Source organism: Streptacidiphilus jiangxiensis (assembly GCF_900109465.1).
GTDB classification, from domain to species: Bacteria; Actinomycetota; Actinomycetes; order Streptomycetales; family Streptomycetaceae; genus Streptacidiphilus; species Streptacidiphilus jiangxiensis.
In genome coordinates this window covers 1-56,617 of the sequence record NZ_FOAZ01000035.1, presented here as the reverse complement: position 1 = coordinate 56,617, position 56,617 = coordinate 1, and the positions used below count along the sequence as shown (strand labels likewise).

Sequence of the window (56,617 nt, the reverse complement as noted above, 5' to 3'; positions counted from 1 at the left end):
GGCATCACCGTCCCGGCGGGCTACAGCTTCAACCTGGACGGCACGGCGATCTACCTGACGATGTCCTCGCTCTTCATCGCCCAGGCGATGGACCGGCCGATGTCCCTCGGCCAGCAGATCTCGCTGCTGCTCTTCATGGTGATCGCCAGCAAGGGCGCCGCAGGTGTCACGGGCGCGGGCCTGGCCACCCTCGCGGGCGGCCTCCAGTCCCATCAGCCCGCGCTCGTCGACGGCGTCGGCCTGATCGTCGGCATCGACCGCTTCATGAGCGAGGCCCGCGCCCTGACCAACTTCGCCGGCAACGCCGTCGCCACGGTCCTGATCGGCCACTGGACCGGAGAGCTCGACCGCGACCGGATGCACCTGGTCCTCAGCGGTCGCCTCGCCTTCGACGAGTCCGCGGTGGAGGCGGCGCAGGACACCTCACCGGTCGTCCCGGCCCAGGCCCCGGCGACGGCCTAGCAGCCGTCCGGCCGATCTTGCGCTTGAGCAGGGCGCTCCTGCGCTTGAAGGGTGCGGGCTGGTTCAGTCGCAGATGACGCGCGAGGCAGCGGTCACGCCGGCGCAGAACGTCGGCGTTAATCCTTGGCGGCCTCACGTGGCTCTGCGCTAGCGTCCGCGAACGTGACCTCGAAGACGCATGATCATCCCGCCTGGACCGCGCCCTACCTCGCCAGGCTCGGCATCGACGGCCCGGAGTCCCTCGGCGCTCCGTCACTCGACACGCTGCGCAGGCTGCACCGCGCACACGTCGAGCTCGTCGCCTTCGAGAACTTCGACATCCAGCTCGGACGCCCGCAAGGCATCGACCCGGCCGAGTCCATAGCCCGTATCCTCGCTGGCCGGGGCGGCTACTGCTTCAACCTGAACAACGCCTTCCACGAGCTGCTGACTGTCCTCGGGTACGACGTCACCATGCACCGCGGCCAGATCAACGGCTCTGCCGCCACCGCCAAGGCGACCGCCGACGACTATTGCACGCACATGGCCCTCACCGTCGTGATCGACGGTGAGCGCTGGTCAGTCGACGTCGGCCTGGCCAACTCGCACCACGAGCCCATCCCGCTTCGGGAAGGCGTCCACGTCCAAGGCCCCTTCCGCTTCGAACTGCGGCCGCTGCCGGAGATCGGCCCGGACGCCTGGCGGTTCCTCACCGATCCGGAGCAGACGACCTTCCACAGCATGGACTTCACGCTGGCACCGGCTACCTGGGAGGACTTCCAGAACACCCATTCCGACATGTCGACCTCGCCGCGGTCTTCCTATGTCATGTGGTTCGAACTCTTCCGCCGCGACGCGGCCCGCGCCGAGTTCGTACTGGACGACGAGTACACGCGCGACGAGGGGGCCGGCCGGCGTTCGACCCGCATCCTCCAGTCCGCTGAGGAGCTGTTCGAGATCGCGACGCACGTGTTCCACCTGGACCTGTCGGACGTCGACGACGCGGACCGCACCGCCCTGTGGGAACGCATCCAGCGCGCGGGGGCGGAGTGGCGAGCGAAGCAGCAGTCGGCCAAGAACTAGGAGCTGTGCGGCGATCATGTGACTGGCTCGCTCCCGGCTCGTTGGTCCGGACATGGGGCGGGTTCAGCGTGGTGACTGTCGGATCGCGAGTGGGAACTCCTGCGGCCGTTCCTGCCGGTGAGTAACCGTCGTTGCGGGCGGTGGCGGGATCATCGGCAGGTGATCGACGGGATTCTGCACCGGGTGCGGACCGGGGTGCAGTGGCGTGACCTGCCGGAGCGGTTCGGACCGTGGAAGACGGTGTACGAGCGACACCGGTTTTTGGTCGGCGGACGGCGCCTGGGAGAACCTGTTGCAGCGGGTCCAGGCCGCCGCGGACGCGGCGGGTGACGTCGACTGGGACGTCTCGGTCGACTCGACCAGCGTGCGTGCTCATCAGCACGCGGCCGGCGCCCGCAAGGAGCCGCCACCCGCACTGCCGGGCCCAAAGGGGGACGAAGCGACGGGACACCAGGCCGAATCTCCGTGGCAGAGCCTCGTCGTCCGCTTGGTGGAGGTGGTGCAGGAGGTGAGGGACTGGGCCGCTCGCGGGGCGGCTTCACCAGCAAGGTCCACTTGACCGCCGACGGGCGTTGCCGCCCGCTGTCCCTTCCCATCACCGCAGGCCAGCGGGGCGACAGCCCCCAGTTCAGGCCTGTTCTGGAGAGGATCCGCGCCCCCCGCCTCGGACCGGGCAGGCCCCGCAAGAAGCCCGACAGCGTTGCTGCGGATCGGGCTTGCAGCAGCCGTCCCTGCCGCGAGTACCTGCGACGTCGCGGCATCTCACACACGATCGCGGAGAAGACGGACAGCCAGGCGGCCCGCCTGCTTAAAGGCTCGCTTTGACGAGGACCTGAAGCCGTTCACAGCACGAACGGCTGGTAGGCCAAAGCCTGGTCAACGATCTCGGCTGCTGTCGGCTCTTGCCCGTCCTTCGGCCAGAAGATCAGTCCAGCAACGTAGCCCGTCGGGCAGCCGAGCTCCCTGTCGAGCTCGTCCAGCACGCGCTGCATCTCGTCTTCGTCGTACTCAACATCCATGACGTTCTGCACCAGCGTGACCGCTGCCTCGTGCGTCATCTGCAACTGGACCCACCCTTCAAGTGCAGAAGCACCCTACTTAAGCGCAAGATCGGCCGGACAGCTCCTAGCCGGTCAGGCGGACGCCGCGGCGCCGTGGTCCTCCGCGGCGCCGTGCTCCTCCTCGACGCTGTGGGAGTCCGTCAGGCTGAGCGCACCACCGGCCGCGATCACGCCGACGACGACGGCCAGCAGGGCGTAGGTGATCCGCTCGCCGTGGAAGAACGACGCGACGAGGTCGGCGCTCCAGGCACCCTTCGGGAGCTGGGTGGTGACCAGCGCGGCGATCATGGTGCCGACCACGGCGGTGCCGACGCTGGAGCCGACCTCCTGGGCGGTGTCGTTGAGGGCCGCACCGATGGAGGTGCGGTTGCTCGGCATCGCGCCGACGAGGGCGACCGCGCAGATCGTCATCACGGTGCGCAGGCCGACGGTCATCAGCACCATGCAGACGGCGATGGCGGCATAGCCGTGGCCGACCGCCCAGGCCAGGCCCCCCAGCGCACCGGCCAGGCAGGCCGCGCCGATGAGACAGGCGACGCGGTGGCCGAAGCGGCGGGCGAGCCACTCGGACAGCGGCGTCGCGGCCAGCATCGTCACGATGATCGGCAGGTTGGCGAGGCCCGCCCGGACCGGACTCCAGCCGTAGGCGTACTGGAAGTGCAGGATCAGCCCGAACATCACGCTGGCCATGGCGATGGACGTGCCGACCTGCGCGATGGCCGCGCCGCGCACGGTGCCGTTCGAGAAGAGGCGAAGGTCCAGCATGGGCGCCGCACTGCGGCGCTCGTGGCGCACGAACCCGACCGCGGCCAGCACCGCGCCCACGATCGAGGCCAGGGTGAGCGCCGAGAGCCAGCCGTGCTCCACACCGCTGGTCAGCGCGTAGCAGGCGAGCCCGATGGCGGCGATGCTGAGCACCGCGCCCGGCAGGTCGAGCGCGTCCTTCGTCAGGCCCTCGGGTCGGTCGGCCGGGACACCCAGCCGGACGCCGACGCAGGCCAGCACGGCGATCGGTGCGTTGACGACCAGCAGCCACTGCCAGCTCACGTGGGCCAGCGCGGTACCGCCGAGCAGCGGGCCGAGGACGAAGCCGGACATGCCGACGACGATCATCACGGTCATGGCCCGCATCTGCAGGGCCTTGTCGTCGAACAGCCGGAAGACCAGCGAGTTCGTGATCGGCGCCATCGCCGCGGCGGCGACGCCGAGCGCGGCCCGCAGCGCGATCAACTCGCCCGCGGTCGTGACGAGGACGACGCAGAGGCTGAGCGAGCCGAAGACGGCCAGGCCGATCAGCAGCACGCGGCGCCGACCGAACCGGTCGGCCAGCGACCCCGCCGTGAGCAGCAGCCCGCCGAAGGTGAGCGAGTACGCGCCGGTGACCCACTGCAGGGCGGTCGTGCCGCCGCCCAGGTCGCGGCCGATGGTGGGGAGCGCGATCGACAGCAGCGTGTTGTCGACCATCTCGACGAAGAAGGCCAGGCAGAGTGCGGCCAGGGGTATCCACGCCGCGCGCAGCGACGCGTAGGTGTGGGCTTTCGGGCGTTGCAGTGTGGCGGTCGTCATGGCTGCCTCCTCGTCTGATCGAACGGCGTCCGAGTATCGAACAGCGTACGATGAAGTACGATAGAACACCGTTCGATGATGTGCAAACTCATGCTGCAAACCCGGAGGGAGCGCGAGCCATGGCGGCACGCCTGCAGAACCGTTCGACGCCGGGGCGTCGACGGGCCTCGCACTCGATGGAGTCCGTCCTCACGGAGGCGGTGGCCCTGCTCGACGAGGCCGGCGAGCCCGCGCTCACGTTCCGCGCCCTGGCCCAACGCCTGGGCGGCGGCGTCGCCAGCATCTACTGGTACGTCGCCAACAAGGACGAACTGCTCGACCTCGCCACCGACCACGTGATCGGCTCACTGCTGTCCGACGTCGAGGCGCTGCCGGGCAGCGACGACCCGATCGACGACCTGCGCACGATGGCCCTGGTCCTGTTCGACGCGATCGTGGCGCGGCCCTGGCTGGGCGCGTACTTCATGCGCAACACCAACGCGCAGAGCAACTCGCTCCGCCTCTACGAACGTCTCGGCGCGCAGACCCTCCGCCTGGACCTCACCGCCCGCCAGCGGTTCCACGCCGTTTCCGCGATCATCGGCGTGGTCGTCGGCTCCGCCGTCGACCTGGGCCAGGAGCCTCCCCAGGAGGTCCTCGACGGCAAGGTCGGCCGCGACGAGTACCTCGGCCGTGCCGTCCAGGCCTGGCGCGAGCTCGACCCCGCGGGGTACCCCTTCGTCCACGAGATCGTCGACGAGTTCGACGGCCACGACGACGCAGACCAGTTCCGCTCCGCCCTGGACCTGACCCTCGCCGGCCTCCGCCTGCAGGCCGGGAAAGCCGGGGCATGACGAAGAGCGGGGCCCTGCCGACGGCAGGGCCCCGCTCTTTCTGACGTGCTGTCTGTTACTTCTGCTCGGACTTCTCCGCCTGCTGCTCGGACTTCGGCTTCGCGTCGACGCCGGCCTCCTTGCGCTGCGCCGGCGTGATCGGCGTCGGCGCGCCGGTCAGCGGGTCGCCGCCGGTGGAGGTCTTCGGGAAGGCGATGACGTCCCGGATGGTGTCGTAGCCGCCCAGGAGGGTGACCAGACGGTCCAGGCCGAGCGCGATGCCGCCGTGCGGCGGCGGGCCGAAGTCGAAGGCGTTCAGCAGGAAGCCGAACTGCGACTGCGCCTCCTCCTGCGACAGGCCGATCGCGTCGAAGGCGCGCTTCTGCACATCCTTCTGGTGGATACGGATCGAGCCGCCGCCGATCTCCGAACCGTTGAGGACCAGGTCGTACGCGTTGGAGAGCGCGTTGCCCGGGTCGGTGTCGAAGGTCGCCATGGACTCGGCCGTCGGCGCGGTGAAGGGGTGGTGCACTGCGTGCCAGCCCTGGAACTCACCCTTGTCGTCCTCGATGGGCTCGAACATCGGGAAGTCGACGACCCAGAGGAAGGCCCACTTGGACTCGTCGATCAGGCCGCAGCGCTTGCCGATCTCCAGACGCGCCGCGCCCAGCAGCTCCTGCGAGGCGGTCTTCTTGCCGGCGGCGAAGAAGACACAGTCGCCCGGCTTGGCGCCGACCGCGTCGGCGAGGCCCGCGAGGTGCTCCTCGCTGAGGTTCTTGGCGACCGGGCCGCGCAGCTCGCCGGTCTCCTCGTCGATCAGGACGTAGGCCAGGCCGCGGGCGCCGCGCGCCTTGGCCCAGTCCTGCCAGGCGTCCAGCTGCTTGCGCGGCTGGGAGGCGCCACCGGGCATCACCACGGCGCCGACGTACGGGGCCTGGAAGACGCGGAACTCGGTGCCGGAGAAGTACTCGGTCAGCTCGGTCAGCTCGTTGTCGAAGCGGACGTCGGGCTTGTCGGAGCCGTAGCGGTTCATGGCGTCCGCGTAGGACATGCGCGGCAGCGGCAGCGGCACCTCGTAGCCGAGGACCTCGCCCCAGACGCGGGAGACGACCTGCTCGCCCAGCTGGAGGATGTCCTCCTGGTCGACGAAGGAGGCCTCGACGTCGAGCTGGGTGAACTCCGGCTGACGGTCGGCGCGGAAGTCCTCGTCACGGAAGCAGCGCGCGATCTGGTAGTAGCGCTCCATGCCGGCGACCATCAGCAGCTGCTTGAACAGCTGCGGCGACTGCGGCAGGGCGTACCAGTGGCCCGGCTGCAGGCGGACCGGCACCAGGAAGTCGCGGGCGCCTTCCGGGGTGGAGCGGGTGAGGTACGGCGTCTCGATGTCGAGGAAGCCGTTCTCCTCCATCACCGTGCGGATGATGTGGGTGGCGCGCGAGCGCAGGCGCAGCGCGCGGGCGGGGCCCTCGCGGCGCAGGTCGAGGTAGCGGTACCGGAGGCGGACCTCCTCGTTGACCGAACCCGGCTCGTACTCGGCGACCTGGAACGGCAGCGCGGCGGCCTCGGAGAGCACGGTCAGCTCGGAGACGACGACCTCGACCTGGCCGGTCGGGATGTCGGGGTTCTCGTTGCCCTCGGGACGGACCCGGACATCGCCGGTGATCTTGACGCACCACTCGGAGCGCAGCTCGCCCACGGCCTCCAGGTCGCGGAAGACGACCTGGACGGTTCCGGAGGAGTCCCGCACGTCGACGAAGGCCACGCCGCCGTGGTCGCGGCGGCGGGCGACCCAGCCGGCGAGGGTGACGGTGGTGCCGGCGTGCTCCGGGCGGAGCGTGCCGGCCTCGTGGGTGCGGATCACTGGAGCTTCTCCTTCAGGGTGGTGACGAGAGCGTCGAGGGCGACCGGGGTCTGGTCACCGGAGGTGAGGTCCTTCAACTGAACCACGCCGTCGGCGAGGTCCCGCTCACCGGCGACGACGGCGAAGCGCGCGCCGGAGCGGTCCGCGGCCTTGAAGCCGGCCTTGACGCCGCGGCCCCCGAAGAGCAGGTCGGCCGAGACGCCCGCGCGGCGCAGCCCGGTGACCAGGCCGAACAGCACGCGCCGGGCCTGCTCGCCCATCGGGACGGCGTAGACGTCGGTGGTGGCGGGGATGTCGAGGGTGATGCCCTCGGCCTCCAGCGCGAGCACGGTGCGGTCGACGCCCAGCGCCCAGCCGACGGACGGCAGCTCGGGGCCGCCGATCATCTCGGACAGGCCGTCGTAGCGACCGCCACCGCCCACCGCGGACTGCGCGCCGAGGCCGTCGTGGACGAACTCGAAGGTGGTGCGGGTGTAGTAGTCGAGGCCGCGGACCAGCTTCGGGTCGTCCTCGAAGGCGACACCGGCGGCGGTCAGCAGCTCGCGGACCTGCTCGTGGTAGGCCTTGCAGTCTTCGCAGAGGAAGTCGACGAGCATCGGCGCGCCGCCCAGCTGGTCCTGGACGGAGGCGCGCTTGTCGTCGAGCACGCGCAGCGGGTTGATCTCCGCGCGGCGCAGCGTCTCCTCGTCCAGGTCCAGGCCGCGCAGGTAGTTCTGCAGGGCCTCGCGGTAGACGGGACGGCACTGCTTGTCGCCGAGGCTGTTCAGCAGGATGCGGAAGTTGCGCAGGCCCAGCGAGCGGTAGGCGTCGTCGGCCAGGATGATCAGCTCGGCGTCCAGCGCCGGGTCCTCCGCGCCGATCGCCTCCGCGCCGACCTGCCAGAACTGGCGGTAGCGGCCCTTCTGCGGGCGCTCGTAGCGGTACTGGGCGCCGCTGTACCAGAGCTTGACCGGCAGGTTGCCGGTCCGGTGCAGGTTGGCCTCCAGCGTGGCGCGCAGCACCGAGGCGGTGGCCTCCGGGCGCAGCGCGAGCCGCTGGCTCTCCTCGCTGCGCGTGGCGATGGTGAACATCTCCTTCGTCACGATGTCGGTGGACTCACCGACACCGCGCGAGAAGAGGTTGACGTCCTCGAAGACCGGTGTCTCGACGTAGCCGTAGCCGGCCCGGCGCAGCGGCGCGGCCAGCGCCTCGCGCACGGCGAGCACGGTGCCGGCGGTGGTCGGGAGGATGTCGTAGGTGCCCCGGGGGGCCTGGAAAGCCTGGGAAGTACTGCTCACGTCTCGTCTCTTCTACAGTCCGCGGCGCTGGGCGCCGGTCGGCGCGGCGCTGCCGGCGACCTGGAGCAGGTACGGGTTGGCGACGCGCTCGCGACCGATGGTGGTCTGGGGGCCGTGTCCGGAGAGGACCACGGTCTCGTCCGGCAGCGGCAGGCACACGCGGGCCAGCGACTGCAGGAGGGCGTCGTGGTTGCCCCCGGGGAGATCGGTGCGTCCGACGGAGCCGGCGAAGAGCAGGTCGCCCGAGAACAGCACCGGAGGCAGCTCCGGCGCGGCAGGCGTCCTGAACGTCACCGACCCCCCGGTATGGCCGGGCGCGTGGTCGACCGTGAGGGTCAGCCCCGCCAGCTCCAGCACGCTGCCGTCGGTCAGCACCCGGACGTCGTCCGGCTCGCCGACGGTGATCTCGCCCATCAGCTGCGCGCCGAAGGAGCGGCCGAGGGCCTTCTCCGGATCGGACAGCATGTAGCGGTCCTCGGGATGGATCCACGCCGGGATGCCGCGCGCGCCGCAGACGGGGACGACCGAGGCGACGTGGTCGATGTGCCCGTGGGTCAGCACCACCGCGACCGGCTTGAGCCCGTGCTCGCGCACCGCCTCCTCGACCCCGGCGGCCGCCTCGTGGCCCGGGTCGACGATGACGCACTCCTCGCCGGCGGCGGGGGCCACGAGGTAGCAGTTGGTGCCCCAGGCTCCAGCGGGAAAGCCGGCGATGAACACGTGGGTCGGTCCCCTGTCCGGGTCGGATGATGGCTGCGGATGCTGCCAGCAGCGTACCGGCGGTAGGGGACGGATCGCGAACCGTATCCGACCGTGCCCACCGCCCTGTCGGCGGCTTTCACCGCGCGTTTACAGAATTGCTCCCTACACTGGGCCGCCGTCGGGTGGAAAGATCCTCGCGACAGGTGTGCACGACACAGAACGACGACTTTCACGGCAGGAGTGTGGGCGGTGGCCCCCAACGACACGCAGAGGCCCCGGGATCTCCCCAAGGACCCCGAGAAGCGCCGCCGCGAGCTGCAGCGCAGGAAGCTGGAGCGCCAGGCCGCGATCCGGGCCCAGAAGGTCGCGGAGAACCGCAAGCGCACCGCGATCATCGGCGCAAGCGTCATCGCCGTCGCGGCCGTCGTCATCGGCACCGTCGCCTTCTGGCCGTCGAGCAAGCCGAAGCCCGCCGCCTCGGCATCCACGGACACCGCGAGCAGCACGCCCTCGGCCGCGCCCAGCAGCACGGCCGCGAAGGCCACCTACACGATCACGCCGAAGAAGAACGCCGCCAGCTGGAAGACCGAGCCGGCGATGACGATCGACACGTCCGGCAACTACACCGCGAAGATCAACTTCGGTCAGGGTGCGGTCGACATCAAGCTGGACGCCAAGGACGCGCCGCACACGGTGAACTCCTTCGTGTTCCTCGCCAACCAGCACTTCTTCGACGGCATCTACTGCCACCGCCTCACCACCCAGGGCCTCTACGTCCTGCAGTGCGGCGACCCGACCGGCACCGGCTCCGGCGGCCCGGGCTACCAGTTCAAGGACGAGAACCTGAGCTCCCCGACGCTCAAGGGCGGCAACTACCCGGCCGGTACCGTCGCGATGGCGAACTCCGGCGCGAACACCAACGGCTCGCAGTTCTTCCTCGTCTACAAGGACAGCCCGCTCCCGGCCAACTACACCCCGTTCGGCACCATCACCGGCGGCCTCGACGTGCTCAACGCGATCGCGGCCAAGGGCGAGAACGACGCCAACGGCCCCGGCGACGGCATGCCGATCAATCCGGTCATCATGAACACGGTCACCGCGGCCAAGAACTGAACGCGGTAGGTAGCGGTACGTAGCAGTACGCCACGGGCGGGCGGCGCAGCCAAATCAACCTCGCGGGGATACGGACAGCGCCCCTGCCCGTCGCCTATGTTGGCGTCTTGTAGGGTGCGCATCTGCGCCACCCGGCGGCGCGGAGAGCAAACCGGCCGGGCAATCGAACGTGGAAGGCGGCCGCACCGCCTGGAGCAGGACGGCGGCCGCCATATGGAGGAGGCGCTGTGACCAGCGACCCGTGGGGCCGTGTCGACGACGAGGGGACCGTCTACGTGCGGACGGCCGACGGCGAGCGCGTCGTCGGTTCGTGGCAGGCAGGCTCCCCCGAGGAGGCACTTGCCTACTTCACGCGCAAGTACGAGGGCATCGCCGTGGAGATCGGCCTGCTGGAGCGCCGCGTGCGCACCACGGACCTCGCCGCGAAGGACGCCCAGACGGCCATCGAACACCTGCAGGCGCAGGTCGACGAGGGCCACGCGGTCGGAGACCTGGACGCGCTGGCCCAGCGCCTCAAGGCGCTGACCTCCGAGGTCGAGTCACGCCGCGAGGAGAAGAAGGCCGCCCGCGCGAAGGTCCAGGAGGAGGCGCGCGCCGCCAAGGAAGCGCTGGTCACCGAGGCCGAGCAGCTGGTCGAGTCCACCCAGTGGCGGGAGGCGGGCGACCGCCTGCGCGCCCTGGTGGACACCTGGAAGGGCCTCCCCCGCCTGGACCGCAAGTCCGACGACGAGCTCTGGCACCGCTTCTCGCACGCCCGCTCCGCCTTCTCCAAGCGCCGCAAGTCGCACTTCGCGCAGCTGGACCAGCAGCGCGAGGAGGCCCGCCTGAAGAAGGAGAAGCTGGTCGTCGAGGCCGAGTCGCTGGCCGACTCGACCGACTGGGCCGACACGGCCGCCCGTTACCGCGAGCTGATGGCTGAGTGGAAGGCTGCGGGCCGCGCCCAGCGCGAGGCCGAGGACGAGCTGTGGACCCGCTTCCGCGGCGCCCAGGACGTCTTCTTCCAGGCCCGCTCGGCCGTCTTCGACGAGCGCGACGCCGACGAGCGGGAGAACCAGCACGCCAAGGAGGCCCTGCTGGTCGAGGCCGAGGCGCTGCTGCCGATCTCCGACCTGAAGGTCGCGAAGAACCACTACCGCGACATCGCGGAGCGCTGGGAGGCCATCGGCCATGTCCCGCGCGACGCCCGTCCCCGCCTGGAGTCGCGCCTGCGCCACGTCGAGCAGGCCATCCGCGAGGCGGAGGAGGCCGAGTGGCAGCGCAGCAACCCTGAGGCGCGGGCGCGCGCCGCGGGCATGACGGGGCTGCTGCAGGCGGCGGTGGAGAAGCTGGAGAAGCAGATCGCCGCGGCCGAGGCGAAGGGCGACTCCCGTCAGGTGGCCAAGCTGCAGTCCGAGCTGGACGGCCGCCGCGAGCTGCTGGCGCAGGCCCAGAAGGGCCTGGAGGAGTTCAGCGGCTGACGCTTTCGCTCCCGCAGGTAGCTGCACGATCCAGGGGCGCGAGGAACTGCGCGAGCGACCACCCAGTACGGATGGCCCCGCTCGATCGGCAGGTCCTCGCGCCCCTGAGGTTTCTGCACCTACATCCTGTACCCGAACAGTTTGAGGCGGGACATGATGTCCCCCGGGTCCCGCTTCAGGCGCTTCGCTGCATCACGGACGTGTGGGGGCGGGACGCGGTCACCGGGGGTGAGCCAGGGGGCTTCGCCGTCGAGCCAGCGACTGAGCAGGGTGCGGTCGTCCGGTTCCACCGCCGAGTCCGGCGGAGCGTCCGGGATGCGGTAGCCCAGCGCGAACAAGCGGCCCGCCACGTCGGCGGGTGTCCTGCCCGTCGCGACCGCCGCGCGCAGCACATGCTCCACCGACACCCGCTGTCCCCGGGACAGCCAGTCCGGCCACCCGTTCAGCCTCCGGCTGACCAGGACGTCGTCCCCCGGCAGGACCTCGCACGGCCCCACCTCCGCCACCCGGTAACCGAGCGTGGTCAACCGCCCGGCCACGGCCGCCGGCGACCTCGACACCACCGCGGCCGCCGCCAGCACGTGGCCCACCGGGACCTTCAGGTCGCAATCGAGCCACATCGTCGCGCCGTTCAGCAACCGACTCATCGCGACCGCGTCACCGGGTTCCACCGCCGAGTCCGGCGGAGCGTCCGGCACCTGGTAGCCCAACGCGCACAGCCGGAGCGTCACGTCGGCAGGCGTCCTGCCCGTCACGACCGCCGCGCGCAGCACATGGTCCACCGGCACCGGCCGTGTCCGCGACAGCCAGTCCGGCCAGGCGTTCACCCTCCGGCTGACCAGCACCTCATCCCCGGGCAGGACCTCCCACGGTCCTGCCTCCTCGACCCGGTAGCCCAGCGTCGTCAACCGCTCAGCCACCGCGACCGGTGACCGCGACAACACCGCGGCCGCCGCCAGCACATGCCCGACCGGGACCTTGCGGTCCCGAGCGAGCCACATGGTCGCGCCCTTCAGCGCCCGACTCATCAGGACCGCGTCACCGGGCTCCACCGCCGAGTCCGGCGGAGCGTCCGGCACCTGGTAGCCCAACGCGCACAGCCGGAGCGTCACCTGAGCCGGCGTCATCCCCGTGACCACCGCGGCCCGCAGCACGTGCTGCACCGCAACCGGCTCGTCGGTCCGCAGCCATTCCGGCCAGCCGTTCAGCTCGCGGCTGACCAGGATGTCGTCGTTCGGCAGCACCCGACGCGGCAACGGGCCGGTCTCGACGTCGTGGCCGAGACGGGAGAGGCGTTCGACGACCTCGGCCGGCGTGGTGCGCGCCTTCAGCGCCGCAGCCAGGACGTGTCCGCGCGGGACCTGGCGGTCCAGGTCCAGCCACCGGTCCGCGCCGTTCAGCAGCCGGCTGCGGATGACCTTGTCCTGCTCCGGGGTCACCGTGACTTCGCCGACGTCACCCGGTAGACGTCGTAGACACCCTCGACGCCGCGGACCGCCTTCAGCACGTGTCCGAGGTGCTTCGGGTCGCCCATCTCGAAGGTGAAGCGGCTCATCGCCACCCGGTCGCGCGAGGTCTGCACCGCCGCCGACAGGATGTTGACGTGCTGGTCCGACAGCACCCGCGTCACGTCGGACAGCAGACGCGAGCGGTCCAGCGCCTCGACCTGGATCGCGACGAGGAAGACCGACGACTGCGTCGGCGCCCACTCGACCTCGACCATGCGCTCCTGCTGTTGCGCGAGCGAGTCGACGTTGACGCAGTCCGTGCGGTGCACGGAGATTCCGTTGCCGCGGGTGATGAAGCCGACGATCGGGTCGCCGGGCACCGGCGTGCAGCAGCGCGACAGCTTGACCCACACGTCGGCGACGCCCTTGACCACCACACCCGGGTCCTGCGTCGCACGCCGCTGACGGCGGTTGCGGGTCGGGGACGGAGTGGTCAGCTCCTCGATGTCCTCGGTCGCGCCGTCCTCGCCGCCGAGCGACTGGACGAGCTTCTGGACGATCGTCTGCGCCGCGACGTGGCCCTCGCCGATCGCCGCGTAGAGGGAGGAGATGTCCGGGTAGCGCATCTCGTGCGCGAGGGTGACCAGGGAGTCGCCGGTGAGGATGCGCTGCAGCGGCAGGCCCTGCTTGCGCATGGCCCGCGTGATCGCGTCCTTGCCCTGCTCGATGGCCTCCTCGCGGCGCTCCTTGGAGAACCACGCGCGGATCTTGTTGCGGGCCCGCGGCGACTTGACGAAGGAGAGCCAGTCGCGGGAGGGGCCGGCGTTCTCGGCCTTGGAGGTGAAGACCTCGACCGTGTCGCCGTTCTCGAGGGTGGACTCCAGCGGCACCAGGCGGCCGTTGACCCGCGCCCCTATGGTCCGGTGGCCGACCTCGGTGTGGACCGCGTAGGAGAAGTCCACCGGGGTGGCCCCGGCGGGCAGCGCTATGACGTCGCCCTTGGGCGTGAAGACGAAGACCTCGTTGTTGGAGAGGTCGAACCGCAGCGACTCCAGGAACTCGCTCGGGTCCTCGGTCTCCTTCTGCCAGTCCAGCAGCTGTCGCAGCCAGGCCATCTCGTTGACGGTCTCGCCCTGGCCGGCGGGGGTGTCGGTGCGGATCTTGGAGGCGCCGGCAACGGCCTGCTGCTTGTACTTCCAGTGCGCGGCGATGCCGTACTCGGCGCGGCGGTGCATGTCGAAGGTGCGGATCTGCAGCTCGACCGGCTTGCCCTCGGGCCCGATGACCGTCGTGTGCAGCGACTGGTACATGTTGAACTTGGGCATGGCGATGTAGTCCTTGAACCGCCCCGGCACCGGGTTCCACCGCGCGTGGATGGTGCCCAGCGCCGCGTAGCAGTCGCGGACCGAGTCGACGAGGACGCGCACACCCACCAGGTCGTAGATGTCGGCGAAGTCGCGGCCGCGCACGATCATCTTCTGGTAGACGCTGTAGTAGTGCTTCGGGCGGCCCTTGACCTCGGCCTTGATGCGGGCCGTCTTGAGGTCGTCGGTGACCTGCTCCAGCACCGTGCCGAGGTACTCGTCGCGCTTGGGCGCGCGCTCGGCGACCAGGCGGACGATCTCGTCGTACATCTTGGGGTAGAGGATCGCGAAGGCGAGGTCCTCCAGCTCCCACTTGATGGTGTTCATGCCCAGCCGGTGCGCCAGCGGGGCGTAGATCTCGAGGGTCTCGCGGGCCTTCTTCTCCTGCTTCTCCCGCTTGAGGTAGCGCATGGTGCGCATGTTGTGCAGGCGGTCGGCCAGCTTGATGACCAGGACGCGCGGGTCCTTGGCCATGGCGACGACCATCTTGCGCACCGTCTCGGCCTGCGCGGCCTCGCCGAACTTGACCTTGTCCAGCTTGGTGACGCCGTCGACCAGCATGGCGACGACGTCGCCGAAGTCGCGGCGGAGCTGGTCCAGCCCGTAGTCGGTGTCCTCGACGGTGTCGTGCAGCAGGCCCGCCATCAGCGTGGGGGCGTCCATGCCGAGCTCGGCGAGGATCGTCGCGACCGCGAGCGGGTGGGTGATGTACGGGTCACCGCTCTTGCGCTTCTGGCCGCGGTGCCACTTCTCCGCGATCTCGTAGGCGCGCTCCAGCTGGTGCAGGTCTGCCTTGGGATAGTTGATGCGCACTATCCGGAACAGCGGTTCGAGCACCGGGTTGAAGGTGCTGCTGCGCTGGCCGCCGAGGCGGGCGAGGCGGGCACGGACCCGGGAGGGCGAGGGCGCGCCCGATCGCGGCGCGACGGCGGGGGCGCCGGCGGCGGCGGCCTGGAACGTGGCAGGTACAGCGGGGGGCGTGGGCTTCGGCGCGGCGGGGGCCGGCTTCGGGCGCTCCTCCTGCGTTCCGGGGGCTGTGGGCACGACCTCTTCGGGCAACTGCACTCCTCGGGAGCGAGACCGGAATCTCAATGGTACCGAGCGTTACTACTGCCCGCGCTCACGGGCCTTCCCGCGGAACCACCAGGGGCGCGGGGAACCGCGCGACAAGCCACTGACGGGCAGACGGTCCCCGACGCGCAGGGCCATCCGCTCAGAGTGGTTGCTCGCGCAGTTCCCCGCGCCCCTGGAGGGTGCAACGTCTCTCAGATGGAAATGACGGTCTCCAGCGGAGCGTCGCCCAGCAGAGGTGCCAGGCGCGCCCTTCCGTCGAGGAAGCCCAGCTCCATCAGGACCTCGACGCCCGCCAGCTCCGCTCCCGCTCGCGCGATGAGCGACAGCGCCGCCTCGACCGTCCCGCCGGTCGCCAGGACGTCGTCGACGACGAGGACCCGCTCCCCCGGGAGGAACGCGTCCGTCTGGACCTCGATGACCGCGGAGCCGTACTCGAGGTCGTAGGCCTCCCGGTAGCAGTCGCCCGGAAGCTTGCCCTCCTTGCGGACGGGCACGAAGCCCGCTCCGGCGGCGTACGCCGCCGGAGCGGCGAGGATGAAGCCGCGCGCCTCCAGACCGACGATCTTGGAGGCGCCCAGCGCCTTGGCGCGCGCCGCGAGGTGGTCGACCAGCGCGGCGAACGCCTCGGCGTCGGCGAGCAGCGGTGCAATGTCCTTGAAGACCACGCCGGGCTTCGGGTAGTCCGGGACGTCGCGGATCTTGGCGGCCAGCAGGCCGGCCAGGTCGGTGCTGCTCATGCGGTGCGGTTCTCCTCGAGGGGTGTCAGCGACGCCCGCCGGAGGACCGGCGCTCGTTGCGGGTGCGGTTGACGGGCTGGTTGCGCGGGCCGCCGGTCGGCGCCGGGACGGTGACCTCCTGCGGGACCTCGTCCTCCAGCGTGCGACCCTCGGCCGCCGCCTTGGCCTCGGCCGCGCGGCGCTGCTTCACCTTGCGGGCCAGCTCCATGTACTCCGGACGCTTCTCCTGGAGCCAGGCGACCATCGGGGTGGCCACACAGATCGAGGAGTAGGCACCGGCGGTCAGACCGATGAACAGCGCCAGCGAGATGTCGTTGAGGACACCCGCGCCGAGCAGGCCGCCACCGATGAACAGCAGCGCGGCGACCGGCAGCAGGGCCAGCACCGAGGTGTTGATCGAGCGGACCAGGGTGCTGTTCAGCGAGGCGTTGGCGGCGTCGCTGTAGGTCATCTTGTTCTGCTTGGTGAGCTTGTTCGTCGCCGCCTTGAGACCGTCGAAGACGACGACGGTGTCGTAGAGCGAGTACCCGAGGATCGTCAGGAAGCCGATGACCGTGCCCGAGGTGACCTCGAAGCCGACCAGGGCGTAGACGCCGACGGTGATCACCAGGTCGTGCAGCAGCGCGACCAGCGCGCCGACCGCGAGCCGCCACTCGAAGGCGAAGGCGAGGTAGGCGGTCACCAGCACCATGAAGGCGATCAGACCGTAGAGGGCCTTCTGGCTGATGTCGTGGCCCCAGCTGGCGCTGAGCGACTGCGTCGAGATCTGGTTCTGCGACAGACCCAGGGACTGCGTCAGCGCAGCCTGACCCTTGGTCGGGTCGACCTTCTCGGCCGAGCTGATCTGGATCAGGATCTGCTGGCCGTTGCTGCTGCTCGCCGTCTGCACCAGCGAGGAGCTGTCGCCCGTCAGGTCGTTCGCGGCCTTCTGCGCCTGGGAGACGGTGACCCCGGGCTTGGTGATCGTGTAGATGTCACCGCCCTTGAACTCGATACCGAGGTTCAGGCCACGGACCGTGAGGCCGAAGATCGCGGCGACCAGGATGACGCCCGAGATGATCGTCCACAGCCTGCGCCGTCCGACGAAGTCGAAGCTGACCTCGCCGGTGTAGAGGCGGTGGCCGATATTGCCGAAGCGAGACATCGGGTCAGGCCTCCTTGCCGGCGGTGTGGGCCGGACGGCGCGAGTTGCGGCTGTCGCGGAGCGGGTTGCGGACGCCGAGGCGCTCGGGCGAGAGCCCGGACCACGGGTGGCCGGAGTTGAAGAACTTCCGGCGGGCGAGCAGGGTCATCAGCGGCTTCGTGAAGAGGAAGACCACGACGACGTCGAGCGCGGTGGTCAGGCCCAGCGTGAACGCGAAGCCCTGCACCTTGCCGACGGTGAAGAAGTACAGCACCGCCGCGGCCAGGAAGGACACGAAGTCCGACACCAGGATCGTACGACGGGCGCGCGGCCAGGCGTTGCGGACGGCCGGGCGCAGCGACGCGCCCTCGCGCAGCTCGTCACGGATGCGCTCGAAGTAGACGACGAACGAGTCCGCGGTGATACCGATGGCGACGATGGCGCCACAGACGGCCGGCAGGTTCAGCGCGAACCCGATCGCGCCACCGAGCAGCGACATCAGCGACCAGGTGAGGATCGCGGAGACGGCCAGCGAGGCGACGGCCACCAGGCCGAGGCCGCGGTAGTAGGCCAGGCAGTAGAGCACGACCAGGACCATGCCGATGAGGCCGGCGATCAGACCCGCGGTGAGCTGGCTGCTGCCGAGCTCGGGCGAGACGGTGACGACCTCCAGCCGCTCGAAGTTCAGCGGCAGCGAGCCGTAGCTGAGCACGTTGGCCAGGGAGCTGGCGCTCGCCTGGTCGAAGCTGCCCGAGATCGTCGCCTGGCCGCCGGTGATGGCCGAGCTGACGTACGGCGAGGACTGGACCTCACCGTCGAGCTGGATGGCGAACTCGTTGGTCGGGGTCTGGTTCTTGGCCAGCTGACCGGTGATGTTGGCGAACTGGCTCGCACCCGCGGAGTTGAAGGAGAGGTCGACCTCCCACTGCCCGGTCTGCGTGCTCAGGTTCGCTGCGGCCTTGCTGATCGCGGTGCCGTTGACGGCGACCTTGTCCAGCGCGTACTTGGTCCAGATGCCGCTGTTGGCGTCCTTGGAGCAGGCGACGACCTGGTCCGTCTCGGCCGCCGCGTTGGCCGCGTTCTGCACGGCGGCGCGGCCGGTGGTCGTGGTGCAGTCGGCCTTGGTGAACGCGGTCTGGAGCGCGGCCGGCACGGTGCCACCGACCTGGCCGGAGACGGCGCCGGTGGCGGAGGGGGTGGCGGTCGCCTTCGGGCTGCCCGCCGCGGCAACCGCGGAGGAGGAGGCCTTGGCGGTGGCCGAGCCGGACGCGTGCGCCGAGGCGGACGGGCTGGCCTTCAGGTCCTGGGTGATCGCGTCACCCTGGGACTTGCTGGCGCTCGGCGAGGCAGCCGCGCCGGTGCCCGACGCCTTCGGCTTCTCGGAGGCGCTCGACGAGGCGGACGGCTTGGCGCCACCGGTCGAGGAGGCGGACGGCGAGGCGCTGCTCTTCGGCAGTGCGGACGCGTTGGCCTGCTGCACCTCGGCCAGGACCGGTCGGAAGTAGAGCTTGGCGGTCTGGGCCAGCTCGTTCGCGATGGTGGTCGAGTTGGTGCCCTTGGGGATGTTGATGACGATCTCGTCATTCCCCTGAACCTGGACCGTCGACTCGGTCACACCGGTCCCGTTCACGCGATCGAGCATGATCGCGGAGGCGATCGCCATGTTCGCCGGGTTGATCGCCGCGGGGTCGGGCGACGTGGCCTTCAGCGTCACACTGGAGCCACCGGCGAGGTCGATGCCGAGGCGGGGCTTGGTGTTGCCGGTCCCGAACATGATCGCCACGAGAGCGACCATGACCACCAGGATCAGGCTCAGCGCACGCCCCGGGTATCCGTCACGGGGACGGGACTTGGGTGATGCCACCTTCTCGATTCTCTCTGTCCATGCCGTGGGCAGGTCAAGACGCCCACACCGGGGTACCGGCGGACAGGGGGCGGCTCGGCCACGACGCAGCGGTCCTTGGGCCCGGCCGCTCGCTCACGACCGACCGGGTTCCGTAGCGCGAAAGGCTACTTGGCGGAAGCGTCCTTGTCGCTACCCACCTTGGCGTCGACCTTCTCGGCCAGCGCCTCGGGGTCGATGGCGGACTCGACAGCGGCCTCGTCCTCGGCCTTCGCCTCGGCCGGAGCGGCGTCCTCGACGGCGGTCTCGGCGGCCTCGTCAGCGGCGCCGTCCTCGTCGGTGGCCTCGTCCGTCTCCGGCTCCTCGCCGTGGACGATGCGGTTGTACTCGACCGGGTCCATGACCTGGGCGATGGCCTGCTTCGAGTACAGGGCGAAGACGCCCGGCGCGACCTCGAGCTCGACGGCCTCGTTGGTCACGTCCTTGACCAGCGCGTACATGCCCCCGATGGTGCGCACGCCCGCGCCCGGCTCCAGACGGTTGCGCATCTCCTGCGCCTGCGACTGGCGCTTCTTGTTGCTACGCATCGTCACGAACATGAGGCCGGCCATGACGATGACCATGAAGAAGAGCGGGTTACCCACGGCTGACAGTCCTTTGCGAGGCCGCAAGGGGAGCAGCGGCCGGTCGGTGATCGGGCCCGCCACATGAGGGCGGGAGCGGGCGGAGTCTAGGGGACCGCGCCCAGTACAACAACGTCCAGCATGTCATCCGAGTGAGGCGAATGGCGAGTGACGTGACGGACTTGACGTGTTCGGGGCCCGCAGGAGCCCTCTGGCTCAGGCCTCCGGCGGGGTGAAGAGCTCGGCCTGCTGGGGAACGGCGAGGCCTCCCGCCTGGGGCGGGGGCGTGAGCCCCAGGTGCGCCCAGGCGGCCGCGGTGGCGATCCGGCCGCGCGGCGTGCGGGCCAGCAGGCCCTCCCTGACCAGGAAGGGTTCCGCCACCTCCTCGACCGTCTCGGCCTCCTCCCCCACCGCGACGGCCAGCGTGGACAGGCCCACCGGGCCGCCGCCGAAGAGCTTCAGCAGGGCGTGCAGCACGGCCCGGTCCAGGCGGTCCAGACCGCGCGGGTCGACCTCGTAGACGGCGAGTGCCGCGTCCGCGATCTCGGGCGTGACCAGCCCGTCGTGCCGCACCTGCGCGTAGTCGCGCACGCGGCGCAGCAGCCGGTTGGCGATACGCGGGGTGCCGCGCGAGCGACGGGCGATCTCGGCGGCGCCCTTCGGGTCGATCTCGACGGCCAGCAGCCGGGCCGAGCGGTGGATGACCCGCTCCAGCTCCTCGGGCGCGTAGAACTCCATGTGGCCGGTGAACCCGAAGCGGTCGCGCAGCGGCGGGGGCAGCAGGCCGGCCCGCGTCGTCGCCCCGACCAGGGTGAACGGCGGCAGCTCCAGCGGGATGGCGGTGGCGCCGGGGCCCTTGCCGACGATGACGTCGACGCGGAAGTCCTCCATCGCCATGTAGAGCATCTCCTCGGCGGGCCGGGAGAGACGGTGGATCTCGTCGAGGAAGAGGATCTCGCCCTCGGTGAGCGAGGAGAGGATCGCGGCCAGGTCCCCCGCGTGCTGGATGGCCGGGCCGGAGGTGATCCGGATGGGCGCGCCCATCTCGGCCGCGATGATCATCGACAGCGTCGTCTTGCCGAGCCCGGGCGGGCCGGAGAGCAGCACGTGGTCGGGCGAGGCGCCACGGCGCCGGGCCGCCTGGAGCACGAGCGAGAGCTGCTCGCGCACCCGCTCCTGGCCGATGAACTCGTCCAGGTCGCGCGGGCGCAGCGCCGCCTCGACGGCCCGGTCCTCGCCGTCCGCGGCGGCGGTGACCAGGCGGTCGGCAGCGGCGTCGTCGTACATGCTCTCTCGGCTCCTCGGGTGCGTCGGCTACGGTCAGCGGGTGCGGTTGCGGCTCTGCAGTGCGGTGCGCAGCAGCACGGAGACGTTCGGCTTCTCCATGGCCTCCGCCTCGGGCGTGACCGCGACGACGGCCTCCTCGGCCTCGCGCGGGGCGAAGCCGAGGCCGACCAGCGCGGCGTGCAGCTGCTCGTGCCACGGCGCGGGCGCGGCGGCGACCGCGGCGTGCTGCGCGGGCACGGCGCCCGTCGGCGCCCCGAGGCGGTCCTTGAGCTCGATCAGCAGCTTCTGGGCCCCCTTCGGCCCGATCCCCGGCACGGCGGTCAGCGCCTTCGCGTCCCCCCGGGCCACGGCGACGCGCAGCGCCTCCGGGCTGTGCACGGCGAGCATCGCCTGCGCGACCTTGGGGCCGACCCCGCTGGCGGTCTGCAACAGCTCGAAGGTCTGCCGCTCGTCGTCGTCGGCGAAGCCGTAGAGGGTGAGGGAGTCCTCGCGGACCACGAGGGAGGTCGCGAGCCGCGCCTCCTCCCCCAGGTGCAGGCGGGCGAGGGTGCCCGGCGAGCAGTGCACGAGCATGCCCACGCCGCCGACCTGGATGACGGCACCGGCGGGCGTGAGTGCGGCCACCGGGCCGCTGACGAAGGCGATCACGGGCGGGGCTCCCTGGCGCGACTGAGGGCGGCGGCGATCCTGTTGTTGGCGGTCCCGCGCCAGATGTGACAGATGGCGAGCGCGAGCGCGTCGGCGGCGTCGGCGGGCCTGGGCGGGGCGTCGAGCCGCAGGATGCGCGTGACCATGGCCCCCACCTGCGCCTTCTCGGCCCTGCCGGAGCCGGAGACGGCGGCTTTCACCTCGCTGGGCGTGTGCAGGGTGACGGGTATGCCCCGGCGCGTCGCACACAGCATGGCGACGGCGCTGGCCTGGGCGGTGCCCATCACGGTGCGGACGTTGTGCTGGGCGAAGACCCGCTCGATGGCGACGAGGTCCGGCGCGTGGGCATCGAGCCACTCCTCGATCCCCTGCTCGATCTTCAGCAGCCGCAGCGGCACGTCCTCCTCGGCGGGGGTCCGCACGACGCCGCAGGCGACCATCGTCAGCGGCCGCCCGGGCGCGCCGTCGACGACGCCGACACCACAGCGGGTCAAGCCTGGATCCACCCCGAGAACACGCATGCCCGCAGGTTATCGGCTTGCACTGACAGAACCACCGAGGGGCGCGAGGCTCTACCGATTTGCGGCTCCGCCGCATGGGCGCGAGCAGCCGACAAGGCGCGAGGAGCTGCGCGAGCAACCACCCTGTGCGGATGGCCCTGCTCGCTCGGCGACCCGCCACACAGGGTGGCTTGTCGCGCAGTTCCTCGCGCCCCTGGAGGTGCAACCACAGGCGGGAGTATCACTGACCCGGTCGCGCCCACGCGGCGGAGCCGCACGTGTCACAGCCCCGCGCCCCTGGAGGTGCAACCACAGGCGGGAGCGGAACGCTCAGTCCTCGGCGTCGAGCTCCGCCTCGACCTCGGGGGAGAGGTCGAAGTTGGCGAAGACGTTCTGGACGTCGTCGCTGTCCTCGAGTGCGTCGATCAGCTTGAAGATCTTGCGGGCGCCGTCCGCGTCCAGCTCGACCTGGACGGAGGGGACGAAGTTCGCCTCGGCCGAGTCGTAGTCGATGCCGGCCTCCTGGAGGGCCGTGCGGACCGCGACCATGTCGGACGCCTCGGTCTGGATCTCGAAGCTGTCGCCGAGGTCGTTGACCTCCTCCGCGCCCACCTCGAGGGTGACCTCCATGATCGTGTCCTCGTCGACCTTGTCGGCCTTCGGGACCACGATGACGCCCTTGCGGGAGAACATGTACGACACCGAGCCCGGGTCGGCCATGGAGCCGCCGTTGCGGGTCATCGCGACGCGGACGTCGGACGCGGCGCGGTTGCGGTTGTCGGTGAGGCACTCGATCAGGACCGCCACGCCGTTCGGGCCGTAGCCCTCGTACATGATGGTCGCGTAGTCGGCGCCGCCGGCCTCCGCGCCGGAGCCGCGCTTGACGGCGCGGTTGATGTTGTCGATCGGGACCGAGCTCTTCTTCGCCTTCTGGATGGCGTCGTAGAGGGTCGGGTTACCGGCGGGGTCTCCACCACCGGTGCGGGCCGCCACCTCGATGTTCTTGATCATCTTGGCGAAGAGCTTGCCGCGCTTCGCGTCGATGACGGCCTTCTTGTGCTTGGTGGTAGCCCACTTGGAGTGGCCGGACATCGAGTTGCTCCTTAAAACAGCACCAGGTGGAAGTGAACGAACGGATGAGATCCTACCGTCACCAGGCAGATCACCTGTTGTGCGAGCCGGCGGCGCGGACCATGTCCACGAAGTAGGCGTGCACGCGGTGGTCGCCGGTCAGTTCCGGGTGGAACGAGGTGGCGAGCAGGTTGCCCTGACGGACCGCCACGATGTGCTCGTCGGGCGTGCCCGCGCGCAGCGACGCCAGCACCTCGACGTCGGCACCGACGGACTCGACCCAGGGGGCGCGGATGAAGACGCCGTGCACGTCGCCACCCTCCTCCAGGCCGGTGAAGGCCACGCCCTGCTCGAAGGACTCGTTCTGGCGGCCGAAGGCGTTGCGGCGGACGACCATGTCGATGCCGCCGACCGTCTCCTGGTCGTCGCGGCCGTCGAGGATCTTGTCCGCGAGCATGATCATGCCGGCGCAGGTGCCGTAGACGGGCATGCCCGCCGCGACGCGGGCGCGCAGCGGCTCCATCACGCCGAAGAGCAGTGCGAGCTTGGACATGGTGGTGGACTCGCCGCCGGGGATGACGATGGCGTCGACCTCGGCCAGCTCCTCGGGGCGGCGGACCGGGCGGGCGAGCGCGTCGGCCTCGGCCAGCGCGATCAGGTGCTCGCGCACGTCACCCTGGAGGGCGAGGACACCGATGACGGGAGTGGAGCTGGACGACACGGGAGGACCTCTTCAACAGACGTTCACAGACGAAAGGACGAACGGGAGGAGCCCCGACCCCAGCCGGGGTCGGGGCTACCGCGCGAGAACCGGAGGGATTACCAGCCGCGGTTGGCGTAGCGCTCGGTCTCCGGCAGGGTGTCGCAGTTGATGCCGACCATGGCCTCGCCCAGGTTGCGGGAGGCGTCCGCGATGATCTTCGGGTCGTCGTAGAAGGTGGTGGCCTTCACGATGGCGGCGGCGCGCTTGGCCGGGTCGCCGGACTTGAAGATGCCGGAGCCGACGAAGACGCCCTCGGCGCCCAGCTGGCGCATCAGCGCGGCGTCGGCCGGGGTGGCCACGCCACCGGCGGAGAAGAGCACGACGGGGAGCTTGCCCAGCTCGGCGACCTCGGCGACGAGCTCGTACGGGGCGCGCAGCTCCTTGGCGGCGGCGTACAGCTCGTTGTTGTCGTAGCCGCGCAGCTTGGCGATCTCGCCCTTGATCTGGCGCAGGTGGCGGACGGCCTCGACGACGTTGCCGGTGCCGGCCTCGCCCTTGGAGCGGATCATGGCCGCACCCTCGGCGATGCGGCGCAGGGCCTCGCCCAGGTTGGTGGCGCCGCAGACGAAGGGGGTGGTGAAGGCGAACTTGTCGGAGTGGTTCACCTCGTCGGCCGGGGTCAGCACCTCGGACTCGTCGATGTAGTCGACGCCGAGGGCCTGCAGCACCTGGGCCTCGACGAAGTGGCCGATGCGGGACTTGGCCATGACCGGGATCGACACCGCGTTGATGATCTCTTCGATCATGTTCGGGTCGGACATGCGCGCGACGCCGCCGTCCTTGCGGATGTCGGCGGGGACGCGCTCCAGGGCCATGACGGCCACGGCACCCGCATCCTCGGCGATCTTCGCCTGCTCGGCGTTGACCACGTCCATGATCACACCGCCCTTGAGCTGCTCGGCCATGCCACGCTTGACGCGGGCGGTGCCGACCGCAGGCTGGCCGGAGGTGGGAGTGGTGTTGGTGGACACGAATGACCTCACTGAAGACGCGGATTCGGTGCGATAAGCCAATGGTAGGCGTGTAACGACCTTATCCGATGCTCCACCCGGTCCAGCCGGACGCCACTCGATGTGCCACTCCGTAGCACTCCGAGCGGCGTCCGGCCGCCCGCTCAGGTCAACCGGACCCGCGGGTCCAGCACCGCGTAGAGCAGGTCCACCACGATGTTGGCCAGCACGATGAAGACCGCCGCGAGAAGCACCGTCGCGATCACGACGGGCTGGTCCTGACGGATCACCGAGGTGACCGCGAGCCGGCCGAGGCCGGGAAGGCCGAAGATCTGCTCGGTCACGATCGCGCCGCCGAGCAGCGTGGCCAGGTCGATGCCGAACTGGGTGACCACCGGTGTGAGCGCGGCGCGCAGCGCGTGCCGCACGGTCACCCGGCGTCGCGCGATGCCCTTGGACTTGGCGGTGCGGATGTAGTCCTCGCCGAGCACCTCCAGCATCTGGTTGCGGGTGAGCCGGATGTAGGTGGCGGCGGTGATGAAGGCGAGCGCACACCACGGCAGCACCAGATGGTGCGCCCACTCCAGCGGGTCACTGCTGATGGAGACGTATCCCGACGGCGGGAACCAGGCCATCCCGTGCGTGGTGAGCAGGAAGAACAGGAAGTACAGCAGCAGGATGCCGATGAGGAACGAGGGCATCGAGAGCCCGATCAGCGCGAGGATCGTGCCGGAGCGGTCCAGGAAGCTGCGCGGTTTGACGGCCGACACGACGCCGATGCTGACGCCGCCGACCAGCCAGAGCACCGCCGCGCCGATCGCCAGCGAGATGGTGACCGGCAGCGCCGAGGCGATGAGCGTGTTGACCGACTCGGAGTTGTAGTACGAGTACCCGAGGTCGCCGTGGAAGAGCCGCTCCAGGAAGTGCCAGTACTGCACCAGGATCGGCTGGTCGAGTCCGAGCTGTTTGGTGATGAGGTCGATCTGGACCTGGGTGCACAGCCGGCCACAGATCAGCCGGGGCACGTCGGTGGGGGCCACGAAGAAGAGCCCGAAGGTGAAGACGCTGATCAGCCAGAGCACGAGGACTCCGGAGAGCAGCCGTCGGAGGAGGAACCGCAGCATCGTCGAGTCTCCCGGTCAGTCCTGGAACAGACGCCCGGCGCGCGGGTCGAGCGCGTCGCGCACCCCGTCGCCGAGCAGGTTGAAGGCCAGCGTGGTGAGCAGCAGCGCCAGGCCGGGGAAGAACGGGAACCACCAGGCGACCTGGTAGAAGTCCTGCGAGTCGCTCAGCATGTTCCCCCAGGTGGGGGTGGGTGGCACGACGCCGAGCCCGAGGAAGGAGAGCGTCGCCTCGAAGACGATGGCGATCGGGATCAGCAGCGTCGTGTAGACGATCACCGGGGCCAGCAGGTTGGGGAGGACGTCGACGAACATGATCCGCAGGTCGCCGGCGCCGAGCGAGCGGGCTGCCTCGATGTACTCCTTCTCCCGGATCGAGAGTGTCTGGCCGCGCACGATGCGGCCGACGGCGGCCCAGGTGAAGAACGCGATGACGAAGACGGAGATGCCGAGCCCGCTGCCGTAGATGGAGACCAGGGCGATGGCGAAGAGCAGGAACGGGAAGGAGAGCACCACGTCCATGGCCCGGGACAGCACGGTGTCGACGACGGAGCCGAAGTAGCCGGCGGCGAGGCCGACCAGGACGCCCATGGCGACGGCGAGCAGCGTGGAGGCGACGCCGACCAGCAGCGAGACCTGGGTGCCGTAGATGACCCGGACCAGGATGTCGCGGCCGAGGTTGTCGGTGCCGAACCAGTGGGCGGAGCTGGGCCCGACGGGCAGGCCGTCCACGGTGATGCCGTTGGTGCGGTCCTGGTCGGTGGGCCCGTAGCCGATCAGGTGGGCGAGCAGCGGCGCCAGCGCCGCGACCAGCGAGATGAAGACGATGAACCCGAGCGAGATCATCGCGGCCTTGTCCCTGCGCAGCAGCAGCCAGGCCAGCTGCCAGGGGCTGCGCCCCTCGATGGCGCCGGACGACGGTTCGGCGGCGGACGTGCCGCCACCGGCCGGGGCTGTGGACCGGGCGGCGTCGACGGTGTCGGCGGGGCCCGCGCCGCTGTCGGCGGTCATGTCGGCACTCATTCGGCGCGCTCCTCCTCGGGGATCGTCGCGGTCACCCGGGTGAGGTCCTCGCCGGGTTCGACCGGGAAGTGGCAGGCCGTCAGGTGGGTGTCGGGGTCACCGGAACGGGCCTTGAGGGCCGGGACCTGCTCGACGCAGATCTGCTGCGCCTTGGGGCAGCGCGGATGGAACCGGCAGCCGGAGGGCGGCGCGACGGGCGAGGGCACGTCGCCGGTGAGCACGATCCGCTGCCGTGCCGCCGCCTGGTCCGGGTCGGCTACGGAGGCCGCGGAGAGCAGCGCGTTGGTGTACGGGTGCCGCGGACGGCCGTGCAGCTCCTCGGAGTCGGCCAGCTCGACGACCTGCCCCAGGTACATGACCGCGATCCGGTCGCTGACGTGCCGCACCACGGACAGGTCGTGGCTGATGAACAGGTAGGTGAGGCCGAACTCCTGCTGCAGGTCGTCCAGCAGGTTGATGATCTGCGCCTGGATCGAGACGTCGAGCGCGGAGACCGGCTCGTCGGCCACGATCAGACTCGGCTTGAGCGCCAGCGCCCTCGCCACACCGATGCGTTGACGTTGCCCCCCGGAGAACTCGGCCGGGAACCGGTTGTAGTGCTCGGGATTGAGCCCGACCAGCTCCATCAGCTCCTGCACCTTGGGCTTGCGCTCGTCGCGCTCGCCCTCGCCGTGGATGGCGAAGGGGTCGCCGATGATCGAGCCGACCCGGCGGCGCGGGTTGAGCGAGCCGTAGGGATCCTGGAAGATCATCTGCATCCGGCGCCGGTAGGGCCGCACCTGCGACCGGCTCAGACCGGTGATGTCCTGTCCCTCGAAAAGGATCTGACCCGACGTCAGCTGGTGCAGCCGGGTGACGCAGCGCGCCAGGGTCGACTTGCCGCAGCCGGTCTCGCCGACCAGGCCCAGCGTCTCGCCGCGGCGCACGGCGAGGCTCACGCCCTCGACGGCGTGGACCCGGCCGACCTCGCGCTTGACGATCACTCCCTGCTTGATCGGGAAGTGCTTGACCGCGGCGCGGACCTCGATCAGCGCCTCACCGCTCTCGTTCGCACGCGTGTCGTCACTCATGCGACGCCCTCCTCCACCACGCGGCCGGCGGCGCTCGCCGCCTCGCGCTCCTGTTTGACCTGCTCGTTGGTGCCCAGCAGGTGGGACGGCAGCCAGCAGGCGGAGCGGTGCCGCGAGTCCTCCTCGACGGCGGCCAGCTCGGGCTGTTCGTTGCGGCAGCGGTCCATCGCGAACGCGCAGCGCGGGTGGAAGGCACAGCCGGACGGCAGCCGGATCAGGCTCGGCGGCTGCCCCGGGATCGGCCGCAGCCGCGCGCCGGCCCCGCTGGAGGCCGGGATCGACTCCAACAGTCCGTTGGTGTAGGGGTGGTGGGCCCGGTAGTAGAGGCCGCGGCGGTCCGCGCGCTCGGCGATCCGGCCCGCGTACATCACCAGCACCTCGTCGGCCAGACCGGCGATCACCCCCAGGTCGTGCGTGATCATGATCAGCGCCATCCCGTTCTCCTGCTGCAGTCGCAGCAACAGGTCCAGGATCTGCGCCTGCACGGTGGCGTCGAGCGCCGTGGTCGGCTCGTCGGCGATGACCAGCCTGGGGTCGAGCGCCAACGCCATGGCGATCAGCGCGCGTTGGCGCATACCGCCGGAGAACTGGTGCGGGTAGTCGTCGATGCGCTGCGCGGGGTGCGGAATGCCCACCGCGCCGAGCAGCTCGATCGCGCGTCGCCGGGCGACCGCGCGGCTGACGGGCTCGTGGGCCCGGATCATCTCGACGATCTGCCAGCCGACCCGGTAGAGCGGGTGCAGGCTGGAGAGCGGGTCCTGGAAGATGGCGGCGATGCGGGCGCCGCGCACCTGGCGCAGCGCGTCCTCGCCCATGGTCAACAGATCCTCGCCCTCGAACCGGGCGGAACCGGTGACTCTGGCCCCGGTGGTCAGTCCGAGCAGCGTCTGGGTGCAGACGCTCTTGCCCGAACCGGACTCGCCGACGATCCCGAGCGTGCGCCCGGGTTCGAGGTCGAAGGAGACCCCGCGCACGGCCTGGACCTCACCGTCGGTCGTGCGGAAGGAGACGCGGAGGTCGGAGACCTCGAGAAGGCTCATCGTGCCTCGCAGCTGAATGGCCGGCCCCGGGTCGGGAGCCGGACGGGGATGCCGGACCCGCCCGGCGCGGGTTCACCGCGCCGGGCGGGGTGGTACGGGCCATGACCGGCTGTGACGTCAGCGGTCAGCCGTCAGCTGTTCGGCGACAGCCAGATCTCGTTGACGTCGTACTGCTGCGAGAACGGCTCGAAGATCGCGTTGTGGACCCGGTCGGAGCGGAACACCGGGGTGCTCTGCGACTCGAACGGGACGATCGCCGCGATGGCCATCAGCCGCTGGTCGGCCTGGTGCCAGAACCCGGCCGCGGTGGTCTCGTCGGAGGCGGCGAGAGCCTGGTCGATCAGGGCGTTGACCTGCGCGTCGTTGACGTCGCCCCAGTCGGTGGCGCCGGGGCCGTAGGTGCGGCCGTCGAAGAGCGGCTCGATGGTGGAGCGGCCGTTGTTGCCGAACCAGTCCGGGATCCAGCCGGGCTCGCTGATGTCCCACTTGCCCGCCTTGGCGATGGCCGGCACGCCCAGGTACTTGCCGTAGTAGTCACCCTGCGGGACCGGGTCGAGCGTGACGGTGACGCCACAGGCCTTCAGGTCCGTCTGGACGGACTGCGCGACGGCCGGGTGCTTGCCGGCGTTACGGACCAGGTCGGTCAGCTGCAGGCCGTTCGGGTAACCGGCGGCGGCCAGCATCGACTTGCACTTGGCCGCGTCGCCCTTGCTGCCCGGGGTCGCGTACGGGTCCATCTGCTGGTAGCCGAGGCTGCCGGGCGGCAGGGTCTGGTCGAGCGGCGTGTTCAGCGAGGGACCGCCGTAGATCTGACCGATCGCCACCTTGTCGATGGCGTACTCCAGCGCCTGGCGCACGGCCGGCTTGGCCAGCGCGCCGCCGTTGTTCGGGCTCTGGAAGTTGAAGATCAGGAACGGGTTGCTGATGCCCGAGGTGTAGATGCCCAGGCGCGGGTCCTTGGTGGCCCGCAGCGCCGGGATCGAGGCGGTGGGCACGCTGGTGTCCCACTCCATGTCCGCGGTGCCGGCCTGGATCTGCTGCTGCACGGCCGCCTCGTCCGGGCCCTCGGTGACCTGGATGTGGTCCACGTAGGCGTCCCGGACCGGGTCGGCGGCCTTGGTCCAGGCGGGGTTGCGGTCCAGCTTGATCGACTGGGAGGGGGTGTACGAGGTGATCTGGTACGGCCCGTCGGAGATCGTGTGCTGGCGGAAGTTCGCGTCGTCCGGCATGTAGTTCAGGTACTCGACCGGCGCGGGCGAGGAGAACGGCATCGCCAGGATGTTGAGGAAGTCGCTCGCCGGCTTGACCAGCGTGAACCGGACGGTGTTCGCGTCGACGGCCGTGACGCCGGAGATGTCGTGGCCGGTGATGTAGGCCTTCATGTCCGGGATCGTCTGCTTGACCTTCGCGAACCCGGCGCAGTACTCCGAGAAGCCCTTGATGACACCCTCGTAGTAGCTGGGCGCGCCCACCGAGTTCTGGGTGGGGTTGCACAGGCGCTTCATCCCGAGCACCTCGTCCTGCGCGGTGACCGCACGGGCCGGCGTGGTGTTCCACATCGGGCCCTGGCGCAGGTGGATGGTGTAGGTCAGGCCGTCCGCGCTGATGCCGCCGTTGGCGGCGGTCGGCAGCTCCGTCGCCAGGTCCGGCACGACCGCGTTGACCTTGTTCGGGTCGGTGGCGGCCGGATAGGTGAACAGCTGGCGGGCGTAGGCGCGTTCGATCACGTAGGAGACCGAGTAGTAGGCGCTCGCGGTGTCGAGGTGGTCGACGTCGCTGTTGCCGAGAAGCTTGAGCGTGCCGCCCTTCACGGGCGTGCCCCCGCCGTTGACGTTGGCCGCGTCGGCGCTGGTCCCGGGGCTGTTCTGGCCCCCGGGCTTGGGGCTGCTCCCACTGGTGCAGCCGGCGGCTGCGAGCGCGACGCTCGTCAGCACGGCGCCCAGCGCGAGGGTTCTGGTTCTGTGCGTGGTACGTGGCATGTGGAGCGCCTCCTGCGATCGATTTCGGACGTTCGATGCACAAGTGGCGCCGTGGGAGCGGGATGCGGGTCGGGGCGTGCGGAACCGTCCCACGACCGGGGCTCCGCTCAGGATCCACGACGTCGCGATGCCGGGTGAGGCACCGTCAGTAATCTCCGGGCGATGGGACTTTCTGTCCACCACGCGGACGTCATCGCAATCATCGTGTTATCAGATCGCGGCCGTCTGTCACCCCGTCAGGTGCGGACTGCCTCCAGGGTGCGTGGCGGCTCGTCGTCCATCTCGAAGGCCAGCGGGAACGGTGCGCGACCAGCCAACCGGAACAGTCGCACGATCCGGTGCCGACGCACGGCGCGCGCCGCGCGCACCGAGTCGTTGTGGAACCGACGAGCCATCGGCACCCGCCGGGCGGCCTCGCCGAGCTCCCCCAGCGCGTCCGCGCCACCGGGCAGCGCGGCGAGCTCGGTCACCTGCTCCTGCTCCGCGAAGACGGCGCGCAGCGCCTGCGAGAGGTCGCTCTCCGCGACCTCCCGCTCCTCGTCCTGCGCGGTGCGGGCCGCGTGCGCGGCCTGGTAGAGCAGGATCGACGCGGCCGGGTCGAGCAGCGTCGAGGTCGCCAACTCCAACGCGCCCGAGGCGCGCCGCAGGAGTTGCGCGTCGAGCGCGGCGCGCGCCGCGTCGATCCGCGCGTGCAGCCGGTCGAGCCGCCCGGCGGTCCAGCTCAGGTACAGCCCGAAGGCGATCACGACGACGGCGATCCAGATCCATGTGCTCACAGGGTGTGACCCTATCGGGAGCACGGTTGGGGCTTCGCTCACCGGGCGAGTTGCACGTTCCAGGGGCGCGAGGAACGGCGCGACAAGCCACCCACGCAGTTGGCGGGCCGAACGCGCAGGGCCATCCGCTCAGGTTGGCTGCTCGCGCAGTTCCTCGCGCCCCTGACGGGGCCCTGTGTACACGCCTGCCGGGCGGTGGCGGATCGGGGTGGACCGGTACTCCTCGAGGGCGTGGGCGATCCAGCCCACCGTGCGGGCGAGGGCGAAGATCGACTCCTCCGCGTCCGCCGGGAAGGCGCACAGCTCGCAGAGGAGGGCCAGGGCGAAGTCGACCGCCGGGAAGGTGCCGAAGCGGTCGCGGGCCACCGCGATCAGTTCGGTGGCCACCGCGAGGAAGCCGTGGGGATCCGGCAGGGCGGCGGTCAACCGCAGCAGCGTCTCCGCGCGCGGGTCGTGGGCGCGGTAGAGGACGTGGCCGAAACCGGGGACGGAGCCGCCCTCCCGCAGCGTCGTGGCCAGCGCGGTGACGGGGTCCGTCTCGTGCGCGCGCACGAGCACGCGCCGGGCGAGGGCGCCCGCGCCGCCGTGCTTGGGGCCGTCGAGGACGGCGAGGCCGGCCGTCACCACCGCGTAGGGATCGGCGCGCGTCGACGCCGCCAGGCGCGCCGCGTACGTGGAGGTGGCGATGTCGTGGTCGGCGAGCAGGATCAGCGCCGCCTCCAGCGCGCGCAGGCCCGCTGCGGACTCGGACGCGGGCGCGTCCGTGAGCCGGGCCCAGAGGCGTTCGGCGACGCCCTCTCCGGCCACCGGAGCGCGCTCCGGCACCGCGGCCAACAGCGCGCCGACCAGGGCGTGGCCGGTGGCGACGACGCTGTCGGCGCGCAGGTCGAGGCTGAGCGGGTCCGCCACGGACGCGGCCACGACGGCGGCCTTGAAGCGGTCGACGACGCGCGCGGTGGCGGGCAGGGCGTCGGCACCGGCTCGTGCGGCCGCCGCGAGCCGCTCGGCGGGTGGCACGAAGCGCGCCCGCGGCTCGTCGCGGGCGGTCCACAGCCAGACCGCCGTCGCCTCGAAGGTCGACCGCTCGGCCAGGACGGTGGCGTCGCGGCCCCGGTAGAACAGCCGGTCGTCCTCCAGCAGGGTCAGCTCGGTGCGGATCGCGGGTGCGGCCGGGGCCTCGCCCCGGGCCGGCGCGCTGCGGTCGGCGAGTGCCTCGATGTCGGCGACGGCGAAGAGGCTCCCCTTGCCGTCAGCGGCGCGCACGCGTGCGACCAGACCCCGGCTGACGTAGGCGTAGAGCGTCTGCGGCTTGACGCCGAGCCGCTCCGCCGCCTGCTGCGTCGTCAGCATGCCCTCGGCGACCATCGCACTCACGCTCCGTATATTGATTGAGTGGATCAACGTTGACAACTATGGACGGGCGGGACGAGATTGGCAAGCATCGCCGAGCAGGAGGATGCCGCCATGACGACCAGCGAGCTGGAAGCGACCGCCGAGGCCTACCGCAGCTTCGCCCACGTCCACACCCGCGCCCACTCCCCCGCGTACGAGCGGGTCAGCGCGGCCGTCGCGGAGTCGCCCGAGCTGCTGGACCGGCTGCTCGCCCTGCCGCCGATCAAGCGGCAGCCGAACCTGCTGCTGGCGGCGGTGCGGTACCTCGGCGGGCCGAGCGCGTCCGGTGAGGCGTTCCTCGCCTGGACGCTGGAGCACTGGGCGCGCGTCCGCGCGGTCATGCTGGCCCGGGCGACGCAGACCAACGAGGCGGGCCGCTGCGCCACGCTCCTGCCGCTGCTCGCGGCGCTGCCGCAGCCGCTGGCCCTGATCGAGGTGGGCGCGTCGGCCGGGCTGTGCCTCTACCCGGACCGCTACCGGTACCGCTACGACCGGGCTTCGACCTTCGGCGCGGACGGCAGCCCGGTGACGCTGGACTGCGCCACGACCGGCCCGGTCCCGTTCCCCGGCGAGTTGCCGCGGGTCGCCTCCCGGGCTGGCGTGGACCTCAGCCCGCTGGACCCGGCCGCGCCGGATGACGCGCGCTGGCTGGAGAGCCTGGTCTGGCCGGGTCAGCAGCAGCGGCTGGACCGCCTGCGCGCGGCCCTGTCCGTGGCCCGGGCCGAGCCCGAACCGGCGCGGATCGTCCGCGGTGACCTCAACGCCGTCGTCGCCGAGCTCGTCGCCGCCGCGCCGGCCGGTGCGACGCCGGTGGTCTTCCACAGCGCGGTGCTGACCTACCTGCCGCTGGAGGCCCGGCAGGCCTTCACCGCGGCGGTGCGCGAGCTCCCGTGCCGCTGGATCTCCAACGAGGCCCCGGGCGTCCTGCCGGAGGTCGACGCACGCCTGTCCCAGGCGGCGCCGACCGACCGCGGCGTCTTCGTCCTGTCCCTCGACGGGGAGCCGCAGGCCTTCACCGGCCCGCACGGCGAACGCCTGGACTGGTTCCCGCCGCACTTGACTCTCGGGTGACCCGGGACGGCACAGTCGGAGCCGTGGACAGGAGAAACCTGCCTCACGGTCACCCGGCGTGCTGGTGCCGGCGTTCGTCGACCCGGTGAGCGGCTACCGCGACTTCCGACGGGACCAGGTGCGGACGGCGCAGACGATCAGGGCGCTGCGGCAACACCTTGTCCGACAGGCCCTACAGCCCCAGGCGGGAGCGCCAGCCGCCGGCCGGCTCGGCGTCGGTGACGGCCGCCGCGCCCGTGGCGACCGTCTCGTAGACGGCCAGGATGTCCGCGCCCACCGTGGACCAGTCGAAGCGCCGGACGTGCCGCGAGCCGGTGTCGCGCAGCGCCTCGCGGCGGTCCGGGTCGGCGAGCAGCCGCAGCACCGTCTTGGCCAGCGACTCCGCGTCCTCGACGGGGAACAGCTCGCCGCTGGAGCCGCCGTCCAGGACCTGTCGGAAGGCGTCCAGATCGGAGGCGACGACCGGCGCGCGCGCCGACAGCGCCTCGACCAGGATGATGCCGAAGCTCTCGCCGCCGGTGTTCGGTGCGACGTAGACGTCGACGCTGCGCAGCAGTCGCGCCTTGTCCTCGTCGGAGACCATGCCGAGGAAGGTGATCCGCTCGCGCACCTCGGCGGGGAGGTCCTTGACGGCCTCCTCCTCGTCGCCCTTGCCGGCGACGAGCAGCCGCGCGTGCGGGCGGGCGGCGAAGATCGTCGGCAGCGCTTCCAGCAGCGTGGGCAGGCCCTTGCGGGGCTCGTTGATGCGGCCGACGAAGCCGATGGTGTCGCCCTGCCACTCCTCGCGCGGCTCGGCGCTCGCGAAGAAGTCCACGTCGACGCCGTTGGGGATGACCACGGCGTCGCCGCCGAGGTGCTCGACCAGCGTGGTGCGCGCGTACTCGCTGACCGCGATCCGGGCGGAGATCTTCTCCAGCGCGGGCTGCAGGATCGGGTACGCGGCGATCATGGCGCGCGAGCGCGGGTTGGAGGTGTGGAACGTCGCCACGATCGGACCGGTGGCCGCCCAGCACGCGAGCAGGGAGAGGCTGGGCGTGGCCGGCTCGTGGATGTGCAGCACCTCGAACCTGCCCTCGTGCAGCCAGCGGCGCACCCGCGCGGCCGAGAGGAAGCCGAAGTTCAGGCGCGCCACCGAGCCGTTGTAGGGCACCGGGACGGCACGCCCGGCCGAGGTGACGTACGGCGGCAGTGGTGTGTCCTCGTCCGCGGGGGCGAGCACCGAGACCTCGTGGCCGAGGCCGATCAGGTGCTCGGCCAGGTCACGCACGTGGAACTGGACCCCGCCGGGGACGTCCCACGCGTACGGGCAGACGATGCCGATCCTCACGCCTGGGCCTCCACGGGCTGTGCGTCGCTGTCGGGGTGCGACTCCGGGCGGGGCTCGAGGTCGGCCAGCCAGAAGCGCTGGAGCATGTGCCAGTCCTTGGCGTGCTCGCGCACGCCGACGGCCCAGACGTCGGCCATGGCCTGCGTCATCGCGGCGGTCTTCTCGCGGCGGCTGCCCTCCTCGGGAACGAGGACCTCCTCGTGGACACAGCCGCGCATGGTCCTGGTCTCGTCGTACCAGAGCGTGACGGGCAGCAGCGCGGCGCCGGTCTGCGCCGCCAGCGCCGCCGGGCCGGCCGGCATCCGGGTCTTCTCGCCGAGGAAGTCGACCTCGATGCCGGAGGCGGACAGGTCACGGTCGCCGACCAGGCAGACCAGCTTGCCCGCGCGCAGCCGCTTGGCCAGCGTCGCCATGGTGTGGGCGCCGCCGGTGAGCGGCAGCACCTCCATGCCCAGGCCCTCGCGGTAGGCGACGAACGCGTCGAAGAGCTTCTCCGGCTTGAGCCGCTCGGCGACGGTGGTGAACGGGTAGCCGCGCTCCACGACCCAGGCGCCGGCCAGGTCCCAGTTGCCCATGTGCGGCAGGGCGAGGATGACGCCGCGCCCGGCGGCGAGGGTGTCGTCGAGGCGCTCGATGTGCTCGGGGTCGAAGGAGGCGCGGACCCTCTCCTCGCTCCACACCGGCATCCGGAAGGATTCGCACCAGTAACGCAGGTAGGACCGCATGCCCTCGCGGCTCAGCTCGCGGACACCCGCATCGTCCAGGTCCGGGCGGACCCGGCGCAGGTTGGACTGCAGGCGCAGCACGCTCTTGCCCTGCCGCTTCCAGGCGACGTCGGCGATGCGGCGGAACAGCGCGTCGGCGGCCGGCTCGGGCAGGCGCTTGACCAGCCCCCAGCCGGCGGCGTAGGCGAGATAGGTCAGGTCGTCCTTTTTCACTGCGCCTCCCCGGTCGCGGCGCTCTCGGCCGCAGTGAGCTCCGCGAGCTCCGCCGCCTCGCGGCGGACGGTCAGGACCCGCTGGAACACCGTGATCAGGCTACCGACGGCGACCAACCAGAGGGCGATCGGCAGCAGCCACTGGATGCCCGGCACGCCGAACTCGTGCAGCCCGGCCAGGCCGGCCGCGACGAGCGTGCCCACCAGCCGCTCGGCGCGCTCGACGACGCCGTTGACGTCGCACTTGAGGCCGAGGCTCTCGGCGCGGGCCTTGGTGTAGGACACCACCTGGCCGCTGGCCAGACAGAACACCGTCACCGCGCAGAGCAGCAGGTTGTCGCCCTTGCCCGCGTACCACATGGCGATGCCGCCGAAGATCGCGCTGTCGGCGACCCGGTCGAGCGAGGAGTCGAGGAACGCGCCCCACGGGCCCGAGCGCCCGGCCTGGCGGGCCATGTTGCCGTCGACCAGGTCGGAGAAGACGAACGCGGTGATGACGATCGTGCCCCAGAAGAAGCTGCCGCGCGGGAAGAACACCAGCGCCCCGGCCACCACCCCGGCGGTACCGACCAGGGTGACCGCGTCCGGGCTGACGCCCTTGCGCAGCAGGAAGGCCGCGAGAGGGGTGAAGACGCGCGTGAAGAAGGCTCGGGCGTATTTGTTGAGCATGGGTCTTCCGACCGCTCCGTTCAGGCAGGTTCCGGCGGGGGCGTCTGGCGGGCCCGGCGCGGTGCGCAGGGTGTCCGGACGCGCATTGTCCAGGTGTGCGTCATGCTATCGGCCGACTGCACCTGACCGGCGTATGGACCTGCGGCGAACAGAGTGGGAGGCTCCAAAGTACCGCGGGTGACCTGCGTCACATCACTGACCTCGTCCAGCTCACCCGGCGCGGGCCCCGTGGCGTCTCTCAAGCGCGTGTGCGGGAGGAGATCCGATCATGGCTGAGAAATCGACACACACCACAGGGGCCGCCGGCAGGGCACCGTCGGCCGACCGGCCCGAGCAGATTCGGAACGTGGTGCTGGTCGGCCACAGCGGAGCAGGGAAGACAACCATCGCCGAAGCCCTCGCCCTCGCCACGGGGGCGATCAACCGGGCGGGCCGGGTCCAGGACGGCACCACCGTCTCCGACTACGACGAGATCGAGCACCGCCAGCAGCGCTCGGTCCAACTCTCACTCGTCCCGCTGGAACACGCGGGATTCAAGATCAACCTGCTGGACACCCCCGGCTACGCCGACTTCACCGGCGAGCTGCGCGCGGGCCTGCGGGCCGCCGACGCCGCGCTCTTCGTGGTCCCGGCGAACGAGGAGATCGACGGCACCACCCGCGGCCTGTGGGACGAGTGCGCGGCCGTGAACATGCCCCGGGCCCTGCTCGTCACCAAACTGGACGCCCCCCAGGCCGACTTCGACACCACCGTCGAACGCTGCCGGGAGGCGTTCGCGTTCGACGCCCCCGAATCCGTCCTGCCGCTCTACCTGCCGCTTCGCGAGGGCGCCCCCGGCTCCGACGGCGAACCCACCGTCACCGGACTGGTCGGCCTGCTGAGCCGGCACACCTACGACTACGCGAGCGGCAAGCGCGTCGAGGCCGACGCCGATGCCGAGCTGGCCGCCGCGATCGACCCCGAACGGGGGCGGCTGATCGAGGCCGTCATCACCGAGAGCGAGGACGAGTCGCTGATGGACCGCTACCTCGGCGGCGAGTCCATCGACACCAAGACCGTCATCGACGACCTCGAGAGCGCGGTCGCCCGCGGCCACTTCCACCCCGTCATCGCCGTCCTGCCGGCCGCCGACGGCTCCAAGGAGGGCGTCGGCACGGCCGAGCTGCTGGAGCTGATCACCTCGGCGTTCCCCTCGCCGGTCGAGCACGTCACCCCCGTCCACGAGGGCGAGGCAGCGCTCGTCTGCGACCCGGCCGGACCGCTGGCCGCGCAGGTCCTCAAGGTCACCAGCGACCCCTACGTCGGCCGCCTCACCCTGTGCCGGATCTTCTCCGGCACGCTGCGCCCCGACGGCCAGGTCCACATGGCCGACGCCGACACGGACGAGCGCGTCGGCGCGCTGTCCTCCCCCTTCGGCAAGACGCTGCGACCGGTCGCCCAGGCCGTGGCGGGCGACATCGTCTGCGTCGCCAAGCTGGCCCACGGCACGACCGAGGACACCCTCAGCCTCCCCGACCACCACGTCGGCCTGGACCACTGGGCCCTTCCCGAGCCGCTGCTCCCCGTCGCCATCGCCGCCCACAGCAAGGCCGACGAGGACAAACTCTCCCAGGGCCTCGCCCGCCTCGCGGCGGAGGACCCGACGCTCCGACTGGAGCAGAACCCGGAGACCCGGCAGCTGGTCCTGTGGTGCATGGGCGAGGCCCACGCGGACGTCATGCTGGAGCGCCTGCGCGGGCGGTTCGGCGTCCACATCGACACCGTCGACTACGTCGTCCCCTTCCGGGAGACCATCGCCGGTCCGGCGACCGGGCGCGGCCGGCACGTGAAGCAGTCCGGCGGGCACGGGCAGTACGCGATCTGCGAGATCCAGATCGAGCCCCTGCCGACCGGCGCGGGCTTCGAGTTCGTCGACAAGGTGGTGGGCGGCGCGGTGCCGCGCCAGTTCATCCCGTCGGTCGAGAAGGGCGTCCGAGCGCAGCTCGCCCGCGGCGTCGCGGCGGGCTTCCCGCTGGTCGACGTGCGCGTCACGCTGGTCGACGGCAAGGCCCACTCCGTCGACTCCTCCGACGCCGCGTTCCAGACGGCCGGCGCGCTGGCCCTGCGGGAGGCCGCGACGAACAACGTGCGCCTGCTGGAGCCGGTGGCGGAGGTGCACGTACTCGTCCCCGACGAGTACGTGGGCGCGGTCCTCAGCGACCTCTCCAGCCGCCGCGGCCGCGTCCTCGGTACGGAGCCCGTCGGCAGCGGGGGCAGGACCGCGGTCCACGCGGAGGTCCCCGAACTGGAGATCGTCCGCTACGCGGTCGACCTCCGCAGCATCAGCCACGGCGCCGGCAGCTTCACGCGCGCCTATGCCCGTCACGAGACCCTGCCGGAGGCGATCGCGACAAAGGTGCTGAAGGCAGCCGAGAAGTAGTTGCACCCACCTCAGGAGCGCGGGGAACGGCGCGACAAGCCACCCTGGCCGGATGGACCTGTCCAGCGGGGACCATCCGCACGCCGGTGGTTGCTCGTGCGGTTCCTCGCGCCCCTGGATCGTGCAACTACCGCCGGATCGCGCAGGCCGGGGTCCCCCCCGGGAGGCGGTCGCGGTTCGCCGAGACCAGGCGGTAGACGACCTCGGCCAGGTTCCGGACGCCGGGAAGGCGCATGGCCGCGCCCAGGACGTTCCACGGCAGCCGGCCCTGCCGCAGCAGCACCTTGGCGACCGCGTCCGCGCCGCCGTGGACCTTGCCCGTCGGGGTGATCCACAGGACCTCGCGCTTCGCGCGCTCGGCCGTCGCCGCTCCCGCGGTGAACCGGGTGAGGGCGTCCATGTCCGCGAACTGGAACGGGATCGACGCCCAGCCGTCCGTGCCGAGGAGGCGCTCGCCGAACTGCACGGTCGACGTGCAGAACGCACAGTCGCCGTCGAAGACGAGCACCGGCGTGCCCGCAGTGATGTCCATACGGACATTCTTGCAGGTCCCCCTGAGACTCCTGGTGCCACAACCCGCTGACATGGTGTGATCCACAGCGATACGCTGACAGTGCACGCCCGTTGACACGCCTTCAGGGGAGGAAGCGCGACGATGAGCGATGGACCCTTCGGGCCCCAGGTGCTCCGTACCGACCCCTCGCCGGGGTACGGCGCCACCACGTCCCTCTCCTCCATGGCCTACCGGGACGGCGACTTCCAGCAGCTGATCGACCTCCACCCGGAGACCAAGTCCAAGGCGGGGCGGATCAAGCTGCTCTCGCCCAACCTGGGCGAGGCCTTCTGCGAGTCGCTGATCCGCCGCACGCTGGGCGCCAAGCGCAAGCCGATCGTGCCGTCCTACGGGGTGCAGCCGCGCATCGTCGTGGAGCACGCACTCGAGGCCGAGGACGTCCGGCACCAGCGGGACAAGCAGCTGACGCTGGTGTCCGCGGTCTTCGGGCTGCTCTTCCTGCCGGGCACGCTGCTGTGGCTGATCGTCTTCGAGCTGGCCCGGCGCGCGCCCGAGAAGAGCCGCGAGCTGACGCAGAACGCCGGAATCGTCGTGGTGGTGCTCATCGCCGCCCTGCTGGCCTGGCGGCCGGGGTCCGTCACCGGGTTCTGGGGCCTGTACCTGCGGGTGATGACGATCGTGCCGTTGGTGGGCTGGTACGTGTCCCGGCGGATCTGCCTGAACACGGCGGAGAAGCTGCGCGCCCGGTGGAACGGCCTGCTGGAGGGCACCGCCATGGGGCCGACCGTGCCGGGCGCGGTGCCCAAGGGGCCGGACGACCACAAGGCGGAGAACCAGCGGCAGCGCCTCGCCGAGATGCTGGCCGAGCAGGACACCAACATCGGTCACTACGCCGGACCCAAGGGCATCCTCGGTCTCGGGCCGCGCTGGGCGTCGTGGAGCCTGGCCGAGCAGCTGACGCCGGCCGAGGGGCACGCCGAGATCCGCCCGTTCCACAACAACGACGTGGTCCGCAAGATCGAGGAGCACCTGCACCGGTTCGGGCGCAGCGCCGTCGACAAGGGCGGCATCCCGCACGTCATGGTCGACCACTGGGTGCTGCTGCCGATCGGCGAGAGCGCGGACGAGATCTCCCGGCCCTCGGGCCCGGACATGGACGGCCACCGGATGCGGCCGTTCTCGGTGACGGAGCTCGCCGACAAGCAGACCTTCGGGCAGGGGCCCCGGCACTACGTGGGCGCGCAGTTCGTGCTGTGGAACGGCCAGTTGGTCATCACGCTGATGGCGACCGTCACGGTGCTGCACAACACGCTCCGCATCGAGGTGACGGGCCACGCGCTCGGCCCGGTGCACGGGCTCTTCACCAAGAAGGCCGCACCGCCGGAGAAGACCGTCGCCAAGACCGGCAAGTTCTGGGAGGAGCGCACCATCACCCTCCCGATCGTCACCAACGCCGAGGTGGTCCGGCTGGCCACCCGGGCGCCCTTCACCTGGAGCCAGGGCCTGCTCAACTACCTGGGCGGTTCGGTCAAGCTCCCCGAGCCCTTCGGCCTGCGGCACGCCTGGGCCACCCGCCCGTGGGGCCACCGCTTCATGGCCGACGACGCGATCCGCGTGGCCACCCCGTTCCTGCGCGCCTGCCACGCCGCCACGATGGAGCTCCTCGCGGACCACGACGTCGACCTCGAACGCTTCCAGGCCCGCTCGCTCATGCTCAGCGGCGAGGTCCAGAGCATCCGCCCGGGCAAGGCCGACGTCTACGACGCCGACTGACGTGCGCGCCCTGACCGCTCGTCTCACCGCGCCGGCGCTGCTCGTGCAGCTGCTGCTGCACCTGCTGCTGCCCTCGCAGGGGCCGCTGCTCGTGCTCGCCGCCGGCGCCATGCTCACGCTGGTCGTGGGGTCCGCCGCCGGGTGGGCCGTGCTCGGGCGCATCCGGGTCCTCGCGGGCGTCGGCGCCGCCCGAGCCCCGGCGCAGCGCCGTGAATACGCGTGGCACACCGCCTTCATGCCGCAGCGCGACCCCGACGCTCGGGGCCGCCGGCGCCCCCGAGCACCGTCCGCCCGCCTGCGGGCGGTCACCGGCTGAGCTCACCTGCTGTCCGTACCGCCCTTCCGCGTCCTTGTCCCACGCCGTCGAAGGGTTCCTCCGTCATGCACATCTCCCCGTTCTCCCTGCTCGATCCGATCGCCCGGGAGGCCGCGCAGTTCGTCGGCGCACTCTCCCACCTGGTCCCGGGCGCGCTCGCCGTGGTGCTGTTCACCGTGGGTGTCCGGCTGCTGCTGCACCCGTTCGCGCGGGCCGCCGCCCGCGGTGAGAAGGTCCGTTCGCGGCTCGCCCCGCACGCCGCCGCGCTGCGGAAGAAGCACGCCCGCGACCCCGAGCGCATGCGGCGCGAACTCTCGGTGCTCTACCGGGAGGAGGGCGCCTCGCCGCTCGCCGGGTGCCTGCCGATGCTGCTGCAGATCCCCGTCTTCTCGGTGATGTACCGGGTCTTCACCGGGGTCGCCGACCCGAGCGGGCAGGCGCTGCTCGCGCACACGCTGCTCGGCGTGCCGCTCGGCGCCCACCTGGCGGCCGGGGTGTCCACGGCTCCGGTGTTCGGCGCGATCCTGCTCGGGCTGCTGGTTCTCGGCTACCTCAACTACCGCCGCACCCGGCGCCTTTCGCCGCAGAGCCCGCATCTGCCGGCGCTGCTGCCGTTCGGCACCGCGGTGTTCGCCGCCCTGCTCCCGCTGGCCGGCGCGCTCTACCTGCTCACGACGACCGCGTGGACCTTCGGCGAGCGCGCCCTGCTGATGTAGCGCCTACTCCGGCCAGGCGTCGGCGATGAGCTTGCGGGTGTCGCCGAGCATCTGCGGCAGGACCTTGACGTGTCCGACCACGGGCATGAAGTTGGTGTCGCCGCCCCACCGCGGGACCACGTGCTGGTGGAGGTGGGCGGCGATGCCGGCGCCGCCCGCAGAGCCCTGGTTGATGCCGATGTTGAAGCCGTGGGCGCCGGACGCGGCACGCAGGGCGGTCATGGCCTGCTTGGTCAGCTCGGCGATCTCGACCGTCTCCTCGGCCGTCAGCTCGGTGTAGTCGGCGACGTGCCGGTACGGGACCGCCATCAAGTGGCCACCGTTGTACGGGTACTTGTTGAGCACCGCGTAGGCGTGCACGCCGCGACGGACGATCAGGCCGTCCTCGTCCGTCATGGCCGGGATCGCACAGAACGGGCAGCCGTCGTCGGGCAGCGGTCCGGTGGGCTTGGACTCGCCCTGGATGTACGCCATCCGGTGGGGGGTCCACAGGCGCCCGAATCCGTCGGGGGCACCCGCTCCGTACTGCTGCTCCGGCTCCGTCGTCATGCTGATCAGCATAGACGTGAGGGCGGCCCCGTCGGGACCGCCCTCACCTACTCAGTGCCTGATCAGAGCTGGCTGCTTCTTACACCTGCACCCGTCGCTCGACCACGTCGACGAGCTTCGCCAGGGCGTCGGCACGCGGGATGCCGTTCTCCTGGGAGCCGTCGCGGTAGCGGAAGGAGACCGTGCCGGCCGCCATGTCCTCGTCGCCGACGATGACCATGAACGGGGTCTTCAGCTTCTGGTGGTTGCGGATCTTCTTCTGCATCCGGTCGTTGGAGGCGTCCACGTCCACCCGCAGGCCCTTGGCCTTCGCCTCGCGGGCGAACTCCTGGAGGTACTCGATGTGGGCGTCGCCGATCGGGATGCCGACGGCCTGGACCGGGGCGAGCCACGGCGGCATGGCGCCGGCGTAGTGCTCCAGCAGGACCGCGAAGAAGCGCTCGATCGAGCCGAAGAGCGCGCGGTGGATCATGACCGGCCGCTGGCGCGAGCCGTCCGGCGCGGTGTACTCGAGGTCGAAGCGCTCCGGCAGGTTGAAGTCGACCTGGATGGTCGACATCTGCCAGGTGCGGCCGATCGCGTCCTTGGCCTGGACGGAGATCTTCGGGCCGTAGAAGGCGGCGCCGCCCGGGTCCGGGGTCAGCGGCAGGCCCTGCTTCTCGGCGGCCTTGCGCAGCGTCTCGGTCGCCTCCTCCCAGACCTCGTCCGACCCGATGTACTTCTCCGGGTCCTTGGTGGAGAGCTCCAGGTAGAAGTCGTTGAGGCCGTAGTCGCGCAGCAGGTCCAGCACGAAGGTCAGCAGCGAGTCGAGCTCGTCCGCCATCTGCTCCTTGGTGCAGTAGATGTGCGCGTCGTCCTGCGTGAAGCCGCGGGCACGGGTCAGACCGTGCACGACGCCCGACTTCTCGTACCGGTACACGGTGCCGAACTCGAACAGGCGCAGCGGCAGCTCACGGTAGGAGCGACCACGCGCGTCGAAGATCAGGTTGTGCATCGGGCAGTTCATGGGCTTGAGGTAGTAGTCCACGCCCTCGTCGAGCTGCATGGGCGGGTACATGCCGTCGGCGTACCAGTCCAGGTGGCCGGACTTCTCGAAGAGGGTGCCCTTGGTGGCGTGCGGGGAGTAGACGAACTGGTAGTCCGCCTCCTCGTGCCGCTTGCGCGAGTAGTCCTCCATGGCGCGGCGGATGATGCCGCCCTTGGGATGGAAGACCGCGAGGCCGGAGCCGATCTCCTCGGGGATCGAGAAGAGGTCCAGCTCGGAGCCGAGCTTGCGGTGGTCGCGCTTCTCGGCCTCCTCCAGGAAGTCGAGGTACGCCTTCAGCTCGTCCTTGGACGGCCAGGCGGTCCCGTAGATGCGCTGCAGCATCGGGTTCTTCTCGCTGCCGCGCCAGTAGGCGGCGGCGTTGCGCATCAGCTTGAAGGCCGGGATCAGGCGGGTGCTCGGCAGGTGGGGACCGCGGCAGAGGTCCTTCCAGCACAGCTCGCCGGTCTTGGCGTCCAGGTTGTCGTAGATGGTCAGCTCGCCGCCGCCCACCTCGACGTTCGCGCCGTCGTCGGTCGACGCGGAGCCCTTGAGGCCGATCAGCTCCAGCTTGTACGGCTCGCTCGCCAGCTCTTCGCGGGCGGCGTCCTCGGTCACCACGCGGCGCTGGAAGCGCTGGCCGCGCTTCTGGATCTCCTGCATCTTCTTCTCGATGACCTTGAGGTCCTCGGGAGTGAACGGCTTCTCGACGTCGAAGTCGTAGTAGAAGCCGTCCTTGATCGGCGGACCGATGCCGAGCTTGGCCTCCGGGAAGACCTCCTGCACGGCCTGGGCCATCACGTGCGCGGTGGAGTGGCGCAGGATGTTGAGGCCGTCCTCGCTGGTGATCTCGACGGGCTCGACCTCGTCGCCGTCCTGGACGACGTAGGTGAGGTCCTTCAGCTCGCCGGCGACCTTGGCGGCGATGACGGCCCGCTCGCCCTGGAAGAGCTCGGCGGCCGTCGTGCCCGTCGTCACCACGCGGTCTTCCCGATCGGGTTCGCGACTGATGACCACACGGACGTCCGACACCGGACTCTCCTGACTCTCGGAAGAAGCAGCGGGAACGCTGCGCGAGCACGATGTTACCCGGGAAGTCGCACTACCCCCGGGGGCGCGAGGAACTGCGCGACAAGCCACCCCGGGCATTGAGATCCCGAGCGGACAGGGCCATCCGCCTCCGGAGGGTTTCTCGCGCAGTTCCTCGCGCCCCCGGGCAGGGCATCAATCCGTCTCGTCCTCGCCGGAGGCGAGGCCTGCGCGGAGGCGGAGGGTCTTCGCCAGGCGTTCGCGTTCCGCGTCGTCGAGGTCGACCACGGTCACGTCGTGGGCCGCGCCGAGGCGGCGGAAGCCGCCCTTGCGTTCCAGGCGGCCGCGGACCCGGACGGCCGTGCCGTCCAGGTGCGCACCCACGGCGACCCGGTAGTCCGCGTCGCCGAGACGGATACGGACCTCGTCGACCTCCGCGCCGCTCAGGACGCGCAGGCGGACCACGCCCTCGCCACCCGGCACCGCCCGCTTGAGGCGCACCACCGCGCCGGTGAGCTCGACGTCGACGGCGGGTTCGCTGCGTTCCAGGCGGGCTGCCGCCGCCTCCAGGGCCGGCAGATCACCCGGGGAGAACTCGACCGCGGGGCGGCGGCTGCCGAAGCCGGGGGGCGGGCCGACCTGCGCGGACCAGTGGAGGCTGATCCGCGCCCCCTCGCTGCCGCGGACCAGCAGCACCACGGACGAGATCAGCTCGTGGCTCAGGCCCAGACGGACGCCGTTGTCGAAGGCCTCCTGCTGCCCGGTGGCCCGCTGCAGGTCGACCGCCTCGCGCAGCGCCTCCAGGGCGAGGACGAGGGTGGTGGCGGCGGGGCGGTCGGTCGGGGCGGGGGTGTAGGCGGTGAGCAGTCCCGCGCCGGTGCCGGGCGGGACGACCAGGACACGGTCGAGGAAGCGGGCGGCGTAGCGGTCCAGGCGGGCGCCGTAGTAGGCGCAGCGGGCGCGGCCGGCCTTCGCGGCGGCGGCCAGCATCGCGGTCGCGGCCTCGCGCAGCTCGGTCTCGCTTCCCCACGGCACCGCTCCGCCGACGCCGGGCACCTCGCGACGCCAGTGGATCTCGTCGCCGGGCACCAGCAGCGCGGCGAGGATGGCGCGGGCGGAGGGAACACCGGAGCGGGCCAGGGTGCTGAGGCTCTCCTCCAGCAGGTCGACGCTGTCGTCGAAGCCGCGGTCGGCGGGGACGAGGAGGCTGGTGTCCGGCTCCTGGTCGTTCGGCGGCGCCCAGCGGCTGTAGCGGCCGCCGGAACCGCCGCGACGGATCCAGCCGTGCCGGGCCAGCAGTGTGGCGAGCACGTCGGGGTCGACCCGGGTGGCGTCGGGGACGGCGGGCTCGTCGGCGGCGGTGTCGGGGTCCGCGTGGGGCGCGCGGGGTCCCCGCGCGCGTACGGCGGCGCGCGCCACGGGGGTCACCTCGTCTGCCGTGGTGTCACGCCTGGCTGTCACGCCCTTCGCCTCCCGCGCCGGTGGGTGCTGCCTCACCGCTCGATGGCCGCCTCTCGGCGGCCCGGAGCCCTGGACCGGATCGATCAGGGCCGCTCGCCTGCCCCCACACGCGCCATGATGGCGCACAGCGCGCGATCGTCGAAGACCTGGTGAGTCGGTATCCGGACATTCGTCCGCCGCCGCCCGGTGACCGGATGGCCGGCCAGGTTGACCCAGTAGCAGCAGTGCCGCAGCTCCAGCCGGTCGGGCAGGGCCAGCAGCCACTGGTCGACCTCACGTGGGACCAGCATGACGACGAGGATCTTGTGGACGGCGACCCGCGGGTGCGCGAGTTTGCGCAGGTGCTCGTTGTCGAGCGTGAAGCTGAAGGACGGTCCGGTCGGATTCGGCGCGATCTGGTAGGTGCACTTCAGCTGGACCTTGATGGTGACCTCGTCGTCCTCGACGTGCAGTGGGCTGCCGTGGCTCAGGTGCCAGTCGATGCCGTTGTCCGGGAAGGGCGAGGCCAGCGCGCAGCCCGCCGCGGCGGCCACCGCGTGCAGGTAGCCGACCTGCAGCGTCTCCATGCAGGACGTGACGGCCAGTTGGCCGCGCAGGGTGCGCCCGTCGTCCGGTCGCTCGACCGGCTCGGGCAGGGAGAATGCCATCACTGCCGCTCTCGGTGGGCGACGGGGACGCCCGTCCGGTCCCGGACACCCCGTCAACTCCGGTTTTTCCAGCCGCCGGTGGCATGAAACGGAGATCCGCCCGCAGATCGAGGATTGAGTGCGGAAAGTGACCGGGTATCACCCGATCGTGAGCACTTCGCGGTCCGGCCGGGACTGCGGGGATGGAAGGACGCAGGACAGGGGGTCGGGGATGACGCTCTGGTACGAGGGGGCTCTCGCCTCCTTCGACACCGAGACGACCGGGGTGGACGTCGAGCAGGACCGGATCGTGACGGCCGCACTGGTCGTCCAGGAGACGCCCGGCGGGCCGCTGCTGCGACGGGACTGGGTCATCGACCCGGGCCTGCCGATCCCGGCGCAGGCCACGGCCGTGCACGGGCTGACGGACGCGTGGGCGCGCGAGCACGGGGGCGCTCCCGGCACGGCGGTCGAGGCGATCGCCCGAGCCCTGGCCGAAAACGCGCGGGCGGGCCGTCCGCTGGTGGTGATGAACGCCCCCTACGACCTCACCCTGCTCGACCGCGAGCTGCGCCGGCACCGGGGACTGACGCTTGCTCAGTACACGTCCGGTGGTTCACTGTTGGTGGTCGACCCGTGGGTACTGGACCGGCATGTCGACCGCTACCGCAAGGGTCGCCGGACCCTGACCGCTCTGTGCGAGCACTACGGGGTCGCCCTGACCGACGCGCACGACGCGGCGGCCGACGCGACGGCGGCGCTGGAGCTGTCCCGGGCGATAGGGCGGCGTCACCGCGGCGCGCTGGAGGGTCTCAGCGCCGCCGAGCTGCACCTGCGCCAGGCGGTCTGGCACGCGGCCCAGGCCCGGGGGCTGGAACGGTGGTTCGCCCGCAGCGGCACCCCGACACCGGTCGAAACGGCCTGGCCGCTGCGACTCCCCCTGGAACACGCGGCATGAACGACTGAAGGCCCCTCACTTGAGGGGCCTTCAAGCCTTGCACGGGTGGGCGATACTGGTTTCGAACCAGTGGCCTCTTCGGTGTGAACGAAGCGCTCTCCCACTGAGCTAATCGCCCGGGCACGCAGAGAACATTAGCACTGCCTGGGCCGATGCCGAAAAACCGCACCCGGAACCCGGCGCTTCGCCTCGAATCATTCGAACACCAGTGCTACCTTCGAACCATGCCCACCGTGCTCGTCCTGATCGACGCGCAGCGCGACATGCTGCTCACCCCCTCCGTGCACACCGCCCTGCGTGCACTGCTCAACCGCGCCCGCAACGAGGGCGCGGCCGTGGTGCACCTGCGCACCGGAGGGCAGGAGCTGCTCTTCGGCTCCTGGCCGCAGGAGCAGGTGATCGACCACGGCGCCGACGACGCCTTTCTCGGCTCGGCGCTCACCGACGCGCTGCCGGCCGGCTGCCGGGTGGCGCTGGCCGGGGTGTGGAGCGAGGAGGCCGTCCGGGCCACCGCGCTGGGCGCGCTGAAACGCGGGTACCGCGTCGTCCTGGCCTCGGGCGCGCACGAGGGCTACGCCCCGGACGCGGCCATCCGGGTCGAACACGAGCTGGCGACGGCCGGCACGGTGATCGCGGGCGCGGACGCGCTCCCCTTCGACTGAGCTGTGGACCGGGCTGAGGACCGGGCTGGGCCAACCGAGGGAATTTGGCGAACGCGAAAGGCCCGCAGGTCGTTGACCTGCGGGCCTTTACATCCGGGTGGGCGATACTGGGTTCGAACCAGTGACCTCTTCGGTGTGAACGAAGCGCTCTCCCACTGAGCTAATCGCCCGGGTGCAGGGAAAACACTACCGCATGCCGGACCGTGCTCCGGCACGTCCGGCGGCCGGCAGCCCGCGTGGCTGAAAACCACTCACTGATCCGTCCTTGAACGACCGATTTCCGCTGCTCGGGACCCAAATCTGTGACGGGTGTGACACCTGTGACTGATGGGCCGGATGGGGTACTCGCAGCGCACTAATCCGGACAGACGGGTTTACACCGGGCCTGAGGGTGGGATGGTCCGTTCGCCGACGTGCGATCCCCGAGCGCACACTGAGCGAAAGGCCTTGGCGCTTATGAACACCACGGTCAGCTGCGAGCTGCACCTGCGCCTCATCGTGTCGAGCGAGTCTTCCCTCCCCGTTCCGGCGGGGCTGCGCTACGACACGGCCGACCCCTATGCCGTGCACGCCACCTTCCACACGGGCGCCGACGAGACCGTCGACTGGGTGTTCGCCCGCGACCTCCTCGCGGAGGGGCTGCACCGGCCGACCGGGACCGGCGATGTCCGGGTGTGGCCCTCACGCAGCCACGGACAGGGAGTCGTCTGCATCGCCCTGAGCTCTCCGGAAGGAGAAGCCCTGCTGGAGGCCCCGGCGCGCGCGCTGGAGTCCTTCCTCAAGCGCACCGACGCCGCCGTCCCGCCGGGGACGGAGCACCGCCACTTCGACCTGGACAGGGAGCTGAGCCACATCCTGGCCGAGAGCTGAGGCACCCGGCGCCCGCGACCCGGGCGTCGGTGACCCACATACCGCACACGGATGCGCAGGCGTGCTGACTCGGGGGCGCGCCAGCACGGCACGCCGCCGCGACCCACCGGTCGCGGCGGCGTCGTCATGTGCGGCGGCATGATCGTCGGCGGTTCGGCGTGGACATGAACCACTTCTCGCCGTGGGCTGTAGAGTCTGCGCAACCAGTCGCGCCACGTACGGACGAGCCAGGAGCCCCGCCGTGCTGATCACCCACGACACCGAGTGCGCACTCGACGTGCTGGTGGAACTTCTCAACACCTCCCCCCAGGCCTGCGGGCACGAGGGGCTGCCCGACCTCGCCGCGCTGCGCGGCTTCGTCGTCCGGCGCGAGCTGAGCGACGTCGGGCAACTGACCCAGGGCGACCTGGAGGCGGTGCGCCGGCTGCGGCAGCGGTTCTGGGACGTGCTCGACGCGACCAGCACCCGTGACGCCGCCGAGCTGCTCAACGCGATGATCGCGCGCGCCGGGACGACCCCGCGGCTCACCGACCACGACGGCCACGACTGGCACGTCCACTACTTCGCCCCCGGCGCGGCCCTGGCCGACCGGCTCGGGGCGGAGTCCGGGATCGCGCTGTCGATGGTGATCGTCGCCGGGGAGCGCGAACGGCTGCGGCATTGCGAGGCACCGGACTGCGTCCGGGTCTTCGTGGACCTCTCCCGCAACCGCTCCCGGCGCTACTGCGACAGTCGCACCTGCGGCAACCGGCTCCACGTCGCCGCCTACCGGGCGCGCCAGCGCACCGCCCCGCCGGTGACGGCCGAGCGTGGCGGCGTCGGCGTCGGGTCGTGACGCAGGACGCATCATCCGAGGTCGGGGCCGGCCCCGCGGAGTCGGTGCGGTCGCTGGAGCTCTTCTTCGACCTGGTCTTCGTCTTCACCATCACCCAGATCGCCACGGTCCTGGTCGACCACCCCGACCTCGGCGGCCTGACCCGCTCCGCGCTGCTGCTGACGATCACCTGGTGGATGTACGGCGGCTACGCCTGGCTGACCAACGCCCTCGACCTGGACCGCACCGGGCCCCGGCTGCTGCTGCTCCTCGGCACGGCCGGCTTCTTCGTGATGTCGCAGGCCGTGCCCCGAGCGGTCGGGCCCGGACCCTGGGCGGTCGTCTTCGGCGCCGCCTACCTGGTGGTGGTGCTGGTCCACTTCTTCGGGTTCAAGCACACCTCCGGTCGGCGCGGCATCCTGCGCATCGGCCCGTTCAACCTGGCCAGCGCGCTGGTCGTGCTCGCCGCCGGTTTCGTCCCGGCCGAGCAGCGGGCGTGGGTGTGGGCGCTGGCCTGCGCGATGGAGTGGGTGACGCCCTACCTCTCCGGCCTCGGCGGCTTCACGGTCGGCGTCGGCCACTTCGTCGAGCGGCACGGACTGGCCGTGATCATCGTGCTGGGCGAGTCCATCACCGAGGTCGGCGCCGCCGCCAGCCACCTCGACGACCTGACCACGGTGCTGGTCGGCTCACTGCTGGCGCTCGCGGCCAGCGCGGCGATGTGGTGGCTCTACTTCGACCGCGAGGAGGAGGCCAGCTCGGCCCTGCTGGAGCGGCTCCCCGCCGCGGAGCGGCCGCGGGCGGCGCTGTGGTCGTTCGGCTACGCCTACCTGTTCCTGATCTTCGGCATCGCCGTGTCGGCCGTCGGCATGCAGCAGGCGATCGACGCCTTCCGCCACCCGCTGCACGGACTGCCCGCCGTGCTGCTCCCCCTCGGCGTCGCGCTCTACCTGGCCGGAATGTCCGCCTTCCACCGGGTCCTCTCCGGCGACTGGCCGGTGCGCCGCCTGGTCACGGCCGCGGCCGTCCTCGCCGCCGGCATCCCCGCGCTGCGTCTTGCCGGCGGCGGCACGGCGCTGGCGGTGACGACGGCCCTGCTCGTCGGCCTGGTCGCCTGGGAGCGGCGGCCACGCGTGCCCGGCCTCAGATCCCCCGGCGCTTGAGGATCTCCTCCACGTCGGAGAAGTCGCCCAGGTCGGCGGTCGGGTTGCTCTTGGCCGGGAGCGCGGCCCCCGCCGGGCGTCCGGGCGGCGCGCTCGGCTTGCCACCGCCGGCCGGCACCTGACCCTGCTCCTTGCCGCGTCGCTTGCCCCGGCCGAACCGAACCCCCGTCCCCAGCAGGATCAGCACGGTCGCGGCCAGCATCGCGACGCCGACCCAGACCTTCGGGTCGAAGACCAGGTGCGTGGCCCAGTGGACCAGGGTCGAGCCGATGGTGTGGAAGACGGTGATCAGCCCCGTCAGATACAGGCCTGTCGGCACCAGCGCGACCGCGAGCCAGCGCAGCGCGGCCCGGGTCCGCCCACGGCTGGCGGTCAGCACCGCGATCACGATGCCGATCGCCGAGAGTGCCATGCAGATGGTCGCTGTCATGATCCTGCTCTCCTTCTGCGGCTCCGCTGCACTTCCATCCTTCCCACAATGGGAGACTTGCGACCATGACCGAAAGTTCCGCGCCCCGGACCGTCGAGTTCTGGTGCGACCTGCAGTGCCCCGACTGCGCCACGGCCCTCGGCGACGTCCGCGCCCTGCGCGCCGCCCACGGTGACGGTGTCGACATCGTCCTGCGGCACTTCCCGCTCGAGAAGCACAAGTTCGCCTTCGCGGCGGCCGAGGCGGCGGAGGAGGCCTTCGTCCAGGGCCAGGGCTGGCCCTATGTCGAGGCGCTGCTGTCCCGTATCGAGGAGCTGGACCGCGGCGGCACCGGCTTCCTGGTCGAGCTCGCGGGCGAGCTCGGCCTGGACGGCGAGGAACTGGACACCGCGCTGATCGACGGCCGGCACAGCCTCACGGTCGAGGCCGACCACGCCGAGGGCAAGGCCATCGGGGTCAAGGGCACTCCGAGCTACGTGGTCGCGGGCAAGCTCCTGGACGGCTCGAAGAGCCAGGACGGTCTGCGCGACCGCATCGAGTCGCTGCTCGGCTGAGACCCGTGCGGGTTCACAGCTGCTTGGCGACCGCCCAGCGGTAGGTGCGGTAGCCGAGCGACTCGTAGAGGCGCTCGGCCGGCACGTTGCCCGCATGCACGTTGAGGCCGAGCCGGTCGCGCCCGGCGGCGATGACGACCTGCTCGGCCAGGAGCATCAGGGCCCGACCATGGCCGCGGCCGCGGAACGCCTCCTCGACGCGGACGTTGTAGACGAACGGCGGCCGCGCCTCGGAGTCCGCCGAGCTGACCCACACCGTGCCGACCGACGCGCCGTCGGCCAGCAGCCGCTGGATCGAGACGTCGGCGGTGTCGATCCCGTCCGGGAGCAGCTTCGCGTGGTCCGCCAGGGACTTGGCCTCGGCCTGCTCCGGCGACAGCCCCGTGTGCTCGATCAGTATCCCGACGTACCCCTCCCGGTGCGCCGCCGCCCAGACCGGGAACTCCTCCGCCGTCAGCGGCCGACCGGTCAGGCCCGGCGGCAGCTCCGGCGGGGTGACCGGCAGGTCCTTGACCATGTTGCGCGCCGTGAGCGCGTATCCCAGCGACTGCGTCCAGCGCAGCAACCGGGCGGCGACCTCCGGATCCCGCTCGTCCCCGACGATCGTCCCCTCGGCGCGGGAACAGCCCCATGCGCGCAGAATCTCCTCGGCGGCCAGGACCGCCGTCGTGCCGCGCCCACGGCCGCGCCCGCGCTCCTCGACGAACAGGTCCGCGATCTGCCCCACCCCGTCCGGCCAGGCCGTCACCGTCACGGTGCCGGCCGCGCGGCCGTTGACGCAGATCGCGTACGCGCGCTCCCGGCTGCCGCTCCCGTCGGTGCGCTCGGGACCGGTGGGACGCAGGGTCGTGGTCACGCAGGGCTCCCTCGCTCGACGGTTCGTGCGGGTCAGGGCTCGTCAGGGCTCGTCAGGGCTCGAGGTCGGCCGCGGCGCGGTCCGCGAAGATCTCCATCACCTTGGCCGTGACCGGACCGGGCGCTCCGGGCAACTCCCGCTGGTCGATCCGGGAGATCGCCTGCACGTCGCGCAGGGTTCCGGTCAGGAACACCTCCTCGGCCTCCTCCAGCACGGAGTACGGCAGGTCGGCCTCCTCGGCGTCGGTCCACTGCAGCACCAACGCGCGGGTGACGCCCGCGAGGCAGCCGGAGGTCAGCGGCGGGGTGAGCAGGCGACCGCCGACCACGACGAAGACGTTCGAACCGGTCCCCTCGCAGAGTCGGCCCACCGTGTTGGCGAGCACCGCCTCGCTCGCGCCGTACTCGTGGGCGCGGGCGAGCGCGACGACGTTCTCGGCGTAGGACGTGGTCTTGAGCCCAGCGGTCGCCCCGTGCTCGTTGCGGGTCCACGGAACGGTCACCACGGCGGCGGTGTCGGGTCGGCGCGGGGTCGCACCGACGGCCACGACGAGCGTGGTCGGCGCGTCACCACGGTCGGAGCCGAGGGGCGCGACACCGCCGGTGTAGGTGATTCGCAGGCGCCCCAGCGCGACGGGGTTGGCCTCCAGCACGGCGGCGCACGCGGCCTCGACCTCGGCCCGGTCGGGGCTCGGCAGCCCCAGCCCGCGGGCGCTGCGCTCCAACCGGTCCAGATGCCGCCGCAGCGCGAAAGGCCGCCCGTCGACGGCCTTCACCGTCTCGAACACCCCGTCGCCGACGGTCATGCCGTGGTCCAGCACGCTGACCGTCGCCTCTGCGGCGTCGGCCAGCCGACCGTTGACCCAGATCCGCACGGTCGCTCTCCTCTCGCTCAGCATGATGATCCTAGACGGGAAGTTGCAGCCACCTCAGGGGCGCGAGGCTCTGCGGACTTGCGGCTCCTCCCCCAGCCTTCGGCCGGGAGGTGCCACCAGCGTGGGCGCGACCAGGCCCCCATCTGCTGCCACCTGTGGTTGCACTCTCCAGAGGCGCGAGGAACTGCGCGAGAAACCACCGACGAGCGAATGGCCCTGCTCGCTCGGGATCTCAAGGCCCACGGTGGCTGGTCGCGCAGTTCCCCGCGCCCCTGGAGAGTGCCACTACCCCTGTGAGGCCAGCATGACCAAGCGGGATGCCTTGAGCTCCGTCTCGTCCCACTCGCGATCCGGATCCGACCCCCAGGTGATGCCCGCGCCCGTGCCGAAGCGGACCGTCGCCGTGTCCCGTCCGCGCTCGACCCAGAACGTGCGGATGCCGACGGCGAGTTCTCCGACGCCGCGGTCCGCGTCGACCCAGCCGACCGCGCCGCAGTAGGGGCCGCGGGGGGCCGTCTCCAGGGCCTCGATGATGCGCAGCGCGCTGCGCTTGGGCGCGCCCGTGACCGAGCCGGGCGGGAACGTCGCGGCGAAGAGGTCCGGCCAGCCCGCGTCGGGGCGCAGCTCGCCCTGGACCGTGGAGACGAGGTGCACCAGACCGGGGTGCTTCTCCACCGCGCAGAGGTCCGGCACCGTGACGCTGCCGGTCACGGCGACGCGGCCGAGGTCGTTGCGGACCAGGTCGACGATCATGACGTTCTCGGCGAAGTCCTTCTCCAGCAGATCCGCCTCCGTGCGGCCGGTGCCCTTGATCGGGCCGGAGAGGACGACCCGGCCGTCACGGCGGAGGAAGAGCTCGGGGGAGGCGGAGGCCACCTCGACGCCGTGCTCGGGCAGGCGGACCGTGCCCGCGTAGGGCGCGGGGTTGCCGTGGGCCAGACGCGCGGTCAGCGCGTCCACGTCCGCGCGGGCCGGATCGGGCAGGTCCGCGCTCAGGACCCGGCAGAGGTTCGCCTGGTAGACCTCGCCGGCGGCGATGTGCTCGCGAACGCGGCGGACGCCGGCGGTGTAGGCGTCGCGGTCGAGCGAGCTGTGCCACGCGGAGCGGGAGGGGCCGAGCCACCCGCCGGGATCCGTCTGCGGAATCGTTTCTTCGGAGCGGACGTCGGCAAACCGGGCGCAGGTGATCCGGCCCTCGAAATCCGCCACGACCGCCCAGAAACCGGTGCCGTCGAGAACCCCCGGATCGTCGCTGACCTCCAGCAGTCCGGTCGCGACCCGGCCCGCGAAGCGGGCCATGGCATCGGTGTGGAGGGGCTGCTGGGTCACGTTGTACTGACTCCTGTGCGATTGCGGCGGTGGCCGAAGTCTAGGTCTCCGCAGGCCGGAGCGCCTGTGGCCGGAAGCCCCGATCCGGCATGCAGGGGATACGGAATTTGAGCTGGGCCCGGAATCCGCTAGAGTTCAACACGTCGCCGGGACGCGGACCGCAGAAAGAAAGCGGGAAGCCAACCGGAGATCACGCGGACGTGGCTCAGTTGGTAGAGCATCACCTTGCCAAGGTGAGGGTCGCGGGTTCGAATCCCGTCGTCCGCTCTGAGTAGGGGGTTGCCTGTCAACCCCCCGCCTCGGTGGAGTGGCCGAGAGGCGAGGCAACGGCCTGCAAAGCCGTGTACACGGGTTCAAATCCCGTCTCCACCTCCATGCGCGATTAGCTCAGCGGGAGAGCGCTTCCCTGACACGGAAGAGGTCACTGGTTCAATCCCAGTATCGCGCACTGGCCCCCTCGGGGGTCGTGCA

General features: G+C 71.1%; 52 protein-coding genes, 5 tRNA genes and 1 pseudogene (1 of these 58 cut by a window edge). 20 read left to right on the top strand and 38 right to left on the bottom strand.

The window, feature by feature from the left end; genetic code table 11:
* The 3 genes and pseudogenes from BMY61_RS39515 to BMY61_RS48155 form a co-directional block, all read left to right on the top strand.
* Positions 1-462 carry the 3' portion of a cation:dicarboxylate symporter family transporter gene (locus BMY61_RS39515; RefSeq protein WP_042453077.1) on the top strand. The gene continues 882 nt to the left of window position 1, outside the view, so the window shows 462 of its 1,344 coding nt (coding positions 883-1,344); its start codon lies off the left edge, out of view; its stop codon occupies positions 460-462.
* A 162-nt stretch (positions 463-624) separates the two neighbouring features.
* Positions 625-1,524 (top strand): arylamine N-acetyltransferase family protein, encoded by a 900-nt coding sequence (locus BMY61_RS39510; RefSeq protein WP_042453073.1) that lies wholly within the window; start codon positions 625-627, stop codon positions 1,522-1,524.
* Between the two features lie 75 nt (positions 1,525-1,599).
* Positions 1,600-2,340: pseudogene (locus BMY61_RS48155) on the top strand (IS5 family transposase); the annotation flags it as partial.
* Positions 2,341-2,366: 26 nt separating this feature from the next.
* Here the strand turns inward: BMY61_RS48155 and BMY61_RS39495 are convergent.
* Positions 2,367-2,582, bottom strand: coding sequence for a hypothetical protein (locus tag BMY61_RS39495; RefSeq protein WP_042453070.1), 216 nt, complete (start codon positions 2,580-2,582; stop codon positions 2,367-2,369).
* A 75-nt stretch (positions 2,583-2,657) separates the two neighbouring features.
* Entirely contained in the window at positions 2,658-4,151 is a 1,494-nt protein-coding gene (locus BMY61_RS39490) for an MFS transporter (protein ID WP_042453067.1), read from the bottom strand.
* A 176-nt stretch (positions 4,152-4,327) separates the two neighbouring features.
* Between BMY61_RS39490 and BMY61_RS39485 the strand changes: the two genes are divergently transcribed.
* On the top strand, positions 4,328-4,984 hold the full coding sequence (locus BMY61_RS39485) for a TetR/AcrR family transcriptional regulator (RefSeq protein ID WP_042453262.1): 657 nt from the start codon (positions 4,328-4,330) through the stop codon (positions 4,982-4,984).
* A gap of 55 nt (positions 4,985-5,039) precedes the next feature.
* On the opposite strand, the gene aspS is transcribed toward BMY61_RS39485, so the two are convergent.
* From aspS to BMY61_RS39470, 3 genes are read right to left on the bottom strand one after another with little or no spacing between them, the layout of a single operon-like run.
* A complete protein-coding gene (gene aspS / locus BMY61_RS39480) occupies positions 5,040-6,824 on the bottom strand; it encodes an aspartate--tRNA ligase (protein WP_042453064.1) in 1,785 nt (594 codons plus the stop codon).
* A complete protein-coding gene (hisS, locus tag BMY61_RS39475; RefSeq protein ID WP_042453061.1) occupies positions 6,821-8,101 on the bottom strand; it encodes a histidine--tRNA ligase in 1,281 nt (426 codons plus the stop codon). The genes aspS and hisS overlap by 4 nt, the downstream gene beginning before the upstream one ends.
* 12 nt (positions 8,102-8,113) lie before the next feature.
* Complete coding sequence (locus BMY61_RS39470; RefSeq protein WP_042453058.1) at positions 8,114-8,821, bottom strand: MBL fold metallo-hydrolase; 708 nt, start codon at positions 8,819-8,821, stop codon at positions 8,114-8,116.
* Between the two features lie 231 nt (positions 8,822-9,052).
* On the opposite strand from BMY61_RS39470, the gene BMY61_RS39465 reads away from it, so the two are divergent.
* Together BMY61_RS39465 and BMY61_RS39460 are read left to right on the top strand one after the other, a co-directional pair.
* Positions 9,053-9,916, top strand: coding sequence for a peptidylprolyl isomerase (locus BMY61_RS39465; RefSeq protein WP_042453056.1), 864 nt, complete (start codon positions 9,053-9,055; stop codon positions 9,914-9,916).
* A gap of 227 nt (positions 9,917-10,143) precedes the next feature.
* The gene (locus BMY61_RS39460; protein WP_042453053.1) at positions 10,144-11,373 is read left to right on the top strand and encodes a DUF349 domain-containing protein; all 1,230 of its coding nucleotides are present in this window, start codon (positions 10,144-10,146) and stop codon (positions 11,371-11,373) included.
* Between the two features lie 119 nt (positions 11,374-11,492).
* Here BMY61_RS39460 and BMY61_RS39455 read toward each other — a convergent pair whose 3' ends face one another.
* From BMY61_RS39455 to BMY61_RS39365, 19 genes are all read right to left on the bottom strand, one after another.
* Complete coding sequence (locus BMY61_RS39455; protein ID WP_042453050.1) at positions 11,493-12,812, bottom strand: wHTH domain-containing protein; 1,320 nt, start codon at positions 12,810-12,812, stop codon at positions 11,493-11,495.
* Positions 12,809-15,250 carry a RelA/SpoT family protein gene (locus tag BMY61_RS39450; RefSeq protein WP_082015304.1) on the bottom strand — a complete coding sequence of 814 codons (2,442 nt, stop codon included), beginning with the start codon at positions 15,248-15,250 and terminating at the stop codon, positions 12,809-12,811. Before BMY61_RS39450 ends, BMY61_RS39455 begins: the two co-directional genes overlap by 4 nt.
* A gap of 200 nt (positions 15,251-15,450) precedes the next feature.
* On the bottom strand, positions 15,451-15,996 hold the full coding sequence (locus tag BMY61_RS39445; protein ID WP_042453044.1) for an adenine phosphoribosyltransferase: 546 nt from the start codon (positions 15,994-15,996) through the stop codon (positions 15,451-15,453).
* Between the two features lie 25 nt (positions 15,997-16,021).
* Positions 16,022-17,140 carry a protein translocase subunit SecF gene (gene secF / locus BMY61_RS39440; RefSeq protein WP_042453040.1) on the bottom strand — a complete coding sequence of 373 codons (1,119 nt, stop codon included), beginning with the start codon at positions 17,138-17,140 and terminating at the stop codon, positions 16,022-16,024.
* Between the two features lie 4 nt (positions 17,141-17,144).
* Complete coding sequence (secD, locus tag BMY61_RS39435; RefSeq protein WP_042453038.1) at positions 17,145-18,983, bottom strand: protein translocase subunit SecD; 1,839 nt, start codon at positions 18,981-18,983, stop codon at positions 17,145-17,147.
* Positions 18,984-19,129: 146 nt separating this feature from the next.
* The gene (yajC, locus tag BMY61_RS39430; RefSeq protein ID WP_052439043.1) at positions 19,130-19,606 is read right to left on the bottom strand and encodes a preprotein translocase subunit YajC; all 477 of its coding nucleotides are present in this window, start codon (positions 19,604-19,606) and stop codon (positions 19,130-19,132) included.
* 195 nt (positions 19,607-19,801) lie between these two features.
* The gene (gene ruvB / locus BMY61_RS39425) at positions 19,802-20,872 is read right to left on the bottom strand and encodes a Holliday junction branch migration DNA helicase RuvB (RefSeq protein WP_042453035.1); all 1,071 of its coding nucleotides are present in this window, start codon (positions 20,870-20,872) and stop codon (positions 19,802-19,804) included.
* A gap of 33 nt (positions 20,873-20,905) precedes the next feature.
* On the bottom strand, positions 20,906-21,520 hold the full coding sequence (ruvA, locus tag BMY61_RS39420) for a Holliday junction branch migration protein RuvA (protein ID WP_042453032.1): 615 nt from the start codon (positions 21,518-21,520) through the stop codon (positions 20,906-20,908).
* Positions 21,517-22,041, bottom strand: coding sequence for a crossover junction endodeoxyribonuclease RuvC (ruvC, locus tag BMY61_RS39415; RefSeq protein WP_042453029.1), 525 nt, complete (start codon positions 22,039-22,041; stop codon positions 21,517-21,519). Before ruvC ends, ruvA begins: the two co-directional genes overlap by 4 nt.
* Positions 22,042-22,350: 309 nt before the next feature.
* Positions 22,351-23,112 carry a YebC/PmpR family DNA-binding transcriptional regulator gene (locus tag BMY61_RS39410; RefSeq protein ID WP_042453026.1) on the bottom strand — a complete coding sequence of 254 codons (762 nt, stop codon included), beginning with the start codon at positions 23,110-23,112 and terminating at the stop codon, positions 22,351-22,353.
* Between the two features lie 70 nt (positions 23,113-23,182).
* Positions 23,183-23,812: a pyridoxal 5'-phosphate synthase glutaminase subunit PdxT gene (gene pdxT, locus BMY61_RS39405; RefSeq protein ID WP_042453023.1), complete on the bottom strand. Its 630-nt coding sequence runs from the start codon at positions 23,810-23,812 to the stop codon at positions 23,183-23,185.
* Positions 23,813-23,910: 98 nt separating this feature from the next.
* Positions 23,911-24,825 carry a pyridoxal 5'-phosphate synthase lyase subunit PdxS gene (gene pdxS, locus BMY61_RS39400; protein WP_042453020.1) on the bottom strand — a complete coding sequence of 305 codons (915 nt, stop codon included), beginning with the start codon at positions 24,823-24,825 and terminating at the stop codon, positions 23,911-23,913.
* A 143-nt stretch (positions 24,826-24,968) separates the two neighbouring features.
* Positions 24,969-25,928, bottom strand: coding sequence for an ABC transporter permease (locus BMY61_RS39395; protein ID WP_042453016.1), 960 nt, complete (start codon positions 25,926-25,928; stop codon positions 24,969-24,971).
* A 15-nt stretch (positions 25,929-25,943) separates the two neighbouring features.
* Entirely contained in the window at positions 25,944-26,948 is a 1,005-nt protein-coding gene (locus BMY61_RS39390; protein ID WP_082015303.1) for an ABC transporter permease, read from the bottom strand.
* Positions 26,945-28,018: an ABC transporter ATP-binding protein gene (locus tag BMY61_RS39385; protein WP_042453013.1), complete on the bottom strand. Its 1,074-nt coding sequence runs from the start codon at positions 28,016-28,018 to the stop codon at positions 26,945-26,947. The genes BMY61_RS39390 and BMY61_RS39385 overlap by 4 nt, the downstream gene beginning before the upstream one ends.
* Positions 28,015-29,058 (bottom strand): ABC transporter ATP-binding protein, encoded by a 1,044-nt coding sequence (locus BMY61_RS39380; protein WP_042453011.1) that lies wholly within the window; start codon positions 29,056-29,058, stop codon positions 28,015-28,017. The genes BMY61_RS39385 and BMY61_RS39380 overlap by 4 nt, the downstream gene beginning before the upstream one ends.
* Positions 29,059-29,189: 131 nt before the next feature.
* Complete coding sequence (locus BMY61_RS39375) at positions 29,190-31,037, bottom strand: ABC transporter substrate-binding protein (RefSeq protein ID WP_052439042.1); 1,848 nt, start codon at positions 31,035-31,037, stop codon at positions 29,190-29,192.
* A gap of 236 nt (positions 31,038-31,273) precedes the next feature.
* Positions 31,274-31,813, bottom strand: a complete 540-nt coding sequence (locus BMY61_RS39370) for a LemA family protein (RefSeq protein WP_042453008.1) — start codon at positions 31,811-31,813, stop codon at positions 31,274-31,276.
* Positions 31,814-31,942: 129 nt separating this feature from the next.
* Positions 31,943-33,178, bottom strand: a complete 1,236-nt coding sequence (locus BMY61_RS39365) for a citrate synthase (RefSeq protein ID WP_177240406.1) — start codon at positions 33,176-33,178, stop codon at positions 31,943-31,945.
* 99 nt (positions 33,179-33,277) lie between these two features.
* Between BMY61_RS39365 and BMY61_RS39360 the strand changes: the two genes are divergently transcribed.
* Positions 33,278-34,276: a DUF2332 domain-containing protein gene (locus tag BMY61_RS39360; protein ID WP_042453003.1), complete on the top strand. Its 999-nt coding sequence runs from the start codon at positions 33,278-33,280 to the stop codon at positions 34,274-34,276.
* Positions 34,277-34,448: 172 nt separating this feature from the next.
* On the opposite strand, the gene BMY61_RS39355 is transcribed toward BMY61_RS39360, so the two are convergent.
* From BMY61_RS39355 to pgsA, 3 genes are read right to left on the bottom strand one after another with little or no spacing between them, the layout of a single operon-like run.
* Positions 34,449-35,603, bottom strand: coding sequence for a glycosyltransferase family 4 protein (locus BMY61_RS39355; protein ID WP_042453000.1), 1,155 nt, complete (start codon positions 35,601-35,603; stop codon positions 34,449-34,451).
* Complete coding sequence (locus tag BMY61_RS39350) at positions 35,600-36,541, bottom strand: phosphatidylinositol mannoside acyltransferase (protein ID WP_042452997.1); 942 nt, start codon at positions 36,539-36,541, stop codon at positions 35,600-35,602. Before BMY61_RS39350 ends, BMY61_RS39355 begins: the two co-directional genes overlap by 4 nt.
* Positions 36,538-37,209 carry a phosphatidylinositol phosphate synthase gene (gene pgsA, locus BMY61_RS39345; protein ID WP_042452994.1) on the bottom strand — a complete coding sequence of 224 codons (672 nt, stop codon included), beginning with the start codon at positions 37,207-37,209 and terminating at the stop codon, positions 36,538-36,540. The genes BMY61_RS39350 and pgsA overlap by 4 nt, the downstream gene beginning before the upstream one ends.
* Positions 37,210-37,477: 268 nt before the next feature.
* Here pgsA and BMY61_RS39340 point away from each other — a divergent pair, with 268 nt between their 5' ends.
* Positions 37,478-39,628, top strand: coding sequence for an elongation factor G-like protein EF-G2 (locus BMY61_RS39340; RefSeq protein WP_042452991.1), 2,151 nt, complete (start codon positions 37,478-37,480; stop codon positions 39,626-39,628).
* A 127-nt stretch (positions 39,629-39,755) separates the two neighbouring features.
* Here the strand turns inward: BMY61_RS39340 and BMY61_RS39335 are convergent, their stop codons facing one another.
* Positions 39,756-40,160, bottom strand: a complete 405-nt coding sequence (locus BMY61_RS39335) for a thiol-disulfide oxidoreductase DCC family protein (RefSeq protein WP_042452988.1) — start codon at positions 40,158-40,160, stop codon at positions 39,756-39,758.
* Positions 40,161-40,283: 123 nt separating this feature from the next.
* On the opposite strand from BMY61_RS39335, the gene BMY61_RS39330 reads away from it, so the two are divergent.
* From BMY61_RS39330 to BMY61_RS39320, 3 genes are all read left to right on the top strand, one after another.
* Positions 40,284-41,915 (top strand): hypothetical protein, encoded by a 1,632-nt coding sequence (locus tag BMY61_RS39330; protein WP_042452986.1) that lies wholly within the window; start codon positions 40,284-40,286, stop codon positions 41,913-41,915.
* Between the two features lies 1 nt (position 41,916).
* Positions 41,917-42,231, top strand: a complete 315-nt coding sequence (locus BMY61_RS39325) for a DUF6412 domain-containing protein (RefSeq protein WP_042452983.1) — start codon at positions 41,917-41,919, stop codon at positions 42,229-42,231.
* Between the two features lie 65 nt (positions 42,232-42,296).
* A complete protein-coding gene (locus tag BMY61_RS39320) occupies positions 42,297-42,947 on the top strand; it encodes a YidC/Oxa1 family membrane protein insertase (RefSeq protein WP_082015302.1) in 651 nt (216 codons plus the stop codon).
* Positions 42,948-42,950: 3 nt separating this feature from the next.
* On the opposite strand, the gene BMY61_RS39315 is transcribed toward BMY61_RS39320, so the two are convergent.
* The 4 genes from BMY61_RS39315 to BMY61_RS39300 all read right to left on the bottom strand — a co-directional run bounded on the left by BMY61_RS39315 (position 42,951) and on the right by BMY61_RS39300 (position 47,657).
* Entirely contained in the window at positions 42,951-43,496 is a 546-nt protein-coding gene (locus BMY61_RS39315; RefSeq protein ID WP_042453250.1) for an HIT family protein, read from the bottom strand.
* 79 nt (positions 43,497-43,575) lie between these two features.
* A complete protein-coding gene (gene thrS / locus BMY61_RS39310) occupies positions 43,576-45,552 on the bottom strand; it encodes a threonine--tRNA ligase (protein ID WP_042452980.1) in 1,977 nt (658 codons plus the stop codon).
* Positions 45,553-45,744: 192 nt separating this feature from the next.
* Entirely contained in the window at positions 45,745-47,010 is a 1,266-nt protein-coding gene (locus BMY61_RS39305; protein WP_143094745.1) for a hypothetical protein, read from the bottom strand.
* A gap of 83 nt (positions 47,011-47,093) precedes the next feature.
* On the bottom strand, positions 47,094-47,657 hold the full coding sequence (locus BMY61_RS39300) for a DUF4365 domain-containing protein (protein ID WP_042452974.1): 564 nt from the start codon (positions 47,655-47,657) through the stop codon (positions 47,094-47,096).
* A gap of 211 nt (positions 47,658-47,868) precedes the next feature.
* Between BMY61_RS39300 and BMY61_RS39295 the strand changes: the two genes are divergently transcribed.
* Positions 47,869-48,594: an exonuclease domain-containing protein gene (locus BMY61_RS39295; protein WP_042452971.1), complete on the top strand. Its 726-nt coding sequence runs from the start codon at positions 47,869-47,871 to the stop codon at positions 48,592-48,594.
* A gap of 46 nt (positions 48,595-48,640) precedes the next feature.
* On the opposite strand, the gene BMY61_RS39290 is transcribed toward BMY61_RS39295, so the two are convergent.
* Positions 48,641-48,712 (bottom strand) — tRNA-Val (locus tag BMY61_RS39290).
* 106 nt (positions 48,713-48,818) lie between these two features.
* On the opposite strand from BMY61_RS39290, the gene BMY61_RS39285 reads away from it, so the two are divergent.
* A complete protein-coding gene (locus BMY61_RS39285; RefSeq protein ID WP_052439041.1) occupies positions 48,819-49,256 on the top strand; it encodes an isochorismatase family protein in 438 nt (145 codons plus the stop codon).
* Positions 49,257-49,354: 98 nt separating this feature from the next.
* On the opposite strand, the gene BMY61_RS39280 is transcribed toward BMY61_RS39285, so the two are convergent.
* A tRNA-Val gene (locus BMY61_RS39280) sits at positions 49,355-49,426 on the bottom strand.
* A gap of 286 nt (positions 49,427-49,712) precedes the next feature.
* Between BMY61_RS39280 and BMY61_RS39275 the strand changes: the two genes are divergently transcribed.
* From BMY61_RS39275 to BMY61_RS39265, 3 genes are all read left to right on the top strand, one after another.
* A complete protein-coding gene (locus tag BMY61_RS39275) occupies positions 49,713-50,126 on the top strand; it encodes an SsgA family sporulation/cell division regulator (protein ID WP_034091203.1) in 414 nt (137 codons plus the stop codon).
* 241 nt (positions 50,127-50,367) lie between these two features.
* Complete coding sequence (locus BMY61_RS39270) at positions 50,368-50,961, top strand: CGNR zinc finger domain-containing protein (RefSeq protein ID WP_042452968.1); 594 nt, start codon at positions 50,368-50,370, stop codon at positions 50,959-50,961.
* The gene (locus BMY61_RS39265) at positions 50,958-52,103 is read left to right on the top strand and encodes a low temperature requirement protein A (RefSeq protein WP_042452966.1); all 1,146 of its coding nucleotides are present in this window, start codon (positions 50,958-50,960) and stop codon (positions 52,101-52,103) included. Before BMY61_RS39270 ends, BMY61_RS39265 begins: the two co-directional genes overlap by 4 nt.
* Here BMY61_RS39265 and BMY61_RS39260 read toward each other — a convergent pair.
* A complete protein-coding gene (locus BMY61_RS39260; protein ID WP_052439040.1) occupies positions 52,084-52,533 on the bottom strand; it encodes a hypothetical protein in 450 nt (149 codons plus the stop codon). The genes BMY61_RS39265 and BMY61_RS39260 overlap by 20 nt on opposite strands.
* 65 nt (positions 52,534-52,598) lie before the next feature.
* Here BMY61_RS39260 and BMY61_RS39255 point away from each other — a divergent pair, with 65 nt between their 5' ends.
* The gene (locus BMY61_RS39255) at positions 52,599-53,087 is read left to right on the top strand and encodes a DsbA family protein (RefSeq protein ID WP_052439039.1); all 489 of its coding nucleotides are present in this window, start codon (positions 52,599-52,601) and stop codon (positions 53,085-53,087) included.
* Positions 53,088-53,100: 13 nt separating this feature from the next.
* Here BMY61_RS39255 and BMY61_RS39250 read toward each other — a convergent pair whose 3' ends face one another.
* The 3 genes from BMY61_RS39250 to BMY61_RS39240 form a co-directional block, all read right to left on the bottom strand.
* Positions 53,101-53,943 carry a GNAT family N-acetyltransferase gene (locus BMY61_RS39250; protein WP_042452957.1) on the bottom strand — a complete coding sequence of 281 codons (843 nt, stop codon included), beginning with the start codon at positions 53,941-53,943 and terminating at the stop codon, positions 53,101-53,103.
* Positions 53,944-53,995: 52 nt separating this feature from the next.
* Positions 53,996-54,817 (bottom strand): aminotransferase class IV, encoded by an 822-nt coding sequence (locus tag BMY61_RS39245; RefSeq protein ID WP_042452954.1) that lies wholly within the window; start codon positions 54,815-54,817, stop codon positions 53,996-53,998.
* Positions 54,818-55,102: 285 nt separating this feature from the next.
* Positions 55,103-56,116: a chorismate-binding protein gene (locus BMY61_RS39240; protein WP_042453247.1), complete on the bottom strand. Its 1,014-nt coding sequence runs from the start codon at positions 56,114-56,116 to the stop codon at positions 55,103-55,105.
* Positions 56,117-56,340: 224 nt separating this feature from the next.
* Between BMY61_RS39240 and BMY61_RS39235 the strand changes: the two genes are divergently transcribed.
* The 3 genes from BMY61_RS39235 to BMY61_RS39225 all read left to right on the top strand — a co-directional run bounded on the left by BMY61_RS39235 (position 56,341) and on the right by BMY61_RS39225 (position 56,594).
* Positions 56,341-56,413, top strand: a tRNA-Gly gene (locus BMY61_RS39235).
* Positions 56,414-56,447: 34 nt separating this feature from the next.
* Positions 56,448-56,521: transfer RNA gene (locus BMY61_RS39230), tRNA-Cys, on the top strand.
* 1 nt (position 56,522) lies between these two features.
* A tRNA-Val gene (locus tag BMY61_RS39225) sits at positions 56,523-56,594 on the top strand.
* The last annotated feature ends 23 nt before the right edge of the window (positions 56,595-56,617 follow it).

Bases quoted from the DNA above. Each gene is read 5' to 3' on its own strand.
- BMY61_RS39395 (WP_042453016.1), bottom strand. From the start codon at position 25,928: ATGCTGCGGTTCCTCCTCCGACGGCTGCTCTCCGGAGTCCTCGTGCTC.
- BMY61_RS39285 (WP_052439041.1), top strand. From the start codon at position 48,819: ATGCCCACCGTGCTCGTCCTGATCGACGCGCAGCGCGACATGCTGCTC.
- BMY61_RS39320 (WP_082015302.1), top strand. From the start codon at position 42,297: ATGCACATCTCCCCGTTCTCCCTGCTCGATCCGATCGCCCGGGAGGCC.
- ruvB (WP_042453035.1), bottom strand. From the start codon at position 20,872: ATGTACGACGACGCCGCTGCCGACCGCCTGGTCACCGCCGCCGCGGAC.
- BMY61_RS39300 (WP_042452974.1), bottom strand. From the start codon at position 47,657: ATGGCATTCTCCCTGCCCGAGCCGGTCGAGCGACCGGACGACGGGCGC.
- BMY61_RS39295 (WP_042452971.1), top strand. From the start codon at position 47,869: ATGACGCTCTGGTACGAGGGGGCTCTCGCCTCCTTCGACACCGAGACG.
- BMY61_RS39240 (WP_042453247.1), bottom strand. From the start codon at position 56,116: ATGGCCCGCTTCGCGGGCCGGGTCGCGACCGGACTGCTGGAGGTCAGC.
- BMY61_RS39275 (WP_034091203.1), top strand. From the start codon at position 49,713: ATGAACACCACGGTCAGCTGCGAGCTGCACCTGCGCCTCATCGTGTCG.
- BMY61_RS39410 (WP_042453026.1), bottom strand. From the start codon at position 23,112: ATGTCCGGCCACTCCAAGTGGGCTACCACCAAGCACAAGAAGGCCGTC.
- BMY61_RS39255 (WP_052439039.1), top strand. From the start codon at position 52,599: ATGACCGAAAGTTCCGCGCCCCGGACCGTCGAGTTCTGGTGCGACCTG.
- BMY61_RS39485 (WP_042453262.1), top strand. From the start codon at position 4,328: ATGGAGTCCGTCCTCACGGAGGCGGTGGCCCTGCTCGACGAGGCCGGC.
- BMY61_RS39380 (WP_042453011.1), bottom strand. From the start codon at position 29,058: ATGAGCCTTCTCGAGGTCTCCGACCTCCGCGTCTCCTTCCGCACGACC.
- secF (WP_042453040.1), bottom strand. From the start codon at position 17,140: ATGTCTCGCTTCGGCAATATCGGCCACCGCCTCTACACCGGCGAGGTC.
- BMY61_RS39315 (WP_042453250.1), bottom strand. From the start codon at position 43,496: ATGACGACGGAGCCGGAGCAGCAGTACGGAGCGGGTGCCCCCGACGGA.
- pgsA (WP_042452994.1), bottom strand. From the start codon at position 37,209: ATGCTCAACAAATACGCCCGAGCCTTCTTCACGCGCGTCTTCACCCCT.
- BMY61_RS39360 (WP_042453003.1), top strand. From the start codon at position 33,278: ATGACGACCAGCGAGCTGGAAGCGACCGCCGAGGCCTACCGCAGCTTC.
- BMY61_RS39330 (WP_042452986.1), top strand. From the start codon at position 40,284: ATGAGCGATGGACCCTTCGGGCCCCAGGTGCTCCGTACCGACCCCTCG.
- BMY61_RS39390 (WP_082015303.1), bottom strand. From the start codon at position 26,948: ATGAGTGCCGACATGACCGCCGACAGCGGCGCGGGCCCCGCCGACACC.
- BMY61_RS39375 (WP_052439042.1), bottom strand. From the start codon at position 31,037: ATGCCACGTACCACGCACAGAACCAGAACCCTCGCGCTGGGCGCCGTG.
- ruvC (WP_042453029.1), bottom strand. From the start codon at position 22,041: ATGCGTGTTCTCGGGGTGGATCCAGGCTTGACCCGCTGTGGTGTCGGC.
- BMY61_RS39335 (WP_042452988.1), bottom strand. From the start codon at position 40,160: ATGGACATCACTGCGGGCACGCCGGTGCTCGTCTTCGACGGCGACTGT.
- BMY61_RS39260 (WP_052439040.1), bottom strand. From the start codon at position 52,533: ATGACAGCGACCATCTGCATGGCACTCTCGGCGATCGGCATCGTGATC.
- BMY61_RS39495 (WP_042453070.1), bottom strand. From the start codon at position 2,582: ATGACGCACGAGGCAGCGGTCACGCTGGTGCAGAACGTCATGGATGTT.
- BMY61_RS39365 (WP_177240406.1), bottom strand. From the start codon at position 33,178: ATGGTCGCCGAGGGCATGCTGACGACGCAGCAGGCGGCGGAGCGGCTC.
- BMY61_RS39340 (WP_042452991.1), top strand. From the start codon at position 37,478: ATGGCTGAGAAATCGACACACACCACAGGGGCCGCCGGCAGGGCACCG.
- BMY61_RS39385 (WP_042453013.1), bottom strand. From the start codon at position 28,018: ATGAGTGACGACACGCGTGCGAACGAGAGCGGTGAGGCGCTGATCGAG.
- BMY61_RS39445 (WP_042453044.1), bottom strand. From the start codon at position 15,996: ATGAGCAGCACCGACCTGGCCGGCCTGCTGGCCGCCAAGATCCGCGAC.
- BMY61_RS39490 (WP_042453067.1), bottom strand. From the start codon at position 4,151: ATGACGACCGCCACACTGCAACGCCCGAAAGCCCACACCTACGCGTCG.